The organism is Prosthecobacter sp. (assembly GCF_049294395.1).
Classification (GTDB): Bacteria; Verrucomicrobiota; Verrucomicrobiia; order Verrucomicrobiales; family Verrucomicrobiaceae; genus Prosthecobacter.
On the sequence record NZ_JBAQCR010000112.1, the window covers coordinates 1 to 56,835 of the forward strand.

General features: G+C 60.0%; 52 protein-coding genes (1 of these 52 only partly in view). 20 read left to right on the plus strand and 32 right to left on the minus strand.

The features are described 5' to 3' along the window. Positions 1 to 368: 368 nt before the first annotated feature. Complete coding sequence (locus WAW39_RS06880; protein WP_422317128.1) at positions 369 to 1,937, minus strand: vWA domain-containing protein; 1,569 nt, start codon at positions 1,935 to 1,937, stop codon at positions 369 to 371. 486 nt (positions 1,938 to 2,423) lie between these two features. On the opposite strand from WAW39_RS06880, the gene WAW39_RS06885 reads away from it, so the two are divergent. Both WAW39_RS06885 and rtcR read left to right on the plus strand, forming a co-directional pair. Continuing rightward, complete coding sequence (locus tag WAW39_RS06885) at positions 2,424 to 2,999, plus strand: hypothetical protein (protein WP_422317130.1); 576 nt, start codon at positions 2,424 to 2,426, stop codon at positions 2,997 to 2,999. A gap of 17 nt (positions 3,000 to 3,016) precedes the next feature. Then, a complete protein-coding gene (gene rtcR, locus WAW39_RS06890) occupies positions 3,017 to 4,612 on the plus strand; it encodes an RNA repair transcriptional activator RtcR (protein WP_422317132.1) in 1,596 nt (531 codons plus the stop codon). A gap of 9 nt (positions 4,613 to 4,621) precedes the next feature. Here the strand turns inward: rtcR and WAW39_RS06895 are convergent, their stop codons facing one another. Genes WAW39_RS06895 through WAW39_RS06905 form a run of 3 tightly spaced genes read right to left on the minus strand, consistent with a single transcriptional unit; the run spans position 4,622 to position 8,014 of the window. Next, entirely contained in the window at positions 4,622 to 5,374 is a 753-nt protein-coding gene (locus WAW39_RS06895) for a pseudouridine synthase (protein ID WP_422317135.1), read from the minus strand. 10 nt (positions 5,375 to 5,384) lie between these two features. Continuing rightward, positions 5,385 to 6,509 (minus strand): ribosome small subunit-dependent GTPase A, encoded by a 1,125-nt coding sequence (gene rsgA / locus WAW39_RS06900; RefSeq protein ID WP_422317137.1) that lies wholly within the window; start codon positions 6,507 to 6,509, stop codon positions 5,385 to 5,387. Then, the gene (locus WAW39_RS06905) at positions 6,497 to 8,014 is read right to left on the minus strand and encodes a glucan biosynthesis protein (protein ID WP_422317139.1); all 1,518 of its coding nucleotides are present in this window, start codon (positions 8,012 to 8,014) and stop codon (positions 6,497 to 6,499) included. Before WAW39_RS06905 ends, rsgA begins: the two co-directional genes overlap by 13 nt. Positions 8,015 to 8,114: 100 nt before the next feature. Here WAW39_RS06905 and WAW39_RS06910 point away from each other — a divergent pair, with 100 nt between their 5' ends. After that, positions 8,115 to 8,738, plus strand: a complete 624-nt coding sequence (locus WAW39_RS06910; RefSeq protein ID WP_422317141.1) for a hypothetical protein — start codon at positions 8,115 to 8,117, stop codon at positions 8,736 to 8,738. Here the strand turns inward: WAW39_RS06910 and WAW39_RS06915 are convergent. From WAW39_RS06915 to WAW39_RS06935, 5 genes are read right to left on the minus strand one after another with little or no spacing between them, the layout of a single operon-like run. Further along, entirely contained in the window at positions 8,728 to 9,342 is a 615-nt protein-coding gene (locus tag WAW39_RS06915) for a family 16 glycoside hydrolase (RefSeq protein WP_422317143.1), read from the minus strand. The genes WAW39_RS06910 and WAW39_RS06915 overlap by 11 nt on opposite strands. Then, positions 9,339 to 9,944, minus strand: coding sequence for a hypothetical protein (locus WAW39_RS06920; RefSeq protein ID WP_422317145.1), 606 nt, complete (start codon positions 9,942 to 9,944; stop codon positions 9,339 to 9,341). The genes WAW39_RS06915 and WAW39_RS06920 overlap by 4 nt, the downstream gene beginning before the upstream one ends. A gap of 32 nt (positions 9,945 to 9,976) precedes the next feature. Beyond that, a complete protein-coding gene (locus WAW39_RS06925; protein WP_422317147.1) occupies positions 9,977 to 10,960 on the minus strand; it encodes a C-terminal binding protein in 984 nt (327 codons plus the stop codon). Positions 10,961 to 10,979: 19 nt separating this feature from the next. Then, a complete protein-coding gene (locus WAW39_RS06930; RefSeq protein ID WP_422317149.1) occupies positions 10,980 to 12,419 on the minus strand; it encodes a DUF1501 domain-containing protein in 1,440 nt (479 codons plus the stop codon). A gap of 11 nt (positions 12,420 to 12,430) precedes the next feature. Then, entirely contained in the window at positions 12,431 to 13,801 is a 1,371-nt protein-coding gene (locus tag WAW39_RS06935; protein ID WP_422317151.1) for a hypothetical protein, read from the minus strand. An 85-nt stretch (positions 13,802 to 13,886) separates the two neighbouring features. On the opposite strand from WAW39_RS06935, the gene WAW39_RS06940 reads away from it, so the two are divergent. Together WAW39_RS06940 and WAW39_RS06945 are read left to right on the plus strand one after the other, a co-directional pair. Next, positions 13,887 to 14,192, plus strand: coding sequence for a type II toxin-antitoxin system Phd/YefM family antitoxin (locus tag WAW39_RS06940; RefSeq protein WP_422317153.1), 306 nt, complete (start codon positions 13,887 to 13,889; stop codon positions 14,190 to 14,192). Then, positions 14,189 to 14,551, plus strand: coding sequence for a type II toxin-antitoxin system RelE/ParE family toxin (locus tag WAW39_RS06945; RefSeq protein ID WP_422317155.1), 363 nt, complete (start codon positions 14,189 to 14,191; stop codon positions 14,549 to 14,551). Before WAW39_RS06940 ends, WAW39_RS06945 begins: the two co-directional genes overlap by 4 nt. Here WAW39_RS06945 and WAW39_RS06950 read toward each other — a convergent pair. Both WAW39_RS06950 and WAW39_RS06955 read right to left on the minus strand, forming a co-directional pair. Then, positions 14,539 to 17,472 (minus strand): DUF1553 domain-containing protein, encoded by a 2,934-nt coding sequence (locus WAW39_RS06950; RefSeq protein ID WP_422317157.1) that lies wholly within the window; start codon positions 17,470 to 17,472, stop codon positions 14,539 to 14,541. The genes WAW39_RS06945 and WAW39_RS06950 overlap by 13 nt on opposite strands. Continuing rightward, complete coding sequence (locus WAW39_RS06955; protein ID WP_422317159.1) at positions 17,469 to 18,170, minus strand: FadR/GntR family transcriptional regulator; 702 nt, start codon at positions 18,168 to 18,170, stop codon at positions 17,469 to 17,471. The genes WAW39_RS06950 and WAW39_RS06955 overlap by 4 nt, the downstream gene beginning before the upstream one ends. A 158-nt stretch (positions 18,171 to 18,328) precedes the next feature. On the opposite strand from WAW39_RS06955, the gene WAW39_RS06960 reads away from it, so the two are divergent. Together WAW39_RS06960 and WAW39_RS06965 are read left to right on the plus strand one after the other, a co-directional pair. Continuing rightward, on the plus strand, positions 18,329 to 19,027 hold the full coding sequence (locus WAW39_RS06960; protein ID WP_422317161.1) for a thermonuclease family protein: 699 nt from the start codon (positions 18,329 to 18,331) through the stop codon (positions 19,025 to 19,027). A 59-nt stretch (positions 19,028 to 19,086) separates the two neighbouring features. After that, positions 19,087 to 20,064 carry an ArsR/SmtB family transcription factor gene (locus tag WAW39_RS06965; RefSeq protein ID WP_422317163.1) on the plus strand — a complete coding sequence of 326 codons (978 nt, stop codon included), beginning with the start codon at positions 19,087 to 19,089 and terminating at the stop codon, positions 20,062 to 20,064. Here WAW39_RS06965 and WAW39_RS06970 read toward each other — a convergent pair. Further along, the gene (locus WAW39_RS06970) at positions 20,033 to 21,676 is read right to left on the minus strand and encodes a serine hydrolase (RefSeq protein WP_422317165.1); all 1,644 of its coding nucleotides are present in this window, start codon (positions 21,674 to 21,676) and stop codon (positions 20,033 to 20,035) included. The two genes, WAW39_RS06965 and WAW39_RS06970, sit on opposite strands and share 32 nt — an antisense overlap. Positions 21,677 to 21,758: 82 nt before the next feature. On the opposite strand from WAW39_RS06970, the gene lpxK reads away from it, so the two are divergent. The 4 genes from lpxK to WAW39_RS06990 are packed head-to-tail and all read left to right on the plus strand — an operon-like array spanning position 21,759 to position 25,343. After that, entirely contained in the window at positions 21,759 to 22,982 is a 1,224-nt protein-coding gene (gene lpxK, locus WAW39_RS06975; protein WP_422317167.1) for a tetraacyldisaccharide 4'-kinase, read from the plus strand. Further along, complete coding sequence (gene fdhD, locus WAW39_RS06980; protein WP_422317169.1) at positions 22,982 to 23,806, plus strand: formate dehydrogenase accessory sulfurtransferase FdhD; 825 nt, start codon at positions 22,982 to 22,984, stop codon at positions 23,804 to 23,806. Before lpxK ends, fdhD begins: the two co-directional genes overlap by 1 nt. Next, entirely contained in the window at positions 23,803 to 24,225 is a 423-nt protein-coding gene (locus WAW39_RS06985; RefSeq protein WP_422317171.1) for a hypothetical protein, read from the plus strand. The genes fdhD and WAW39_RS06985 overlap by 4 nt, the downstream gene beginning before the upstream one ends. Continuing rightward, positions 24,222 to 25,343: a cysteine desulfurase family protein gene (locus tag WAW39_RS06990; RefSeq protein WP_422317173.1), complete on the plus strand. Its 1,122-nt coding sequence runs from the start codon at positions 24,222 to 24,224 to the stop codon at positions 25,341 to 25,343. Before WAW39_RS06985 ends, WAW39_RS06990 begins: the two co-directional genes overlap by 4 nt. Positions 25,344 to 25,347: 4 nt before the next feature. Here WAW39_RS06990 and WAW39_RS06995 read toward each other — a convergent pair whose 3' ends face one another. The 15 genes from WAW39_RS06995 to WAW39_RS07065 all read right to left on the minus strand — a co-directional run bounded on the left by WAW39_RS06995 (position 25,348) and on the right by WAW39_RS07065 (position 41,964). Then, on the minus strand, positions 25,348 to 26,565 hold the full coding sequence (locus WAW39_RS06995; RefSeq protein WP_422317175.1) for an MFS transporter: 1,218 nt from the start codon (positions 26,563 to 26,565) through the stop codon (positions 25,348 to 25,350). A 133-nt stretch (positions 26,566 to 26,698) separates the two neighbouring features. Next, on the minus strand, positions 26,699 to 27,364 hold the full coding sequence (locus WAW39_RS07000) for a response regulator transcription factor (protein ID WP_422317177.1): 666 nt from the start codon (positions 27,362 to 27,364) through the stop codon (positions 26,699 to 26,701). After that, positions 27,361 to 28,470, minus strand: coding sequence for a sensor histidine kinase (locus WAW39_RS07005; RefSeq protein ID WP_422317179.1), 1,110 nt, complete (start codon positions 28,468 to 28,470; stop codon positions 27,361 to 27,363). The genes WAW39_RS07000 and WAW39_RS07005 overlap by 4 nt, the downstream gene beginning before the upstream one ends. 92 nt (positions 28,471 to 28,562) lie before the next feature. After that, the gene (locus WAW39_RS07010; RefSeq protein ID WP_422317180.1) at positions 28,563 to 29,225 is read right to left on the minus strand and encodes a response regulator; all 663 of its coding nucleotides are present in this window, start codon (positions 29,223 to 29,225) and stop codon (positions 28,563 to 28,565) included. Continuing rightward, positions 29,222 to 31,870: a DUF4118 domain-containing protein gene (locus WAW39_RS07015; RefSeq protein WP_422317181.1), complete on the minus strand. Its 2,649-nt coding sequence runs from the start codon at positions 31,868 to 31,870 to the stop codon at positions 29,222 to 29,224. Before WAW39_RS07015 ends, WAW39_RS07010 begins: the two co-directional genes overlap by 4 nt. A 12-nt stretch (positions 31,871 to 31,882) precedes the next feature. Beyond that, positions 31,883 to 32,458: a K(+)-transporting ATPase subunit C gene (kdpC, locus tag WAW39_RS07020; RefSeq protein ID WP_422317259.1), complete on the minus strand. Its 576-nt coding sequence runs from the start codon at positions 32,456 to 32,458 to the stop codon at positions 31,883 to 31,885. Position 32,459: 1 nt separating this feature from the next. Then, positions 32,460 to 34,481: a potassium-transporting ATPase subunit KdpB gene (gene kdpB / locus WAW39_RS07025; RefSeq protein WP_422317182.1), complete on the minus strand. Its 2,022-nt coding sequence runs from the start codon at positions 34,479 to 34,481 to the stop codon at positions 32,460 to 32,462. 63 nt (positions 34,482 to 34,544) lie between these two features. Continuing rightward, positions 34,545 to 35,603 (minus strand): porin, encoded by a 1,059-nt coding sequence (locus WAW39_RS07030; RefSeq protein ID WP_422317184.1) that lies wholly within the window; start codon positions 35,601 to 35,603, stop codon positions 34,545 to 34,547. A gap of 31 nt (positions 35,604 to 35,634) precedes the next feature. After that, positions 35,635 to 37,347, minus strand: coding sequence for a potassium-transporting ATPase subunit KdpA (kdpA, locus tag WAW39_RS07035; RefSeq protein ID WP_422317186.1), 1,713 nt, complete (start codon positions 37,345 to 37,347; stop codon positions 35,635 to 35,637). Positions 37,348 to 37,359: 12 nt separating this feature from the next. Continuing rightward, a complete protein-coding gene (gene kdpF, locus WAW39_RS07040; RefSeq protein WP_422317188.1) occupies positions 37,360 to 37,470 on the minus strand; it encodes a K(+)-transporting ATPase subunit F in 111 nt (36 codons plus the stop codon). Further along, positions 37,457 to 37,582, minus strand: coding sequence for a hypothetical protein (locus WAW39_RS07045; RefSeq protein WP_422317190.1), 126 nt, complete (start codon positions 37,580 to 37,582; stop codon positions 37,457 to 37,459). The genes kdpF and WAW39_RS07045 overlap by 14 nt, the downstream gene beginning before the upstream one ends. A 58-nt stretch (positions 37,583 to 37,640) precedes the next feature. Further along, positions 37,641 to 39,587: a potassium transporter Kup gene (locus WAW39_RS07050; protein ID WP_422317192.1), complete on the minus strand. Its 1,947-nt coding sequence runs from the start codon at positions 39,585 to 39,587 to the stop codon at positions 37,641 to 37,643. Positions 39,588 to 39,689: 102 nt separating this feature from the next. Next, positions 39,690 to 40,019, minus strand: coding sequence for a pyrimidine/purine nucleoside phosphorylase (locus tag WAW39_RS07055; RefSeq protein WP_397381525.1), 330 nt, complete (start codon positions 40,017 to 40,019; stop codon positions 39,690 to 39,692). Between the two features lie 68 nt (positions 40,020 to 40,087). Then, entirely contained in the window at positions 40,088 to 41,143 is a 1,056-nt protein-coding gene (locus WAW39_RS07060) for a hypothetical protein (RefSeq protein ID WP_422317195.1), read from the minus strand. A gap of 95 nt (positions 41,144 to 41,238) precedes the next feature. Further along, on the minus strand, positions 41,239 to 41,964 hold the full coding sequence (locus WAW39_RS07065) for a uracil-DNA glycosylase family protein (protein ID WP_422317197.1): 726 nt from the start codon (positions 41,962 to 41,964) through the stop codon (positions 41,239 to 41,241). 90 nt (positions 41,965 to 42,054) lie between these two features. Here WAW39_RS07065 and WAW39_RS07070 point away from each other — a divergent pair, with 90 nt between their 5' ends. The 3 genes from WAW39_RS07070 to WAW39_RS07080 are packed head-to-tail and all read left to right on the plus strand — an operon-like array spanning position 42,055 to position 47,182. Further along, on the plus strand, positions 42,055 to 43,026 hold the full coding sequence (locus WAW39_RS07070) for a trypsin-like peptidase domain-containing protein (RefSeq protein ID WP_422317199.1): 972 nt from the start codon (positions 42,055 to 42,057) through the stop codon (positions 43,024 to 43,026). 40 nt (positions 43,027 to 43,066) lie between these two features. Then, positions 43,067 to 44,902, plus strand: coding sequence for a hypothetical protein (locus tag WAW39_RS07075; protein ID WP_422317201.1), 1,836 nt, complete (start codon positions 43,067 to 43,069; stop codon positions 44,900 to 44,902). A 24-nt stretch (positions 44,903 to 44,926) separates the two neighbouring features. Further along, a complete protein-coding gene (locus WAW39_RS07080; RefSeq protein ID WP_422317203.1) occupies positions 44,927 to 47,182 on the plus strand; it encodes an FG-GAP repeat domain-containing protein in 2,256 nt (751 codons plus the stop codon). Here WAW39_RS07080 and WAW39_RS07085 read toward each other — a convergent pair. Beyond that, on the minus strand, positions 47,164 to 47,787 hold the full coding sequence (locus tag WAW39_RS07085) for a hypothetical protein (protein WP_422317205.1): 624 nt from the start codon (positions 47,785 to 47,787) through the stop codon (positions 47,164 to 47,166). The genes WAW39_RS07080 and WAW39_RS07085 overlap by 19 nt on opposite strands. 221 nt (positions 47,788 to 48,008) lie before the next feature. On the opposite strand from WAW39_RS07085, the gene WAW39_RS07090 reads away from it, so the two are divergent. Then, positions 48,009 to 49,289: a dihydroorotase gene (locus WAW39_RS07090; RefSeq protein ID WP_422317207.1), complete on the plus strand. Its 1,281-nt coding sequence runs from the start codon at positions 48,009 to 48,011 to the stop codon at positions 49,287 to 49,289. 2 nt (positions 49,290 to 49,291) lie between these two features. Here WAW39_RS07090 and WAW39_RS07095 read toward each other — a convergent pair whose 3' ends face one another. Further along, the gene (locus WAW39_RS07095; protein ID WP_422317209.1) at positions 49,292 to 49,954 is read right to left on the minus strand and encodes a response regulator; all 663 of its coding nucleotides are present in this window, start codon (positions 49,952 to 49,954) and stop codon (positions 49,292 to 49,294) included. A gap of 4 nt (positions 49,955 to 49,958) precedes the next feature. Then, the gene (locus WAW39_RS07100; RefSeq protein ID WP_422317211.1) at positions 49,959 to 50,744 is read right to left on the minus strand and encodes a sensor histidine kinase; all 786 of its coding nucleotides are present in this window, start codon (positions 50,742 to 50,744) and stop codon (positions 49,959 to 49,961) included. Between the two features lie 307 nt (positions 50,745 to 51,051). Here WAW39_RS07100 and WAW39_RS07105 point away from each other — a divergent pair, with 307 nt between their 5' ends. Further along, positions 51,052 to 51,315 carry a hypothetical protein gene (locus WAW39_RS07105; protein WP_422317213.1) on the plus strand — a complete coding sequence of 88 codons (264 nt, stop codon included), beginning with the start codon at positions 51,052 to 51,054 and terminating at the stop codon, positions 51,313 to 51,315. A gap of 120 nt (positions 51,316 to 51,435) precedes the next feature. Continuing rightward, complete coding sequence (locus tag WAW39_RS07110; protein ID WP_422317215.1) at positions 51,436 to 52,320, plus strand: polyprenyl synthetase family protein; 885 nt, start codon at positions 51,436 to 51,438, stop codon at positions 52,318 to 52,320. On the opposite strand, the gene WAW39_RS07115 is transcribed toward WAW39_RS07110, so the two are convergent. Then, positions 52,314 to 52,937 (minus strand): LolA family protein, encoded by a 624-nt coding sequence (locus WAW39_RS07115; protein WP_422317217.1) that lies wholly within the window; start codon positions 52,935 to 52,937, stop codon positions 52,314 to 52,316. The two genes, WAW39_RS07110 and WAW39_RS07115, sit on opposite strands and share 7 nt — an antisense overlap. A 126-nt stretch (positions 52,938 to 53,063) precedes the next feature. Between WAW39_RS07115 and fabF the strand changes: the two genes are divergently transcribed. Both fabF and WAW39_RS07125 read left to right on the plus strand, forming a co-directional pair. After that, on the plus strand, positions 53,064 to 54,308 hold the full coding sequence (gene fabF, locus WAW39_RS07120) for a beta-ketoacyl-ACP synthase II (RefSeq protein WP_422317219.1): 1,245 nt from the start codon (positions 53,064 to 53,066) through the stop codon (positions 54,306 to 54,308). Positions 54,309 to 54,373: 65 nt separating this feature from the next. Then, positions 54,374 to 54,676: a hypothetical protein gene (locus WAW39_RS07125; protein WP_422317221.1), complete on the plus strand. Its 303-nt coding sequence runs from the start codon at positions 54,374 to 54,376 to the stop codon at positions 54,674 to 54,676. 2 nt (positions 54,677 to 54,678) lie between these two features. Here the strand turns inward: WAW39_RS07125 and WAW39_RS07130 are convergent, their stop codons facing one another. Further along, positions 54,679 to 55,875 carry an alpha/beta hydrolase gene (locus WAW39_RS07130; RefSeq protein ID WP_422317223.1) on the minus strand — a complete coding sequence of 399 codons (1,197 nt, stop codon included), beginning with the start codon at positions 55,873 to 55,875 and terminating at the stop codon, positions 54,679 to 54,681. A 51-nt stretch (positions 55,876 to 55,926) separates the two neighbouring features. Between WAW39_RS07130 and WAW39_RS07135 the strand changes: the two genes are divergently transcribed. Next, positions 55,927 to 56,835 carry the 5' portion of a sugar phosphate isomerase/epimerase family protein gene (locus tag WAW39_RS07135; protein WP_422317225.1) on the plus strand. The gene runs 12 nt beyond the window's last position, so the window shows 909 of its 921 coding nt (coding positions 1-909); it begins with the start codon at positions 55,927 to 55,929; its stop codon lies beyond the right edge, outside the window.

Here is a 56,835-nt window from a genome sequence, read left to right on the forward strand (position 1 = left end):
GCACTTCATCTCCAGTCGCGTTGTCCAGGTTGAGTTCGATGCACGGGCGGGCCACCACCGCTTATTCATTACCATAATTCTAAAATGTACAGCCGGAATATGACATTCTTTTTGAGAACCGGTCTAAGTGTGAAAGGGTGACGGCGACAAGGAGGTGAGAAACGTGTCCAATTGCTCTACCACTGAGCTACTGCCATGCTGGTGCATGACAGGCAGGGCTCGAACCTGCGGCCGACTGGTTCAATGTAGTTCCTCGGGGCATTCGCCGTCATTTGAGAGTTGAGATGGAGCCTGGTGACAAGGATTGGAGAGACGCAACAGTTGGAAATGTAGTCCGCTCCAGCATTCACCAGGCTCCAAAGTTTGGGTTAAAGGGGTGTTTTTTCGATCTCACCCATCCAGTGGGCGCTGCTGAGTTCGCCACGGGCAAAGGCGGCGATCACGTTGAACACCGCATCGGAGAAGCCACCGATGTTGAGGATGTCCTCACGCTCCTGGGCCTGCGTTGTCGCATAGGGCTGGATGTCCAAGCACACGAGACGGGCTTTTGGATTGCGCTGCTTGAACTTCTGCCACTCACTCATCGTGCGAGTGGCCGAACCACCGAAGTGGCCGTGATAGGGGGTGTCCATCCACGACTCGTTGTCGGAGACGTAGATCACCAGATCCGCCTGCACCTTGCGGGCATTGAGATCGATGAGCACGGCGCTGCAGTTCGTTCCGCCGCAAGGCAGAGACGCGAGCTTCTGCGCGTTCGTCATCACGGAATCACGGGGATTCAGCGACACACGAACGACGTTGTTCTCGAATGGCAGCACTTCGGCATCACGATTCTGACGCAGGAAGGCAGCGGCCACCAGAGCGGCCACATCAATGCAGCGCACCTTGCTGGTGGCGCCCTTGCGGACACCGGTCACAGCGGAGTGCATGGACCCGGAAACGTCCGGAGCCACGACCACCTTTCCGGCCACCACGGGCACGTTGGAGACCGAGATCTCCATCGCATCCTGCAGGGCTTCCTTCACTTCGTGCGGGACTTCCGCGCCGACGTTGAGATAGGCGGCCAGGAGCTGGTACGGGAACACCTTGGAGCGGCGCACCTGGTCCTGATGGCGCAGGCGGCTGGCCACGAGACGGGTGATTTCCTTGATGGAGAACACGCCGTGGCGGGCAAAGGTGTTCAGGTTCATGCGCGTCATCTGCCATGGGGCACGACGGGCGATGGCCTGCCACTGCTCTGCCGTCAAAGGCAGGGCGGTGAGCATCTGAAACGGCACGTCCGGCGGATCTCCCGCAGGATCGGCTTTCCAGGCCTCGAACTCACGCACGATACGCGGCAGTGCCGAGGACTCATGATTGCGACCGATGAGGTAGCCATAGAGCGCCTCACGGCTTTTCGTGGCAGGGTGAGGGTGCACCATTTTCACGATGTCTGCTAGAGAAGGCGACTGACCCACGTCGGCACGGAAGATGGCCTCGTCTGAACGAGTCTCGAACCAGCGGCGCACGAGACGCTTTGGCAGAGAACCGAGGGATTTACGACCCGTCACTCCAGAGCGGAGGATCTGCACAAAGTTCCGCAGCATCTTGGCGTCGTCGATCACGCGATCAAAGATCAGTTCCAGACGTTCGGCATCACGGGCGGCAAGCACGGCGCAGAGCAGTGCTGGCACATCCTTCATGAAACCTTTCTGGCGGCAGTGAAGCGCCGTGCGGGCGATGAAGTCGGTCGGAACTTTCTCACACAGCTTCAGGACCTGCTGTAGCTGATCTTCCGCTGTGGCGTAAAAGGTGCTGTTGAGGCAGCCGGTGGCTGCATACTGAGCCAGCGCATGACGAGGCGTGAGCTGGTAGGCCAGGCCACCGGCTTCATTGAAGCTGTCAGCCTTGGGGGCCAGAGCGCCGCGGAGAGTCGAAAAGAGTGATTTGCTTGCCATGGTGTTGGTTTGGGTTGGTCGTTTGTGTGTGCCAATACCTAATGCTAGGGCCGTGCCAAGTTCTCTGGACCAGGTGTCCGGAGGACGCTGGAAGCCTTGTAAAACAAGGGGTCCAGGAATTTTCAGATCATTTTTTTGGGACAAAAAGCGATGTTTTGATTCCCGAATATTATCTCCAATGGGATATTGTTTTATCTTTTTGGATAGTGTATTCATTTGGTAATTCAGTGAGCTCTGCCGTCAGTTGCTTTACATGTGTTTTGGACCAACTTCATGAGTGATGCAGTCCCCAGTTCCAGCCCAAGAGAAACCCACGCAACGCAGCCAGAACAAGGCAGCGGTGGGTGGCTTGCGGATGCCGCAGCACTCCTCAGCGCAAGCACTGGAACTGATGCAACGGAATCTGGGACACTCGATGCCCTCGGTGATCGACAGGCTGCGGAGCAAAAACTAATCGAACCATGGGTTGAACTTCACGGTCTCTGGATGGAGATCGGGAATTTAAATGAGCTGTTGCTCGGCGGCACAGAGCACGATGTGGCACGTGTTGGCGACCCCATTCGTCACGTCCGCCGTGTCACGAAACCGACGGATGAGACCCGAGGTGTGGGCTACGGCTACACACCGGTGGTTGAGGGCGGATTGAGACTGGGGCCGGCGAGCTTGGGCGAATATCTGCACCGCTTGGTGCTGCTGAATGAAGTGTTTCCCGATGTGGCCATGACTTTGGAGGGATTCATCCGCACACCGCTCAGGCTGGAGGTGGTGACTTTGCAGGAGTATGTGCCTGGACGATTGCTGGGAGATATCGCGGCGGAGCTGGGTGGTCATGAGGTGCGGCGGCTGATTGATGGCTGGTTCACGCGGCGGGGCTTTGCCAAGCTGTATCTGAGCAACCAACCGGGGCCTTCGCATGCGTGGTATCGGGAGGAGGACAACACGGCGGTGTTTGATGCCAAGCCAGCGAACCTTCTGGAGTGGAATGGTTCTCTCCGTCCCATTGATGTGAATCCTGCACGTCCCACAGGCGCGTTGCTGCGAGCCATTCGAGCCGCGCTGTAACTTTCCCTGCTCTCTGCATGAAACCCATCATCACATTTGGATTCCTCGGATCGAACCTGGACCGAGCCTCAGGGCCGGAAAGATGGTCTAAATGGCGGCCCACGGTGGCGATGTGTCAGCAAGAGGATTTAGTGATTTCGCGGCTGGAATTACTGGCTGAACCGAAGTTTGCAGATCTAGCGCAGCAGGTGAAGGCGGACATCGAGAAGGTGTCGCCTGAGACGACGGTGGCAGTGCATGAGTTTCCACTGAAGGATCCGTGGGATCTGCAGGAGGTGTATGAGCGGCTCTATGACTTCGTGCGGGGTTACGCATTCGATCCAGAGAAGGCGGACTACCTGATCCACCTCACGACTGGAACTCATGTGGCGCAGATCTGCTGGTTCCTGCTCAACGAAGCGAACTTCATTCCTGCACGGCTGCTACAGACCTCGCCATCGCGTGAAGGCGGGCGTGATGCGAAGGCTTCGGGACGCTATGAGATCATTGATCTCGATCTCTCGAAGTATGACCGGCTTTCCACCCGCTTTGCGCAGGAGCAGGAGCGCACGCTGGATTTTTTGAAGAGCGGCATTGCCACGAAGAGCAAGGGCTTCAACAAGCTCATTGAGCAGATTGAACTGGTGGCAGTGAACTCCAAAGCGCCCATTCTCATCATGGGCCCAACGGGTGCAGGCAAATCCATGCTGGCCAGCCGCATTTATGATCTGCGGCGTTCGCGCGCGGGGCTTGGTGGCAGGTTTGTCGAAGTCAACTGCGCCACGCTGCGCGGTGATCACGCGATGTCGGCGCTCTTTGGGCATAAGCGTGGCTCCTTCACGGGTGCCCAGTCGGACAGGCCTGGGTTGCTGAAGGAGGCCGACAAAGGGCTGATCTTTCTGGATGAGATCGGCGAACTCGGTCTTGATGAGCAGGCGATGCTGCTACGGGCGCTGGAGGACAAGACGTTCCTGCCGCTGGGCAGCGACAAGGCGGTGCAGAGTGATTTTCAACTCATCGCGGGAACGAATCGTGATCTGCGCACACAGGTCGCGGCTGGCAAATTTCGTGATGATCTGCTGGCACGAATCAACCTGTGGACCTTCACGCTGCCGAGCCTCGCTGAGAGGCGAGAAGACATCGCCGCGAATCTCGATTTCGAACTGGAACACTTTGCGAAATCGCATCGACGGCAGGTACGGATGAACAAAGAAGCCCGCGAGGCCTTCCTCAAATTTGCCCGCAGTCCTGAAGCGAAGTGGAGCGCCAATTTCCGCGATCTGAATGCGGCGGTGACACGCATGGCCACGCTGGCCCCCAGAGGCAGGATCACCGTGGAGTGTGTGGAGACGGAGGCAGCGCGATTGCGCGAAGGCTGGCGGGATGCTGGGGATCAGGCATCAAGCCGGGAGAACGCCGCACTCCCCCAGGTGCAGAGGGAGGAGATTGATCCCTTTGATCTGGCGCAGCTGGATTTTGTTTTGCAGGTGTGCCGGGAAAGCAAAACGCTCTCCGATGCCGGGCGGAAGCTGTTCGCGGTTTCGCGTGCCAAGCGCTCGAAGATGAATGACGCGGACCGGCTGAAGAAATACCTGGCGCGCTTCAAGTTGAGCTGGGACCAGCTCATGAATTGACGCCGCGGCTTACCGCAGTTCCTGCGGCTCGCGTGATTTCAGGACTTCGTACTTTGTGAGCTCTCGCCACTGGCCTTTGGGCAGATTCCCCAGAACGAGCATGCCGATTTTGACGCGCACTAAACGGAGGACTTCGATGTTAAAGGCTTCGAGCAGGCGGCGGATGTGGCGGTTGCGGCCTTCATCGAGGACGACTTCCAGCCACATGTTCTTTTCGCCACTGCGGAGGATTTTGATGACCTTGGCGGAGAGGTGGTCGCCTTGCTCCTCGTCAACGACCCCTTCCTTGATCTGGGCGAGTCGCTTTGCATCGATGGTACCGCTGATTTGAACGTGGTAGGTTTTGTCGAGATGCGTATCGGGATTGGTGATGGTGTCTGCCCAGACATTGTCATTGGTGAAGAGCAGCATGCCTTCACTGGCCTTGTCCAGCCGACCCACTGGGGATAGATGCGGCAGCTTGGAATTTTCAAAGCAGGAAAAAACTGTCTCGCGGCCGAGTTCGTCCGAGGCGCTGGTGACGAGACCGCGCGGCTTGTTGAGCATGACGTAGAGACGCGGCGCCTGATTGATGCTGACGTCGTCCATGATGATGACGTCTTTTTTGAGGATCACGGGGAACTCGGGATTCTTCCGCACGACGAGGTTCACCTTCACCTTGCCCATGCGGATCAGTTCGGTGGCACGGCTGCGTGAGCAGAAGCCGAGCTTTGACATGGCGCGGGCGAGGCCGGTGCGAGTGGGAGGAGGCTGGGGAGGCATTGGTTGCAGACTACATGCGTGGCTTCAAATCGCGCTCGATATCCTCGCGATCGACGCGATTGCGCGCCTTGATTTTGTGATCGCGTTTGTTGCGGCGTTCGACGGTCATCTGGCGCTTTTTGCGCTGTTTGCGCAGCTTGGCGATTTCGTCTTCGAGCTTTAGATAACCTTCGTAACGCTCGGCATCCAGAGTTCCGGACTCCACGGCGGTGCGGATGGCGCAGCCGGCATCGGTTCCGTGCTTGCAGTCATGGTATTTGCAGCGCTGGGCGAGTTCTTCGATGTCGGCAAAGCGTTCACGCAGCGTGGTTTCATTCGTCCACATCTGCACCTCTTTGATGCCGGGGTTGTCGATCAGGATGCCGCCCCTGTCGAGCACGAGCAGTTCGCGTGCGGTGGTGGTGTGGCGGCCTTTGCCGGTGACTTCGTTCACTTCATCCACCCACTGCCAGTCTTCACCGAGCAGCAGATTGACGAGCGCGGACTTGCCGACACCGCTGGAGCCGATCACGGCCACGCTCTGGCCACGCTTGAGGTAGTCTTTCAGCACCTTGAGGCCCTTGCGCTTTTTCACGCTGGTCACATGCACATCAGCATCGGCATTGAGAGCTCGGATGGCCTCGGCGGCTTCCTGATTCTGCTTGTCGGGATAGAGGTCGGCCTTGTTGACCAGGACAACCGCTTTCGCACCACTGCGGGAGATGAGCGTGAAGTAGCGCTCCATGCGGCGCAGGCTGTAATCAGGCCCAGAATCGGTGACGACGATCACGGCATCCACGTTCGCGGCGATCACCTGCTCCTCGGCACTGAAACCGGAGGCTTTGCGTGAGAAGCAGGTCTGGCGGGGCAGACGGGCGCGGATGATGTTGTCGCCGTTTTCGCCGCCGACTTCGAGAGCTACCCAGTCGCCGACGGCAGGCAGCTCGGCATCTGTTTCAGCATCGTGATAAACTTTGCCTCCCAGGATGACCTCGAACTCATCGAAGCCGTTCGTCCCATCTTCAAGCAGAGCTCCGTAGCTGATCTTGTTGTCACGGATCAGGCGCGCAGGTTTCCAGCCCTGCTCGCGAAACGGTTCGAAGTGTTTCGCGAAGAACTCGTTCCAGCCCAGATCGATGAGACTTAGCGACGCCATTGATACATCCAGCGTTCAGAAATGACCTGCTTCTCGTCTTTCAATTCCATCATGATTTCCAGCAGGTTGGTGGTCTCAGGAATGTCGAGCTTGAAGAAGGCACGCCAGCCGCCGGTCTCGTTGTTGCGCATCACACGCTTGTCCAGAACCTTGCCCTCGCCGGCACTGAGAACGACATCGATGTCGGGCGTCCAGTCCTTGGGTTTGGCCGTGCCATTCTCGGCACCTTTGGCAAAATCCACGACATATAGATGGTCGTCTGAGTCCATCACAAAGCCACGACGTGAGCTGATGACTCTGCAAAGCGCGCCTGGCAGATGTTGATCGAGCCAGTGGAGCTTGTACTCGACTTTGAGCGGCTCTGCAGGTGTGGCGGGCAGGTGCGCCGGCTTCCACATGGCGACGATGTTGTCCCAGGTCTCTTCACCGCTGGAGAGTTCGACGAGGGTGACAGCGCCTTTGCCGAATCCGCTCACCGGTTCCACCCACACCGCCGGACGACGATGGTAGTTGGCTTCGAGATCCTGGAAGTTGTTGAAGTCACGATCCCGCTCCGCGAGACCAAAGCCCTTGAGATTGTCCGTTTCAAAAATGCTCAGGCGCATGTCCCGGCTGACATCCAGCGGACGCCAGATGGACGGGCCGTCCTTGATCTCGACCTGCAAACCGTCCGAATCATGCACTTCGGGACGGAAATCATAGGGCTTTGGATGCGAGTTCTCGCCGAACCAGAACATGCTCGAAAAGGGTGCGATGCCCAGCATCTTGACCGGCTTGCGCAGGTGCAAAGAGGCCTTGATCCTCATCTCGGTGCTGATCCCTGGTGTGGATTCAAACTCATAAGCGCCGGTGATGCTGGGGCCATTGAGAAGCGCGAGCAGTTTGAATGATTTTTCTCCTGCCTTGGGCTCCTTGAACCAAAAATGGGTGAAATCGGGGAATTCTTCGGGCTCGCCGCCGATCGTGTTCACCGCCACGCCGCGCGCGGAGATGCCGTAGCCGAGCTGCGTGGTGACAGCACGGTAGTAACTGGCACCCATGAACACCATGAACTCGAAGGGCCGCTTCACCAGGGAGTCCGGGGCCAGAACGCGAAACCCCGCGTAGCCGACGGGATTTTTGGCACCCGCAGGCACCTTGAGGTCACCATAGTCAAAGTGGCTGCCATCAAACGGCACACCGACGGTCTGGGGTTCCTTGATGTTGTAAAAGACGACCGGCTTCTTGAACATCCAGCCTGGGTGGAAGAACTCGACACGGAATGCATCTCCCTGCTCGGCAAACAAGGCTTTGTCGCGCAGGAACCGGATCTGCCGGTGGCCATCATATTTCAACCCCTCGAAAAACGGATCGAGCTGCTGCGTGGGTGCCTGGTAGGGCTGCAGTGCCAGTTGCGCTGCCACTTTTTCAAGCTCGGCAAAGCTTTTGACGGATTCCAGAGTGATTTGAGCCTGGCTCGGCGAAGCGGAAAGAACCAGGGCGGCAAACGGAAGGATGAATTTCATGCGGGAGGGGTGCGCTAGGATGCAGCACACAGAGTGCCAGTCAACCGGTGTAGCAGGAAGCTCTTGCCAAAGGCCCGGCCAGGCGTTGCATGCGTACCGCATGCCCCCTGCCCCTCCCGCGAAGCTGCTGCCAGTCATCCTGTTCAATGCCGCCTACATGATGGTGGCCATCATCGGGGCCATTGTTCAAGGCAACCGCGAGTTCATTTTCTACATCGTGGTCATGCTCGTCCTGATCGGGGTCATGAGCGCCGTCCATCGCCGTGTGCGGCTCACGACGCCGCTGCTGTGGGCCTTTTCGGTTTGGGGGCTTGCCCACATGGCAGGCGGCCTGTGCCCCCTGCCCTCCGGCTGGCCCTACAATGGGGATCAGGCGGTGCTCTACAGCTGGTGGATCATCCCGCAGTGGCTGAAATACGACCAGATCGTGCATGCTTACGGATTTGGCGTCACCACCTGGCTCTGCTGGCACCTTTTGAGCAAGGCCCTGCGTCAGCCGGATGGCAGCGCGGTGCGCCCCACGTTTGGCATGCTGATGCTGTGCGCGGCGGGTGGCATGGGTTTCGGCGCGCTGAATGAGGTGATCGAATTCATCGCTGTCTTGACGATCCCCAACACGAACGTGGGCGGCTACGAAAATACGGGCTGGGATCTCGTTTCAAACCTCATTGGGACGGTGATCGCGGCGGTGATCATCCGCTGCCGCTGCCAGGTCAGCCGCTGATTTTCAGGCCACGAAATTCCAGCGCGCCTGCTTTTTCGCCTTCAGGGCCACCGGAATCCCCGCCCAGACCGAAGGTTTGCTTTTCCTCGGCGATGCAGGGATGGCTCGCGGTGATGGTCTTGCCGTCGATGGTGGCGGTGATGGTTTCGCCTTTAAATTCAATCTTCACGTGATGCCAGCTGCCCACGGCAAGGATGTTGGGCTGTTTGAGCAGTTCCACGTTTTCGCCCTTTTTCGGATGAGCAAGGATGCGCAGCGTGTCCGTGCCCATGACAAGGTGGACGAGGTGCCCGCGCTCCTGCGAACCATTGAAGATGATGCCGGCAAACGTCGCTTTGCCCTCCAACCGGAAGTCACATTCGATGATGGCATCTTTGAGCGGAAGTTTGCGCATTTTGACCGGTCCGTGACGCCGAGGGCCTGATTCAAAACCACGCAGAACACCGTTCTTTGCCGTCCAGGTACCGAGCCCCCAGAACCAGTCTTTGGAGAGTTCGGTGGTGAAGGATTCTTCTAGCAGGGTCTGCGACTCGGCGCTCTGGATGTCACCACAGAGGACGCCCAGCAGAGCGAATAGGGCGCCGATAAAGTGCCTGCCGCTCATGGTTTCGCCTCGCCACTGATCTTGAGATTGCGCACCTTCACGGATTTACCGGCAGCCAGCCAGCTTCGAGCCTTGGGTGTCGCAAAATAAGGATGCTGTGCCTTCAGTTCCTGGCCGTCGAGATTGGCGGCCATTTGATCTCCCTGCCACTCGACACGGAGCTTGTGCCATTCGCCTGCTTTCACCGTCATTGGGAGCTTGGCTATGGTGTGGGAAGGCACCACGGAATCTTCCGCGATGCTCAAACCTGCCGCACCGACAACCACACGGCCCACATGTTTGCTGGAATCACAGCCCACGAGGAAGCTGCCCGGGCCTTCGATCAAGAACTCCACCTCGATGGTGGCGCTGGAGAGGCCCACTTTGTGATGCAGCACCGGGATGTGCTTCTGCTCCGGCAGATCCAGCACGCTGAGGACGCCGCCTTCGGGTGTCCATTTTCCTTTGGCAATGCTGAAACTGGAGTCGAGCGGTGTCTTGAAATCTGGCGTGGCCAGGACCGGCAGGACGTGATCGTGCAGCAGCGGTTTGGCTTCTTGAGCCAGAGCGACTGAAGCAAGGGTGATGGCGAGGGACGCGGCGAGAAAAGGACAGAGGTTCATGGTGTGGTCGGCACTGCTCACGACGGAGCTATTCAGGAGCAAACGCCATTCACCACATTTTCTAGCGGCTCATTGCGCACTGCGGCGAGAGCAATGCGGGCGGAGGTGCTGCGCATTTCGATCTTGCTCTCCACGCTGCAAAACGCGGCGTGACAGGTGGCGATGAGATTTGGCGTGGCGGCTTCTTCAGCAGTGCGAAGAGGCTCATCTTCGATGACGTCAAGCCCGGCGCCTGCGATGCGATTCTCGCGCAGCGCAGCAAGGATGGTGGTTTTTTTAATGACACCACCACGTGCGGTATTAACGACAAATGCCGAAGGCTTGAGCAGGGCGATTTCTCGCTCGGCAATGAGGTGGCGCGTTTCTTCGTTCAAAGGACAATGCAGTGAGAGGACGTCGGTTTGCGCGAGGAGTTCATCAAGCGTGCGCACGCGGGTGATGCCGACGGCTTTGTCGGCCCCATTGGGAAGGTAGGGATCGTAGAAGATGACACGGAAGCCGAGGGCTTTGGCGCGGAGTGCTGTCGCAGTGCCGATGCGTCCCAAGCCGACAATGCCGAAGGTGAGAGTGCTGAGGCGGCGGAGTTTTGGTGTGACGCGGATGTTCCAGCCAAGCTGCTTCGCCTCGGCATCCAGCGGCAGGATTTGCCGGCACAGTGCCATGGCGAGCGCGATGGAATGGTCGGCGACTTCTTCGGTGCCGTAATCCGGCACATTGCATACAGCGATGCCACGCTCGCGTGCGGCAGCGACGTCCACGCTGTCGAAGCCAACGCCATTGCGGATGATGGCGCGGCAGTTCTGGAGCTTTACGATACCCTTGGCCGTGAGCGGCATGTTGTGCCAGATGATGATGGCGTTTGCGCTGCAGATCTCGTCGGTCAAGTCGGCATCGGTTTCGCAGAGGGTGCGGGTGACATGTGCGGCACCGCCGATGATCTGGCGCTCGATGGTGGATTCGGGATCACCTTGTGGGGAGGTGGTCCAGTCGATGATGGCGATGTGGGGTTGGGACATGTGAAAATGAAGTGAGAGGCTATGCGAGGATATCTTTGATGACGTGCCCATGCACATCGGTGAGCCGACGGTTGATGCCGTTGTTGTAGAAGCTGAGTTTTTCGTGGTCAATGCCGAGCTGGTGCAGCGCGGTGGCGTGGAGATCGTAGCAGTAGGCGGGGTTCTCGGCCGCCTTGGAGCCGAGATCGTCGGTGCTGCCATACGCTGTGCCGCCTTGTACGCCGCCACCGGACATCCAGGCAGTGAAGGCACCGGGATTGTGGTCGCGCCCCTTGCCTTGTGCCGCAGGCTGGCGGCCAAACTCACTGGTGCAGATGACGAGTGTGCTGTCGAGCATGCCGCGTGATTTCAGATCGCGCAGCAGAGCTGCGGCACCGGTGTCGAGCACCTGACCCCAGTAGCCGTGATCGCGCACGAGGTCTTCGTGGCTGTCCCAGTTGGGGCGGATTTTTTTCGCGGTGGTGTTTTCTGCGCCGCAGTAAATCTGCACGAAACGCACGCCGCGTTCGACGAGCCGACGCGCGAGAAGACACTGCCGGCCAAAGGGACCGATGTCTTCGTGATCGAGCTGGTAGAGCTGCTTGGTGACATCCGTTTCGCCGCGAAGATCGGTGACTTCCGGTGCGCTGAGTTGCAGGCGTGCCGCGAGTTCATAAGCGGCGATGCGAGCTTCGAGCTCGGTGTTACCCGCACGTTCGGCGGCATGTGCGCGGTTGAGGGTTTGCAGAAAATCACGGCTAGTCTGCTCGGTGTCGCCACGCAGTTGCGCGAAGCTTTTGGGTGGGAACAGATCCGCGATGGGCGGCTTTTCGGCATCGGTCTGCAACGTCGTCCCCTGATGCACGGCAGGTAGAAAGCCCGCGCCCCAATTGATCACGCCGCCGGGCGGCAGGCCGCGCTGATCAGGCAGCACGACGAACGCTGGGAGGTTCTCGCTCTCGCTACCGAGGCCATATGTGACCCAGGCACCCATGCTCGGAAAGCCGGGCAGGATGAAGCCGGTGTTTGCCATGAACATGGCCGGGCCATGCAGCGCGCTCTTGCTCTGCATCGAGTGAATGAAGGCCATGTCATCGACGCAAGTCGCGAGCTGCGGGAAGAGATCGCTGATCCAGCGTCCGCACTGACCGTGCTGACGAAACGGCCAGTAGCTGCCCTGGCAGTTGCCTGGCTTGGAGGCGAAGAACTGCATTTTGCCATCGGGATCGAAGGGCTTGCCGCTGCGCTTGGCCAGCTCCGGCTTGTAGTCCCACGAATCCACATGGCTGAGGCCGCCGGGGCAGAAAATCTGAATCACTGCACGCGCCTTGGCCGGCAAGGGAGGTCGCTTGGCGGAAAGCGGATTCGACGCGGACTGGGCATCTTGTTCCAGCATGGAGGCGAGTGCGATGCTGCCGAAACCGCCGCCGATTTTCTGGAGGAAATCGCGGCGTGAGGGGCTGGAGAAGTGAGTACTCATAGAGATGTGAGTTAGCGAATCCAAATGCCTTTGCCTGTGCCGCCTTTGGGAATGGTCTTTGGGTAGTCAGGGTTGGGTTGCAATTCGATGACATGGACGACCTGCTCCATGGACAAATCGTTCGCTGCCCCTTCTGGGCGAACGCCAGAAACGCTCAGACTGCGTACGGTGCAGTCGAGGTCAGGGGAGAAGATTTCGGTCCAGGTGGCCGGGTCGTCTGCCTTGTGTTTGTAGGTCTGCGATTTCGGACCGAGTTCGATAAGGTGATAGTCTGCCGCGAGGGGAAAGTTGAGCTTCACGTCGCGGACGGTCAGGCCATCGGTGTTGGCGTGGATTTGAATGCTGCCGGGACGGTTGAAGGTGAGGTTTTCGAAGACGATGTCGCGCAACGAGCCGATGCCGGCGCTGGCGTCGTTGTCGCGTCCGACTTCTAGGTTGGGCTGGTCGTAGAGTTTGAAGTCGCTGATGTCGGTAATGCCACGCACGGTGATGTCGTGGATGGGACAGTCGAGTGTGGCGCCGTCGCTGAAGCGTTTCACGCCGGGGAGCATGCGGATGGAATTTGCGGCCGGGACGCCATCAGGCGAGCCTCGAACATCTTCGATGACGATGTGATGAATGGGCCCAAAGCTGGGCGCGTAGTTTTTCCATTCCCACGCGTTCAGAGCGACGGTGTCATCGTGTGAAACACCACTCACGCAACGAATGAGACCATGGCTCGCGGGCGCATTTACATGCACGCCATCGCGTCCGTGACGATCCAGCGTGACTCCATCGACGGTAAAGTCACTGACGTTGGCAAGGTGCACCGCGAAGGCGCGGCTCTGTCGCACGGTGATGTTGCGCACGGTCACATGGCGCACGTTGTGAAGAAGGATGACGCCATGCGTTCCGGGCACGGGATTTTTTTTCGACGATAAGCCACGCTGGTTGCCATTGCTGTCCTTCACGCCGTTCGCCAACGTCGTCCAGATGCCGCCTTCGATGGTGATGTGCGTGTCTGGCTTGGTGTCTTCAGGCACAGGTTCGTCAGCGAAGCCGACAATGTGCTCGTTGCGCACCATGCAGGTGTTGGAGCCGGGTTTCAGACGGATTTCGGCGTCCGGATCTGCTGTGAGCTTTTGACCGGACCTCAGGACGATCGGGCCATCGAGGTAGTAAGGCTGATCGCGCTTCGGCAGATGGACAGCGTTGTCTTTGTCGAGAGCGGTCTGGATGGCGTCGTTCCAGATTTTTCCCTGCACTTTGCGAGTCTGGGTCCTTCCCTCTGCATCAGGCCAGATTTCGGTCCAGACCGAAGCATGCGCCAGTGATGGATCGACATCCGCGGCAGGCAACGACGCAAGCAGTCCGAATAGGAATGGAATGAGCGGTTTGATCATGGGAGCACGGGGCAGAGAAAAGGGATGTTCATGGCAAAAGCATTGTTGTTTGCGACCGCACATTATTCTGTGCTATAATACATCTATGAATCTGGTTCTTGATCAAGACATCGTCAGCCTTACCGACTTCGCGCGCCGGACGCGTGAGCACACTGCGGAGCTGAAAAAACACGGCAGGCCTCGTGTGCTCACCCACAATGGCAAGGCGGCGGCGGTGGTGCTTTCCGTGGCTGCCTATGAGCAACTGGCCCACGATGCGGAGGAACGACGGGCGGACATGGAGCTGAAGGCTGCTATTGAAGCCTATGCCAAAGGAGAACGAGGAACCCCGGGACCTCTGGCCTTTAAGCAAATTCGAGCACGTGCAGCAAAGCGCAGAGCAGCCAAATGAGCTATCGGTGGGAACTTTCAAACACGGCCAAGGCTGCTGTCGAAGCTCAACTGGTCTGGTATGAATCCGATACCAGGCACGGAGGCGCAGAACTAGGCGACAGCTGGATTGAAAGCTTGGAGCGTGCTTTGTCAAAACTGGCAGAAGCACCGCTCCGACATGGCATGGCTCCGGAAAACGGTCGCTGGAATGCGCACCTGCAGCTCCGTCAGATGCTGTTTCGCCCGTGGAAAACCGGCATCGGCTGGCGCGTGCTCTATACCATCGACGAAGACGCCAAGCTGGTGAGCGTGCTCCAGATCCGGCACGAGCGCCGACGCTGGCTGTTCGAGGTGGAAGATGATGATCAGTCCACATAGACAAACTCGTTCGTGTTGATGAGCATGCGGCAGAGGGCAAAGAGGCCCTGCTCGGCGACGAGATGGGTGGCGGCGCTTTGTTCGTCAGTCTTGGGTTCCCTTTGCAGGCACAACAGGAAGGCCCGGCGGATGGCGGCTGCACGGGAGTCGGTTTCGTTTTCGATGCGGGTGACGAGGTTCGCGGCCTGCTGCAGCATGAACTCATTGTTGCTCAGCGTGAGCGCCTGCAGCGCGGTGGTGGTTTGTGCGCGGGCCGGGGTGAGATTGGCGGGATCAGGGCAGTCGAGCGTGGACATGAACTGATGCGGCGTGGTGCGCACCACGAAGCGGTAGATGCTGCGGCGCAGCAGTTCGGGTTTGTCGGGCGTGATGTAGTCGTAGATGGGCGCGTAGGCTTCGATAAAATTGAAATCGCGGTAGCCGGGGCCGCCCATGGCCGGATTCAAGGTGCCTGCAACGCTCAGCACCGCATCGTGCACGGACTCAGCATCCAAGCGGCGCGGGTTTTGCCGCCAGAGCAGACGATTTTGCGCATCCAGACGACTTGCGGTGTCATTGTGAGAAGCAGACTGCTGCTGATAGGCGGTACTCATGACGATGAGCTTGTGCAGGTGCTTCAGTGACCAGCCACTGCGTAAAAATTCATCGGCCAGCCAGTCGAGCAGTTCAGGGTGAGAAGGTTTGTCGCCGCCGAGACCGAAGTCGCTGGGTGTGGTAACGATGCCATGGCCGAAATGATGATGCCAGAGGCGGTTTACGAGCACACGGCGTGTGAGCGGATTTTTGGGATGGGTGATCCACTCCGCAAGCATGCGACGGCGCTGACCTTCGGGCATGGCGTTCGTGCCAAAATCCATGCTGGCGTGGTTAGCCCAGGCAAATGCACCGGGCTGCACTTCCTGCTGCGGGTCTTCGGGATTGCCACGCCGCTGCACCTGAATGGCAGGCGGTTGGGCTTCACTGATGATGGCATAGACTTTGGTGGGTTCCGGCAATGCTTTGAGCGAGGCGTCCAGTTTGATGGCTTGAGTCCTCAGGTGTTTCAACTGCTCCTGCTCAGCGTCAATGAGCCGGCTGTGCTCCACATCGGGCACGAGCCGTGCATCACCGAGGAACAAGAGGTCACTGCCAATGCCATCGCCGCCATCGGTGGCGATGAGTGTGAAGGTTTTCGCTGTCGCTGGAATGGCGATGTCCAGATGCGTGAACTCGTCCTTGCGCATTTTGAGCTTCTGAAACTTGCGCTCGGCATCCACATAGACGGTGAAGTCTGCGCGTGAGGCAGCGGCACTCGCGTCGGCACCGAAGCCGAGTGCGGCGGTGAAATGCATCATGCCGAGGCCGCTGCTCTGGCGAATCTTGGCGAGATCAAAGGTGATGCCGCTGTTGGCGTGCAAGCCGAGGATGGAGTGCTCTTTCTCCGCGTAATCCATGCCACCAATTTTGGTGCTGCGCTGGGCGTTCAGCGGGCCGTTGCGAATGGCATCCCAAGTGTGACCGCTGGTGGCGGGCAGTCCTTTGACCTCTTGTTTGGGGGCCACGGGCACCAGGTTCCGACCATCCGGCACAAAGACCCACGACACGGAGCGTTCCGGGTCCTTCACTTCGGCAGGCCACTCGATGCGTTGCAGCCGATTCGTCTTGATGTCGCGATGGTAGCCGAGTTTGTCGGTCGTCAGATTGCCGGTGCGTAGGTCGATACCACGACCTTTGACACCGCCACCCACCATGTCGGAAATATTGAGACCCTCGCCAGCCAGTTTCGCGATCTGAGCACGCGCTGCTGCCAGTTCCTGGGTAAGGCGTGCTTTTTCGCCGGCGATGCGTTTTGCTTCTGCGCTGTCAACCTCACGATCTCCGCGCTTCGCTCCGGCAAAAACGGCCCACAGTCTATAATACTCCTCCTGTTTGATGGGGTCGAGTTTGTGATCGTGGCAGCGGGCACAGTTCACTGTGATGCCCATGGTTGAGGTGATGACTTGAGTGACCATGTCATCGAGATCGCCTGCACGGGCGGCGCGTCTGAGCATGTCGCTTTTGGTTTCTACCTGACCTACATAGTCCCATGGGCCGGCAGCGAGGAATCCGGTGGCTATGACGGCTTGCGGATCATTGGGCGCGATCACATCTCCAGCGATCTGTTCGCGAATGAACTGGTCGTAGGGCTTGTCGGCGTTGAGCGATGCGATGACGTAGTCGCGATAACGCCAGGCATTCGGACGAAGTTGATCACGCTCAAAACCATGCGTGTCGGCGTAATGGGCGATGTCGAGCCAGTGCCGCGCCCAGCGCTCGCCGTAATGGCTGGAATTCAGCAGTTCATCCACCAGCTTTTCATAGGCCTTGGGATCGGCATTCTTCACAAACTGATCCACCCGCTCCGGTGTCGGTGGCAAACCGACCAGATCAAAGCTCAAGCGGCGAATCAAAGTACGACGGTCCGCTACGGGTGACATCACGAGATTTTTCTCGGTAAGCTTCGCATTGACCAGCGAGTCGATGGAGGCGCCTTTGACCGTTCTCACGGGCTGCACGGACCAATACTGGAGGCGTTTGTCCACGGCGGCGGCTTTGTCGGCGGCGTTTTCGGGCCACACGGCTCCGGCTTGAATCCACGCCTGCACCAAGGCGATCTGCGTGGGTGAAAGCGGCTCGCCTTTTGGTGGCATGCGCTCGTCGTCATCGGTGGATTTGATTCTTTGCAGCAGCAGGCTTTTGGTCGTGTCACCCGCCACGATGGCCAGACCATCGTGGCCGCCTTTGAACGCAAAGATTTTGGCATCGAGGCGCAGCTCGCCTTTCTGCTTTTTTTCGCCGTGGCATTCGACGCAGTGCTGCTGCAGCAGCGGGCGGATGTCCTGGTCGAAATCCACAGCCAAAGCCGGAGCGGCTGCCAGGAGGATGAAGAGCGTGGTTTTCATCGTTTGGTTTTCGCTTTGGCAGCCAGATCGTGTGCGGCTTCGTCCATGTGATGTTTCATCGCCTTGGCGGCGGCGTTGGCATCATGCGCGGCCACTGCATTCAAGATGGTGGCGTGGTGGTCGATGGCGCGCTGCCTGCCGACATTGCCAATCGTCACACGGCGGCTTTCACGCCCGAGGTCAGCCAGAGATTCGAGCATGAGCTTCAAGATCTCATTACCGGCGATGCGTGCCAAGGTGCGGTGGAAGTCGATGTCCGCCTCCACGGCTTCGTCGTGCGTTTCAGCTGCCAGCAGGCGCTCATGAATGGTCCGCAGCAGTTTCACATCAGGGGCTTTGGCCTTCAGGGCGGCCTGCCGCGCGATCTCCGGTTCGATGGCAGCACGGGCTTCGCTCAACTGGCGAAGGCGCTCCTGCAGTTCTGGAAGCAATATCGACAAGGAACCACTCAGCGGTTTGTGCAGCCGGTTCACTGCGCGGATGCCGCTGCCGTGGCGGATTTCGAGCAGGCCCTGGAGTTCGAGCCGCTTCGTTGCCTCGCGCAGCACGGTGCGGCTCACGCCGAGGCGCTCTGCCATCAGGCGCTCCGGCGGCAGTTTGCCATCACCGGAGTCGACCTCGTCGCGCAGCTGGCGCGCCAGGCGCGAGCAGACCTGCTCGACAAGCGAAGGGGTGGGTTTGAGCGGGGTAATCGTCATGCAATTGGTAGGAGGTCATACCAATTACGAGTTGGAGGCCCAATTCTTTCGTGTCTGATTTCATGGGTGGCGGCAGGCAGCATTCTCACCGCCGCAGCACTTGCGGCTTGAGCACCCGCCTGAACGCTGGACAGTAGGCAGGCTCCATCCCCGACCGCATGAGCATGCCTTTCCGTGACACATTGCTAAATCTCGCCATCACCTGCGTGCTGGTGCTGATCATCGTGCTCGTGGCGGTTTTGCTGAAAGAGAGCCGGCCCGCGCCGCTGCAGGCGCTGCCGGTAGCGGTGGCCCAGGTGCCGGCGGGGCAGACCGCGTCTGACGCCAGCCGCGCGCCGCTGCAGCAGTTCAAGATCTTCCCCAAGGCCAAATTGATCGAAAGCCGCGCCAACGAAGCGGACACGCTACGCATCAAGGTGAGTGACACGGAGGACGAGCACATCTTCGTGCTCTACTTTGTGGATGCACCGGACATTTCGCTGACTCATCCGCAGCGCGTGCAGGAGCAGGCGCGTTACTTTGGTGTGAACAGCCAGCGCGTGATCGAAGAGGGGCAGAGGGCGGCGCATTATGTGACGCAGCTGCTCAAGCAGCAGCCCTTCACGGTGATGACACGCTGGGAGGAGGTGACGGGACTCAGCCGCTACTACGCGCTGATTCTGGTGGAAATCAGTCCCGGGAAGCAGGTGTATCTGGCGGACCTGCTGGTGCAGCAGGGCTACGCCCGCGTGGCGGGTGTAACTTCGAGCCTGCCGGCGGATTCACGCTCGATCAATGACTACGCGCTTGAGCTGCAGGAACTGAAGCGCCGGGCCCAGCAGAGCAAGGCGGGCATCTGGGCGGCCTCAAAGCTCTGAAACCCCGCCCGAAATTCTGGCATTGATGTATCATGATGCGTTGATACGATGGACTCACCTTGGCCTCTGTACTCAAATCGCTCAGTCTCATTGCCGACCCGACGCGGGTGCGGCTGCTTTTGCTGCTCAAGCAGGAAGAGCTGAGCGTGGCTGAGCTGCAGGAGGTCCTGTCTCTGCCACAGTCCAATATCTCCGCCCAACTTGCTAAATTAAAAGCGGCAGGTCTGGTGACTGACCGCCGCAGTGGCAAGAACCGCCTGTATCAGCTCGACGAGCCTGCGGCGAAGGATCTGCCGACCCATGAGCATTTTCTCGCGCTGCTGGAGGCGGCGGGTACTGAGCTGCGGGAGGTGACCAAGGATGCTGAGGCGCTGCAAATCGTGCTGCGCAAGCGGGTGCAAACGGCGAAGGCCTACTTTGATGCGCTGGCGGGCAAGTTTGGCCGTCACTACATTCCCGGCCGTTCGTGGAAGGGTCTGGGCGAGACCTTGCTCAAACTCATGCCACCACTGGTCATTGCCGATCTGGGTGCAGGAGAGGGTACGCTTTCCCAACTGCTCGCCGAGCGGGCTAAAAAAGTGATCGCCGTCGATAACAGCGAGAAGATGGTGGCTTATGGTGCGGAGCTGGCCCAGAAGCACGGTTTTACGAACCTCGAATTCCGCCTCGGGGACATCGAATCACCGCCGATCCCGCCGCTGAGTGTGGATCTGGTCTTCCTCAGTCAGGCGCTGCATCACGCACAGAATCCGGAGAAGGCGCTCAAGGCCGCGCTGACCATCCTGAGGCCGGGCGGGCGCATCGTGGTGCTGGATCTCCTCAAGCATCAGTTTGAGCAGGCACGTGATCTCTATGCCGACGTGTGGCTAGGCTTTTCAGAGAGCGATCTGCACGACATGCTCAGCAGTGCGGGATTCAAAAAGATCGAGACGAGCGTGGTGCACCGCGAAAGCAAGAGCCCGCACTTCCAGACGATCCTGGCGCTGGCCGAAAAAGAAAACCGCCTCACTTCGACGGGGCACTGGTCGGGCTCTTGACGCGGGGTGCAGGCACAGTCATGCCGTTTTGCAGGAATGTGAGGCCGTTGATCTGCTTTTTATCATCCCGTGTGAATATGAGCACGGCTTTCACCACATCGAATTCAAAGCGGTCAGGTGCCGTCTCAAAGACAGGCAGCGCCTGCTGTCCTTCGATCTGCGCAAAGAGAGTGTCGGCCTGCACAGTAACGGTGATCGCCTTCGAACCCATCAGATCATACTTGCCCGCATAGGGCTGCAGCTCTTTGTCGGAACGAAGCTGATACTCCGGCGGTGGAGCGCTGCTGCGCCTGGCGGTGATTTCATTGCCGTTTTGAAACAGCGTCAGTGAATGGATCACACCTTCACGACGGTTGAATGCTATCTCCGCAGGGACCACTTTGTAAAAGAAACGGTCCTGCGCTTTGGCAAAGGTTTGGACAAATGGCTGACCAGTCAGGTTCACGTAGAGCTGGTCGTCACGCAGAAGCACAGTGAAGCGGAAGTCGCGGTCGAGATCATAGACGCCGGGATACTGTTTCAGCACATCGGCAGGAAGGGTGATTTCTTTCTGCGTGGCGGGATCAACCGGCTTGACCTCGGACGTACCGGCGATCACCTGGCTTCCTGCAATGCTGTTGTTGTTAATCAGAACCACGCGCACGATTCCCTTCGCGGGGATCACCTGCAGTCCGGAGCAAAAACCACCGGTGCCGCCGTCATGATGGAGGGTTGCCTCTCCCTCAAACTTCCCCATCAGCACCCCCAGGCCTATCTGCCCGCCCTGGGACGGTGCGTCAGCCTGAGGCTGCAGGACGAGCGCCAAGGCCTCCTTCAATGAAGTCTTGTCCGGATGGAGCAGTGCCTCACCGAATATCATCATGTCCGCTGCGGTGCTGCGCAGCGCACCAGCGCCTGCCAGCGAGATAAAATGCCAGGGTTTTGTCTCCTTGTCGCCATCATGCGGCATGGCAAGCCGCCGTTTCGTTTGAGGCCAAACTGCGGTGTCCTGCATACCTAGCGGCTGGCAGATTTTTTCCACCACCGCCTGATCCCATGACATGTGATACACCTCTCCCAGCAGATGCCCGAGCAGCCCTGCGCCGAGGTTTGAGTAGCTGAAAGTGATATGCTCTTTGCCATCAAGCTTGGCTGAAGACAGATAGTTCAGCATCAGTTTTCCATCATAGCTGGCATAGGGGTCCTCCTCCAAGGCTCCCGCCACGGCATTGTCCGGCAGGCGCGGCAGGCCACTGGTGTGGGTGGCCAACTGCTTCAATGTGATCCCTGCGACGCGGGGATCTGCAAACGTCACCTGCTTGGCCAAAAGAGTGCCGATCGTCGTATCCAGCGTGACTTTCTTTTCCACCACCGCCTGCGCCAGCAGCAGGCCGGTAAACACCTTGGAGATGGAGCCAATTTCAAAAACCAGCTTTTCCGGCTTTTCATCCCCGGCCTCGGGAGCCTTTCCGGAGATGGCGTATTTCACCTCGTCCCCCCTGCGCTCGGCCGTGACGATGCACCCGGCTTGGAGCTCCTTGGAGTACCGTGCAGCAGCCTCGGACAATGTGCGAGCTTGAACGGTATCCACGGCCATGATCAGACCCAGCAGTGCCCAGGAAATGAATTTCATATTTGGGAGGCTACAAAACTCCTGTGCAAACAGCAAGGCGTCTCGTTGACTAGGTGCGCTTTCCCGCCTCCAATGCCCTTCTGTGAGAGACACCCTGGAAGACATCGAAAACTTCATCATCGACGTGGTGATCAACAACCGCCGTGGCATACGCGCCTCGCTGCTGCGGGTGGTGTTCCGTGGTCTTTCCGGCATCTATTCTGCAGTGGTGCGGTCACGGCTCTATTTATACCGCCACCGCTACATTCATGACCATCACCTGGGTGTGCCGGTCATCAGTGTGGGCAATCTCACCGTTGGCGGCACGGGCAAAACACCGGTGGTGGAGATGCTGGCGAAGGCGCTGCATGAGCATGGCCGCCGCGTGTGCATCCTCAGTCGTGGCTACAAGAGCAAGCGTCAGAAGAAACTGCCATTCTCGAAAAAAATGGCCGCACGCCTGGGCTTCATTCCCAAGCCGCCTGAGCCGCTGCCACGAATCGTCTCTGATGGTGAGAACGTACTGCTCGATTCGCACAATGCAGGGGACGAACCCTTCATGCTGGCGAAGAACTGCCCGGGCATTCCGGTCGTGGTGGATAAAAACCGTGTGAAGGCCGGAGCGCATGCGATTCAGCGCTTCGGCGCCGATGTGCTCGTGCTGGATGACGGCCTGCAATACCTCAAGCTCAAGCACCGCCACGACATCGTGCTGATCGACAAAACAGCGGTATTCGGCAACAACGGCTACATGCTGCCACGCGGCACCCTGCGCGAGCCACCGCGCAGCCTGCGCCGGGCCAGCTACATCTTCATCACCAAATCCGACGGCGACAGCGAGGATGTGGTCAAACAGATCCGCCGTTACAACCGCGCGGCCGAAATCATCGAGTGCCGCCACCGCGCGATGCATTACGAGAACATCCATACCGGCGAGCGCCTGCCGATCGACGGCCTGCGCGATAAATTTGTGGGCGCTCTTTCCGGCATCGCTGTGCCAGAGAGTTTTGAAAACGGTTTGCGCAAACTCGGCGCGAAGGTCGAGGTGATCGCCCGATTCGCGGATCATCACCGCTTCCGTGGGCCGGAGCTGAAAAACTTCGTGGAACGCTGCGTGCGGCGTGACGTGCATTGCATGGTCACCACGGAGAAGGATTTCGTGCGTTTCCCCAAACTGCCCGTGGCGGACATCCCGTTTTACTTCATGCGCGTGGAGATTGAGATCATTCGCGGGCGCGACATCTTTGACAAGATGGTGCGCCTCATCGCCGAGCCGCGCCGGGTGCCTGCGGGAGTGCTTCCCGCTGATTTCATGGAGGCCTCGTAATGAGCGCGGAAAATTCAGCCATGGCCGCAGTGCAGGTGCACAAGGTGAACACTGCTGGCGGCAGCAGCGAGGTCGGCGATGTCACCGCCCGCGAGGAACCGCTCGAAATCCGTGTGGAAGGCCGCTCCGTGGCGGTGGTGATGCGCACGCCAGGGCATGATGAAGAACTCGCTGCGGGATTTCTCGTCAGTGAGGGCGTGGTGCAGCGGCCGCGTGACATTCTGGAAGTCTCGCAGTGTCCCAGCACCAACAACAAGCATGGCAACATCGTCGATGTGCTGCTCGGTGGTGCAGTGGTGAATTGGGACTCGCTCACGCGTCATGTCTTCAGCGCCTCCAGCTGCGGGCTCTGTGGCAAAACGAGCATCGAGAGCGTGTTTCAGCAGTTTCCCGCCGTGAAGGGAAACTGGAAAGTATCACCGAAACTGATCGCCAATCTGCCCGACAAGCTGCGTGCCGCGCAGGAAACGTTTGCCAAAACCGGCGGGCTGCATGCGAGCGGATTGTTTGACCTTGATGGCAACCTGGTCGTACTGCGTGAGGATGTGGGCCGGCACAACGCGCTCGATAAAATTCTCGGCTACGCTTTGCAGCGCGATCTGCTGCCGCTGGACCGGCACATCCTGCTGGTGAGCGGGCGGGTGTCGTTTGAGATCATTCAGAAGGCGCTGGCGGGTGGCATCCCGCTCGTCGCGGCCATTTCCGCGCCCAGCAGTCTCGCGGTCGATTTCGCGCAGGAAGCGGGTCAGACGCTCATCGGGTTTTTGCGTGGCGAAACGATGAATGTTTACACCCATCCGCAACGTGTGGAGATGTTGTCATGAAACAGGTTCAACTTCTCGTCTTCATCATCTGGGGGGCGCTTTGCGGCTCGCTCTGCCTTTATGCTGTCATGCTGAGTTCCATGACTTTTGCTCCAGCCAAAGGTGATGGCAATTCTCTGGGACAGATCATTGCGCTGGCGGCGGGCAGTGCGGCAGCCCTGAGTTTCTTCCTGCGCAAACTGCTGCTTGGAGGTTTCACCACGGGTGCGCTCCATCTGGATGATCCGGCGCAGCGCGGACGCTTTATTGCAGGCAATGTGGTGGTCTTTGCGCTGAGCGAGGGCGTCGGCGTGCTGGGCTTCGTCAATGGCATCCTCTCGAACGGCAAAGGAGACGCCTGGCTGCCCTACATGGGTCTCGCGCTTGCCCTGATGCTGCTGCACATCCCGCTGCCCTCCCGTTTCAAGACTGCTGCATGAACGGCTACTTTGATCACAACGCCACCACGCCGCTGCATCCCGCCGCACGTGAGGCATGGCTGAGAGCGAGTGATAAGCACTGGCATAATCCTTCGAGCTTGTATCGCGACGCGGGGCTGGCGAGCCAGCAGCTTGAATCTGCACGTGAACGGCTGGGGACGCTGATTGGTGCGGAGGCCGAACGTATTGTGTTCACGTCGGGTGCCACGGAGTCGAACAACGCTTTGTTTGCATCGCTGCCAGCAGATGCCCTTGTTGTGATCTCCGCCATTGAGCACCCGAGTGTGCGTGAAGCTGCGCGGCGTCGAAACGTGATCGAACTTCCGGTGAATGCGGATGGTGTTGTGCGAGCCGATGACCTGAAGCAGCTCATCACTTCCAAGCATCCCGCGCTCGTCTCCGTGATGGCGGCGAACAATGAAAGCGGGGCGTTGCAGCCCTGGCGCGAACTCGCCTCGCTTTGCCGTGAAAATGGCGTGCTATTTCACACGGATGCCGCGCAATGGCTTGGCAAGCTGGACGCCTCGGAGCTTGGGGAATGCGATTTTATCACCGGCAGCGCGCATAAATTTGGAGGTAGCAAGGGCTGTGGTTTCTTGGTGCTGCCCGAAGAGGATTCACGGCTCGGCTTCATCCGTGGCGGTCCGCAGGAACACGGACGGCGTGCAGGCACGGAAAACTATCCGGCCATTGAAGCCATGGTGACGGCTTTGGAGAAAATCAGCCCGCGTTCAAGCGAGGTTGCACAAACGCAATCCAAGCTGCGCGATACATTCATCGGGGAGATGCGCATGCGTTTCGACTCCCTGCGGGTGATCAGCGAATCCGCACCACGCCTTTGGAACACGGTGCTGATGGTAATGCCGGAGCATGACAATCTGAAATGGCTCACGCGCTTGTCGCGTCGCGGCTTCAGCATCTCCACGGGCTCGGCCTGCAGTTCGGGCAAGGAAGGTTCGTCAGTCGTGGTGACAGCACTGGGTGCCAGCGCGGAAGAGCTGAAGCGCGTCGTGCGCATTAGCAGCGGCTGGGACACGACGGCGGCGGACTGGCAGGCGCTTGCTGCCGCGTTCATCGAAGTGTTTGAGGAGCTGAATCGCGGCGGCAGACCTCAGTAGGCACTCATGCTCCCGGTCTGGGGCGGATCAGCAGCACGAGCAGGAGCGAGAACACGCAGACCATGGCGAAGACGCCGAAGATGACGTTGAGCGGTATCTCCATGTCGCGCATCCTGCCGAACCCCCAGTCGGCCAGTCCGCCGCACATCATGCTGACGAAATTCATGAGACCATAACCTGTGGCTCGCATGTGAGGCCGCACAATCTGGCTGAGGATGGGCATGTTGTTGCAGTCAAAGAAGCCCCAGCCGACGCCAAACAGAACCAGTGATGCGATGGCGAGCGCGAAGGAGTTCAGGGCGGGTGCATTGCCCACACCAAACATGGCGGGAACGATGAGCATCATGCCGATGGCGCTGACGTAAATGCGGCCTCGGTCGCTGTGCCGCATCCAGCGGTCAGCAAGCCAGCCGCCTAGAATCGCTGAGAGCAGCGCCGCGCCCTGCCAGTAGAGCGCAGCAGAAACACCCGCCTTGCCCTGACTGATGTCGAAGGCCTTTTGCAGGATGGCGGGCATCCAGTCGCGCACCACCCATGCAGCCAGAGCGGGCAGGGTGAAGTAGAACACGAGCAGGATGAAGTTCCGATTGCAGAGCAGTTCTCCAAGAGCGCCGCCGCGCGCGGTGGGGCTCAGCGCCTCCTGCGTGTCCACCTGACGTGGCACATCGCGCAGAAGCAGCAGCAGCGGGATGGCATAGAGGATGCCTGCCAGTCCTGTGAAATCGAACATGAAGCGCCAGCCAAGCTGCGGCGCATCCGCCACGAATCCGGCAAACCCGCCAACCATCACGCCGCAGTAGATGCCCATCTGGTGCACTCCAATGGCACGCGAACGCGTCCCGGCGGTGTGATAATCGGCGATCAAGGCCAGCGCTGCGGGAATGTAAAAGGCCTCGCTGATGCCCATCAGCGTGCGCGCCCAATAGAGCTCATTGAAGCTGCCCACATGTCCCGTAAGCCAGGTGATGAGCGACCACACAAACAAGCTGCCGCAGATCGTCAGCTTGCGGCTGAAGCGATCCGCAATGTACCCGCCGATGGGGCTGCAAATGGCATAGACCCATTTGAACGAAGCCAGCATGTGACCCCAGTTTTCCTCAGTGCCGATGTCCTTGATGTCGCCCATCACGGAGACCTTCATGGAGGCGATCATCTGGCGGTCCAGGTAGTTCAACAGCGCCACTGGAAACAACAACCCCACGACCAGCCAGGCACGGCGCATGAGTGGGGATGGGGCGTCAACTGAGGGCAAGGACGAAGACATCCCGCCATTAATCACAACAGTTCCCGGACGGAAAGCGTGAATTCATGCCCAGGCTTGATCAGCGCATGATTGAACCCACATCACAAGGGCCTCAAGGCTCTTCTAAACGATAGCCGATGCCCGGCTCGTTGACGATGCGCGGGCCGGCTTCGCCAAGTTTCTTGCGCAGGTGATTGATGTGCACGCGCAGGCCTTCGCTCGGATCGCTGGACTGACCGGCCCACACCTGTTTCATGATCTGGTTCTGCGTGACGATGCGCCCCGCGTGCTCGGCCAGCACCTTGAGCAGCGCGAATTCGGTGGGGGTGAGTTTGATCGGTGCCTCATCCAGCGATGCCTCATGATGCAGCAGGTCCAGCTTCAAGGCACCGACGACAATCTCGGCGCTCTGGCGCGTGAAACGACGGCGCTGAATGACCGTGAGACGAGCCAGCAGTTCAGCGGTGCCGAAGGGTTTTGTCACATAATCATCCGCGCCGATTTCCAGAGCTTCGACCTTGATGGTCTCCTGATCGCGCACGCTGAGGATGAGCACGGGGACATCGCTCCACTCTCGCAGCCGCTTCAGCACCTCAATGCCGTTCATGCCGGGCAGACCGAGATCGAGCAGCACCACATCGGGTCGGTGAAACGCCGCCTCCTGCAGACCGAGCTGGCCTTCGGCTGCCTCACAGACCTCATAACCGCGCGACTCCAGCACCATGCGCAGCAGGCGGCGCATCTGCTGTTCGTCGTCGATGATGAGGGCTTTGCTCATGCGGTGCTGCGGGTTTTCACGGGAAGGTGCAGCACGAATTCAGCTCCACCGGTGGGATGAGTGTGCGCTTCAATGTCACCTTTCATGGCGCGCATCAAGCCGCGTGCTATGGCGAGCCCCAGACCGGTGCCGCCAGCGGGTGAGTCAGGAGCACGGTAAAATTTTTCGAACAACTGGTCTTCAGCCCCCAGCGGCAGACCGGGACCGTGATCGCGCACGCGGAGTTCCAAAGTACTGCCGGCAAGCGAGGCTGCGATTTCGATATGAGTGCCTGCAGGCGCATAGCGCGTGGCATTGTGCAGCAGGTTGCCCAGCACCTGGGCGAGCAGGCGGCTGTCGAGCCTAAGCAAGGGAAGATCCGTGGTGCCTGTGATGAGCAAAGGGTGCGCGGCCAGTTCTTCCTGGATGGGCTTGGTGGCAGCGTGCAGCACATCGCCGATCTCGCACCAGTCGGGCTGCGGCTCCAGCGCCTCGGATTCCACGCGTGTCATTTCCAGAAAGCTTTCGACGATGCGCTGCAGACGGCGATTCGCGGTCTCAATCTCCCGGGCATACGGATTCCCCTGCCCCAGGCCGTCCAAAGCCGTGCGAATGATGGCGATGGGTGTTTTCAGCTCATGAGCCACGCTGTCCAGCAGCGTGCGGTGCAGGCGCTCAGACTCCGCCAGCAGCTCGGCGCGATGTTTCAGCTCCAGCAAATGCTCACGCTCCTGATGATGCTGCGCCAGTGCGGCCTCGCGCGCACGCAGCCGTGTGATGAGATGCCCCATGCTCAGCGCCACCACGAAAAACAGGCTGAACATCACCATGTCCTGCGGCTTGTCGATGTGCAGCGTAAACTGCGGCGGGATGAAAAAGTAATTCCACACCAGGGCGCTGACCACCGCCATCATCAGCACCGGCCCACGGTTCCACCATGTGCCCGCGAGCACGATGGCCATGAGAAAGACCAGTGCGACAAAGAGATCCCCCGTGTAGGGCAGCAGCACCCAGCAGGTGGAGGCCAGCACAAACACCAGCGTGAGTCCGCAGCTGTACTGGCCCACTTCCGCCAGAGAAACCGGCGGGCGGGGTGATGGTGCACTGGAGCTCTCGGTGGCAGACATGGCGGGGCTTGGTTTGGTCACCTTCACCGCAAAAGAACGGCCCGCCAGTAAACAGCCGCAGCGATGGCGTTAAGAAAGTGTAAAAGCAGCGCTCAAGTCTCCTCCAAACGGTAGCCGATCCCCGGCTCGTTTTTGATCTCCAGGGTGGAGCCTTCGAGCTTTTTGCGCAGGTGATTGGCATACACGCGCAAATATTGGCTCTGCTGCTCCGCCTGCGGGCCCCAGACGGCACGGAGCAACTGCTTCAAAGTAACAAGTTTACCGGCATGGCGCACGAGCTGTGCGAGCAGCGCATATTCGGTGGGCGTGAGTTTGAGAGAATGGCCATTCAGTGACGCCTCGTGATGCACGGGATCAAGCACGAGTGGGCCAAGTTGCAGATTGGCCGCGTCATGGGCTCCCTGTCGGCGCTGGATTGCGGTAAGGCGTGCGAGAAGCTCCGCCGTGCTGAAGGGCTTTGAAACGTAATCGTCCGCTCCGGCATCGAAGGCGGCGAGTTTGACGGATTCCTGATCGCGCACGCTGAGGATGAGCACGGGGACGCTGCTCCATTCGCGCAGCCGTTTTAGCACATCGACTCCATCCATGTCGGGCAGACCTAGATCGAGCAGGATGACATCGGGTTTGAGAAAGACCGCCTCCTGCAGCCCCATCTGTCCTGACTCGGCCTCCCTCACGGTGTAGCCCTTCGACTCCAACGCCATGCGCAGCAGGCGGCGGATCTGGATTTCGTCGTCGATGATGAGGGCCGTCATTGGGAAGATGGAACGAAAGCGGACACTCGATTGATCTCAATCACAAACTCCGCGCCGCCGTCAGGATGATTCCGCGCGGTGATGTCCCCGCCCTGCGCCTGAACGAAGCCACGTGCGATGGCCAGCCCGAGACCGGTGCCGCCTGCGGGTGATCCCTGCACACGGTAGAACTTTTCGAACACGCGCCGTTCCGCGCCAGCAGGCAGGCCGGGACCATGATCGCGGATGACCAGGCGCAACCGCTGATCTCGAATCGTGGCGCTGATGTCAATGGCGGTGCCTGCGGGAGTGTAGATGGCGGCATTGTGCAGGATGTTGGCGACGGCCTGGGTGAGCAGGGCGTGATCAATTTTCAGCAATGGAAATTCATCGGCCAGTTGAAGCCTTACTGCATGCGTGGTCAATGGATCGCCGATGGCGTGCTGCGCTGCGGTGATGACATCGCGCAGATCGCACCAGTCGAGATTGGGTTTGAGCACCTCGGATTCGAGCTGTGTCATCTGCAGCAGGCTGTCCACCACACGCTGCAGCCTCTGCGTGGCGGTGGTGATCTCGCCGAGGTAGGGGCTTCGCGAACCATGCATCCCTTCGAGTGCGGCGGTGATGATGGCGATGGGGGTTTTCAGCTCATGCGAAACGCTGTCCAGCAAAGTGCGGTGCAGTTTCTCCGACTGCGAGAGCATCTCTGCGTGGCTGACGGCCTGGATGAAGTGCTCCTTTTCCAATACGAGAGCGATCTGAAGCGCAAAAGCTTCGATCATCTGCCGTGTGACAAAGTCGAGGCGAGATGTGTCCTCAAACTGCACGCCCAGCACGCCCATGGTGGCGGTGGCAGTTTGCAGCGGGAACCAAGTGGCGGCGGACTCGGGCAGGGTGTCGGTGTAACGGCCCGCGCACTGCTTGTTCTCATAGCTCCAGGCCACGACACCCCACTCTTTGGGCGAGGGCTGGAAACTGCTGGCCTTGTGCGCGGCCTTCGGCAGCGAACGATCCTGCTCGCGCACAATAAGAGCGGTGTTTGCATTGAGCAGTTCGTTGATCGTGCGCAGCGCCTCGGCCAGGCCCTTTTCCGGCTCGGCGGCCAGTGCGGCGCTCTGCGTGACGCGCAGGAGTGCATCTGTCTGGCGAAGACGGCGGCGCTCCGCCACCTCGCGCATGCGCAGCCGAGAAGTGAGGCTGCCCATGCTGAGCGCCACGATGAAGAACATGCCGAACATGATCCAGTCCTCCGGCTTGCTGATGTGGAAGGTGAAAATCGGCGGGATAAAAAAGTAATTCCAGCACACAGCGCTCAGCGTGGCCATCATCAGCACTGGTCCGCGGCTGAAACGAAGCGCCGCGATCACCACCGCGAGCAAAAAAACCAACGCGACAAACATGTAGCCGGTGAATGCCACCAGCCCCCAGCACACGCTGGCGATGGCAAAAATGGCGACAATGGCCCAGCTGTATTCGCCAATGATCGAGTCCTGCAGCGGCTCCTGCAGAGGGGCGATGTTGCGCACCTTGTCTGCGGCGGCCAAAGGCCGCACGACACACACATCGATGTCGCCACTGCCGACAATGAGCGTGTCAGCGAGCGACTTGCTCCACATCCCTGCCTTCTCCGGCTTGCCGACGACAATCTGCGACACGTTGCGTTCGCGGGCGACCTGAAGCAGGGCCTCGGAGATGTTCTCCCCAGTCACGGAAACGACTTCCCCGCCGAGCTTGCGTGCGAGGCCGAGTGAACGGGTGAGGCGATCCTGCTCGATGGGAGTGAGAACACGCGAGCCTTCCACCCAGACAACGAGCCAGGGGCAGTTCAGCCGCGTGGCGGCGCGGCGCGTCCAGCGGATGAGGCTTTCGGCATAGGGACTCGGGCCGACACCCACCATGAGGCGTGCATTGGTTTTCCATGGGCTGCTGACACGTTTGACGCGGCGGATGTCCTCCAGATCCCGGTCCACATGCTCGGCGGTGAAGCGCAGAGCCAGCTCGCGCAGCGCAGTGAGGTTGCCTTCCTTGAAGAAGTTGCTCACCGCATGCTCCGCACGTTCGCCCAGATAGACTTTGCCGTCGGCCATGCGCTCCAGCAGCTTTTCGACGCTGAGGTCGATGAGCTGGATCTCGTGTGCGACATCGAGGATCGAATCGGGAACAGTCTCGGAGATGACCACGCCGCTGATCTGCCGCACGATGTCCACCTGGCTCTCGATATGCTGGACGTTGAGCGTGGTGTACACATCGATGCCCGAATCGATCAGCTCCAGCACATCCTGGTAGCGCTTTGCATGGCGTGAACCGGGAGCATTGGTGTGGGCAAGTTCATCCACGAGCACGAGCTGTGGCCGTTGTGCCAGCACGGCATCGATGTCGAACTCCTCCAGCGTGAATCCCCGATGTTCGAGCTTCTTGCGTGGCAGAAGACGCATGCCTTCGAGCAACACAGCCGTCTCGGAACGACCATGCGTCTCCACGATGCCCACAAGAACATCCACGCCTTCTTTCACCCGCTGCCTCGCAGTCTGCAGCATCGCATAAGTCTTGCCAACGCCAGGGCACATACCGAGGAAGATGTGGAGTCTTCCGGATTTGGACACGGCATCCGCCAGCCGCATCTGCGCTAGCAGTGCATCAGGGTCGGGACGGTGGTCGTCATTCATGGCCTGCGGCGGTTACTTCAAGGCATCGAGACTCAGATTCAACTTCAATACATTCACGCCAGCATCGCCAAAGATGCCAAGATCAGGCTTCTCAGTGCTGGCAGCGATGAGTTCTTTCACCTTCTCAACACTGAGGTTGCGGGCCTTTGCGACGCGGGCGGCCTGGAGCTCGGCGTTCTTCACGCTGATGTGCGGATCAAGGCCGCTGCCCGAGGCCGTGACGGCATCCGCGGGAACGGCGTCTTTGTCACTGAGGCCGTTGGTGCTGCGGTAGGCTGCGATGCGCTCTTTGAGAGCGTCGTTCAGCTTTTGCGAGGTGGGGCCAAGATTGCTGCCGCTGGAATTGGCGGCGTCATACCCGGCACCTGCGGCGCTGGGGCGCGGGTGGAAGTACTGAGCGGCGGCGAAGTTCTGGCCGAGGAGATCAGACCCGCGCACGGCGCCATCTTTGTCCGTGATGAGACTGCCATGGGCTTTGCTATTGAAGCCGGCCTGGGCGGCGCCGGTGACGATGAGCGGATACAAACCGCAGGTGACAATGGCCAGAACAAGGGTGGCGCGAAGGGAGACAAAGAGGGAGTTCATGATATTAAGCGAGGTGGAGGGTGGCGACGATGACATCAATGGCCTTGATGCCGATGAAGGGAACGATGACACCGCCAAGGCCATAGATGAGCAGATTGCGCTGCAGCACGGCGGCGGCTCCAGCAGCACGATAGGGAACCCCTTTCAGCGCGAGCGGAATGAGGGCGATGATGACGAGCGCATTGAAGATAACGGCGCTCAAAATGGCGCTCTGCGGACTGGCGAGGCCCATGACGTTCAGCGGACTGATCGCGGGAAACGTGACCATGAGCATCGCCGGAATGATGGCGAAGTATTTGGCAATGTCATTGGCGATGCTGAAGGTGGTGAGCGAGCCACGCGTCATGAGGAGCTGTTTGCCGATCTCGACGATCTCAATGAGCTTCGTCGGATTGCTGTCCAGATCGACCATGTTGCCGGCCTCACGGGCGGCCTGCGTGCCGGTGTTCATGGCCACGCCGACATCGGCCTGGGCCAAAGCCGGGGCGTCGTTGGTGCCGTCACCTGTCATGGCGACGAGATGGCCTTCGGCCTGCTCGGCACGGATGCGGCGCAGTTTGTCCTCGGGCGTGGCTTGGGCCATGAAGTCATCCACACCCGCCTCGGCGGCAATGGCGGCGGCGGTCATGGGATTGTCACCCGTGATCATCACGGTGCGGATGCCCATTTTGCGCAGCTGGGCAAAGCGCTCCTTGATGCCGCCTTTGACGACGTCCTTGAGTTCCACAACACCGAGCACGCTGCCGCCCTCGCACACGACGAGCGGTGTTCGTCCGGCGCGTGAGGCAGCTTCGACGACCTTTACAACTTCCTGAGGATAAACACCGCCCAGGTTTTCAATGTGGGCTTTGATCGAATCCGCCGCTCCCTTGCGAATGCTGCGGCCATCGAGATCGACACCGCTCATGCGGGTCTGCGCTGTGAAGGGAACAAAGGTGGCATGCGGTGCGGCAAGTTCGCGGCCGCGGATGTTGAACTTCTCTTTGGCCAGCACCACGATGCTGCGGCCTTCGGGCGTTTCATCGGCCAGGGAGGCAAGCTGCGCGGCGTCGGCGAGCTGTTGCTCAGTGACGCCAGGAGCGGGACGGAAATCGGACGCCATGCGGTTGCCGATGGTGATGGTGCCGGTTTTGTCGAGCAGGAGCACATCGATGTCTCCTGCGGCCTCAACGGCACGCCCGCTGGTGGCCATGACATTGCGGCGGATGAGACGATCAATGCCACTGATGCCGATGGCGCTGAGCAATCCGCCGATGGTGGTGGGAATCAAGCAAACGAGCAGGGCGATGAGCACGGGCGTGGAGAATTCAACGCCGGAATAGATGCCAAAGGGACGAAGAGTGATGCACACGAGCAGGAAGATGAGCGTCATCGCGGACAGCAGAATGGTCAGCGCGATTTCGTTCGGTGTTTTCTGGCGTTTTGCACCTTCCACCATGGAGATCATGCGGTCGATGAAGGTGTTGCCCTTCTCCGAAGTGATGCGGATGACGATGCGGTCGCTGATCACACGAGTGCCGCCGGTGACGGCGCTGCGGTCGCCGCCGCTCTCGCGAATGACGGGGGCAGATTCACCGGTGATGGCGGCTTCATCCACGCTGGCAATGCCTTCGATCACCTCGCCGTCAGCGGGAATCACATCGCCCGTTTCACAGACGACAATGTCGCCTTTTTCCAGTGCAGGAGCAGGCACGCTGGTCTCGACACCATTTTTCAAACGGCGTGCGAGGGTGTCCTTGCGCGCGGCACGCAAGCTGGCAGCCTGGGCTTTGCCACGGCCTTCGGCGACGGCTTCGGCGAAATTGGCGAAGAGCACGGTGAACCAGAGCCAGATGCTGAGCTGGGTGATGAAGCCGTGGTCCGCCCTGGCGGTGAAGATGCTCACCGTGGTGAGCACCGCGCCGACCAGCGTGACGAACATGACGGGGTTCTTCACCATCAGACGCGGATCGAGCTTCTTGAACGACTCGCCGATGGCCGGGACGAGAATGGAAGCATCAAAGAGAGATGTGGGTTTGTGTGACATGGTGGTGGGGCCGATGGCCTGCTGAATTGGATGAATGAGTGAATGGAAAGAGATGAGAGAGGCTCAGGAAAAACGGATGCTGAAGGATGCGAGGAGGGAGGTGCTGCTGCGTGCCAGCGAGTCGCCGCGCTGAAAGGCGGGCGAGCTGTTGCGCAGGTACCGCATCTCCACCCGGAAGAGCAGATTTTTGCTGATCTGGCGGTCCACGTTGAAGGACAGGCCGGTGAGAGATGTCCTGCCCGGCAGGCTGATGATGACACCCGAGGCGTCATTGTAGTGCTCCACCCGGAAGGCGGTGGCCCAGTGGTCATCCAGCTTCCATCTCACGATGGCATTCGGAGAGCACCAGATGTTGTTGCCGCTGGTCGCACGCTGCTGCCAGCCGATGTCAAAGCCCAGATACATGCTCACGGTGCTGCTTAGCACCATGTGCGCATACAAATTGTTGAAGTAGCGCATGCGGCGCTGGTCGTCTGGAAACTCGCTGCCGATGTAGGTGCTCCAATTCAGCAGCAGGCGGTCATGGGGCGTCCAGGCCACCTTGGTGCCAAAACCCGGCAGGCTGTTACCCGCCAGAGGGCGGACACGCTGCCAGCCATCCACCACGAGAAACGCGAGCTCCCACTTCTTGCTCGGCTTCCAGGTCAGGCGGCCACCTGTCAGGAAGTAGGGCGAGTTTTCCGCCATGAGGCTGCGGCTCAGCGTGTAGTTGTCCGCTGAGATGGCGCTTTCAAAACCGATGTGTGAGCTGAATTCCCCCACATCCAGCCAGAGGGTGCGGCTGCGGTTCAGCGCCACTCCGACGTAGGTGTCGTAGAAATGCTGCAGCAGATTCGGCTCCGCCGCCAGGTTCTCCCGTGAATAGGTTCCCGCCATGAGTCCCAGGCTGCCATGGTACCAGCCTCCATTGAGCTCGGCCTGGATGAGCGCCAGATTAATCGCCGGGGCGTCGGTGCTGGTGTGGTTGTAAAGGAAGGCTGGCCTGCGGTGGTTGGCAGGCTCGTTGAAGTCGTAGCCGTAGTAGCTGTCCAAAAAACCTTTGTAAGCCACAGTCGGCGTGTCGTTTTCCGCCAGCACCATGGCGGGTGCCAGCAAAAGCAGACTGAAAAGGGATGCTTTCATGATGCAGAATCTCCGTGGTGATTTGCCTGGTTTAGAACAAGCGGCCCTGCGCCGTGAGAAAATGCTCAACGATGGGACCGAGGGCGAGAGCAGGCAGGAAATTGAGCGCGCCAATGAGCAGCACGGTACCGATGAGCAGCGCGGTAAACGTGGCGCCGTTCACTGGAAAGGTGCCCGCGCTCGGGGGCACAGCTTGCTTGCCCGCGAGTGAGCCAGCCAGCGCCATGATGGGCACGATCATGAGGAAGCGGCCGACGAACATGGCAACGCCAAGCGTGGTGTTGTACCAAGGGGTGTTGGCCGTGAGACCTGCAAAGGCGCTGCCGTTGTTGCCAGTGGCGGAGCTGTAGGCGTAGAGCATCTCACTGAGGCCGTGCGGGCCGCTGTTGTTCAGACCGGCGACGCCCCAGTCACTCACACAGGCCCAGGCGGTGAAGCCGAGGATGCTGAGCGTGAGCACCAACAGCGTGAGCATGCAGAGCTTGACCTCCTTGGCCTGGATCTTCTTGCCCAGATACTCCGGCGTGCGGCCCACCATGAGTCCGGCGATGAAGACAGCGAGGATGACAAACACGAGCATGCCGTACAAACCAGCGCCCACACCGCCGATGACGACTTCACCCAATTCTATCATAAACAGCGGCACGAGTCCGCCGATGGCGGTGAAGGAGTCGTGCATCGCATTCACCGCGCCGCAGGAAGCAGCGGTGGTGATGGTGGCAAAGAGCGCTGAATTGAAGATGCCAAAGCGCACCTCCTTGCCCTCCATGTTGCCATCCGCAGCGGCGATGCCGAGCTGCTGATGGATCGGATTGCCAGCGGCTTCAGAGTGCGCGCAGACGAGCACACCGCCGACAAAGAGCACCATCATGGCGGCCCATACGGCCCAGCCGTGCGCTTGATTTTTCACCATGCGCCCGAGGTAGTAGGTCAGACCACTGCCGATGGCGAAGATCGAAAGCATCTGGATGAAGTTCGAGAGCGGCGTCGGGTTTTCGAAAGGATGTGCGGCGTTCGCATTCATGAATCCGCCACCATTGGTGCCGAGCATCTTGATCGCCACCTGCGAGGCCATCGGCCCCTGGGCGATCACCTGCTCCGCACCTTCCAGCGTCTTCACCTTGGTGTAGCCGTCAAAGTTTTGGATCATGCCCTGCGAGACGAGGAAGATCGCGAACACAACGCAGATCGGCAGCAGGAGGTAATAGGTGACGCGGACGAGATCGGCCCAGAAGTTGCCGACGGTCTTCACGGAACTGCGTGCAATGCCCCGCACCAGTGCTGCGGCGATGCCAATGCCGACGGCAGCAGAGGTGAAGTTATGAAACGTCAACCCGACCATCTGCGAGAAATAGGACATCGTGGCCTCACCGCCATAGCTCTGCCAGTTGGTGTTCGTCGTGAAGCTGACGGCGGTGTTGAAAGCCAGGTGATGGCTCAAAGCCGGCAAGCCCTGCGGATTGAGCGGCAGGACATCCTGCAAGCGCAGGATTGCATAAGTGAAGACCACGCCTACGAGGCTGAAGGCCAGCATGGCAAAGGTGTACTGCCGCCACGTTTGCTCGCGCTGTGGATCGATGCCGATCAGCTTGTAGGTGAGCTTTTCCACGGGTTTGAGCACCGGATCCAGCCAAGTGCGCCCGGAGGTGTCGAGCACCTGCATGAGGTACAGGCCCATCGGCTTGGTGATGAGTGTGAGGATGCCCAGAAAGAGGGCGAATTGCAGCCAGTCTGTGGAGTGCATGAGGGTATCAAGTTAGAATTTTTCAGGACGCAGCATCGCCACCGTGAGGTAGGCGAGCAGGGCGAGGGCGATGAGCCCGACGAGGATGGTTTCCATGGCGCGGGTGGGATTAGAGGGTTTCACAGCCACGGGCATAGAGCCCGGCGAGGATGAAGCAGGCCACTGTGAGGCCGAGGTAGATGAGGTCGTTCATGGCGTGGTGGAATGTTGTTCCACCGCCAAGATGCCTGCTCACCGGATCCTGCCGAGTTAAAGGCAGGACGTGCGGCGTCAAAAATGCGTTAAAGCGAGGCTTAAATCTCCACCTGCTGCCCCAGCTCGATCACCCGGCCCACCGGAATCTGGAAGTAAGTGGCGGGCTGCTGCGCCAGCTTGCTGGCGAAAGCGAAGAGGTGCTCGCGCCATCTCACCATGCCTGGTTTCGGGCTTGGAACGATGATTTCGCGGCCCAGGAAGAAGGTCGCTTTCTCCGCCGAGACCTCCAGATCTTGATTGGAACATTGGCGCAGCAGGCGCGGCACATCGGGCTTCTGCATGAAGCCGAAGCGGCCGGTCACACGCCAGAAACCTTCAGCGAGACGTTCGACTTCCACACGGCGGCTCGGCGGCACCCAGGGTTCGTCCTCGGTGATCAGTGTCATGAAGATGACGCGCTCATGGATGGCCCGGTAATGCTTCAAGCTGTGCAGCAGCGCAATGGGGGCACGACCGCTGGTGCTCGACATGAAAATGGCGGTGCCGGGCACGCTGATGGGAGGGCTGCGCTTGAGGCTGTCACAGAGCATTTCCTGACTGAGCGAGCTTTTCTCCATCGAGGCGCGCACCAGACGGCGGCCCGTGGCCCAGGTTGTCATGAGCGTGAAGATGATCACACCGACCACGAGCGGGAACCAGCCGCCGTCGAAGAATTTCACCAGGTTGGCGCTGAGGAAGGCGATCTCAATCGCGGCGAACAGCAGGCATAGCGGCAATGTTTTGAGCAGCGACCACCGCCACAGATGACGTGCGGCAAAGTAAAACAGGAAGGTGGTGATGAGCATGGTCATCGTCACGGCCACGCCGTAGGCAGCGGCCAGATTCGTCGAATTGCGGAAGGCCAGCACCAGAGCCAGGCAGGCCAGCATGAGCAGCCAGTTCACCAGCGGAATGTAGATCTGACCGCGGGCGTGTTCCGACGTGTGGCGGATGCTGAGACGTGGCAGGTAACCTAGCTGCACGGCGCTGAGCGTCAGCGAGTAGGTGCCAGTGATGAGCGCCTGCGAAGCGATCACCGTCGCTGCGGTGGCGAGCAGCACGAGCGGCAGTGTGGCCCAGGAGGGAGCCATTTGGAAGAAGGGTGCATGTGCCAGATCCGGCTGCTGCATGAGCATGGCCCCCTGGCCGAGATAGTTCAATGCAAGCGCAGGCAGCACGAGCGAAAACCAGCCACGGCGAATCGGCCCGGCGCCAAAATGCCCCATGTCCGCATACAGCGCCTCGCCGCCGGTGACGGCCAGAAACACACTGCCAAGGATCACGAATGACTTGTGGCCGCCGGTCGTCAAAAAATGCCAGCCGTGCAGAGGATTGAACGCCGCGAGGATTTCCGGGCCCTTGATCAGGTGCGACACACCGAGTGCTGCGAGTGACACGAACCACAGTCCGGTGATCGGACCAAAAAAGCGCCCCATGCGTGCCGTTCCAAGGAACTGCACCGAAAACAACGCGATGAGAATCACCATGGTGATGCCCATGATGAGCCACTCCCGCTGATCGTCCCATAACAATGCGGCAGCCGCATCCACAGGCGGGCTGCCGAGCAAGCCACCATCCTTGAGCCCCTCGATGGCGCTGAGCACGGAAATGGCGGGCGTGATGATGCCATCACCAAACAGCAGTGCAGCGCCAAACAGGCCGAGCAGCACGATGACAGCACGGCGTTTCAATGCCTCAGACATGCCATGCGACGCCAGTGCCATAAGCGAGAGCACGCCCCCCTCGCCCTTGTTGTCCGCACGCAGAATGAAGACGAGGTATTTGATACAAACGAGCACGATCAGCGCCCAGAGCACCAGCGAAACGACCCCCAGCAGATTTGCGTGCGTCGCGGCCACATGATGCGGGCTGTGCGGACTGAAGCACTCTTTGAGGGTGTAGATCGGGCTGGTGCCGATGTCGCCGAAGACCACACCCAGCGCCGCGATGACGAGGGTGGTGGTGGAATGCTTGTGGAGGCCGGGCTTGTCTGTCGTGTCGTTCATGACGGCGGGAGGATCATCAGAAACGTTCCGGCCTCCAGTGAACGCCCTTGATGGGTGAGTTAAGAATGTGTGAAGATGCTGACGCCTCCCGCAAAAGCCGGATTAATCCAGGAAGGAGCAGATGTATTCGCAGATGCCGGAGCTGACGCTGATGTCGAAGCCGCTGTTGGCTGGAACATCGAAATACTGTCCGCCCGTGTAAGTGGTCTTGGCATCGCCGCCATCGAGCTTCACGACGCAGTCACCGGCCACGATCTCCATGCGCTCCGCCTTGGCGGTGCCAAAATGGAAATCACCGGGATAGATGAGGCCCAGGGTTTTCTTGCTGCCATCAGGAAACAAAACGCTGTGGCTGACGACTTTGCCGTCAAAATAGACGTTCGCTTTGGTGACGGCGGTGACTCCGGAAAATTCGGCGGGGATGGCTGACATAGGGTGCGAGAAATAGGCGATCTTTTCGCACGCGGCAAGCACCGACCTGCTTATTGACTCACAACGGATTACTTCACCGGCACCCCTTGCAACAGGCCGATCGCGGCCCACGAACATCCCCAGTAGGTGTAAATGCCGGTGGCATCCTTGAAGGATTTCGCTTTGGCTGGGCCGCTGCGGTCGACCTGGCTGATGTGCGTTATGTCGATGGGCCAGCTGCCATCTGCGCGCTGGGTCTGGAGCAGCCAGAGCTGGGCACGCGCGATGGCGTTCGCCGTGGGTGGATCCGTGGCGTTTTCCTGCAGCACATAGAGCACCTGGCCGGTGGCGAGAACGTCGCTCATGTTTTCGCCAAGAATGTAGCTCCAGCCTCCATCGCCACGCTGTCGTTTGACGATGTCTTTGACCAAAGCGCTGGCTTCATCCGTTTTGCCAAAGCGGCGTGCATAGAGCGTGCGGAAAACGAGCGACTCCATGGTGGTGGGAGTGTCCTTCTTTTGCAGCGCTGGGGCGGCCTTGGTCTGCACCCCGGCGGCCTCAGGTGCCGCCGGCTGCGGCGTGGCGAGGGCGATCAGATGGAGGCGCAAGGCATTGGCCTGAGCATCACCCGCGCCTCTTTTCTGCATGCCGGAAAACTGCCCCGCAGGAGTCCATGAACCATCCGGCTTTTGATCCGCAGCAATCAGTTTGGTCAATTCAGACGCGGACCGCTCCGGGAGGGCCAGGATCATCAGCGCGGCTCCCTCAAGCCCCGACCGCTTGTCCGTCGCACGCTCGACCGCCCATGCCTGCCATTCCTCGAACTTTTTAGCATCCACGGCAAATCCACGCCGCTGGGCTTCGCGGTGGCTCCACAGCATCTCTGGCATGTGATGGCAGCCGTTGCAGTTTTTGGCAGTCATCCATTCCTCCCCTTCCCTCTCAATAAAGCCGAGACTCTTGGTGATGCCGGCGCGGAGTTCCGTCTCGCTCGGCGGCTTTACCGGCTCCGCAGTTTTCGCCGGAGCTTGCTTGGCTGCCTCAGCGGGATTCGCCGCTGCCGGGGCCTTGTCATCCGCGTGGACAATCGACACAGCGCCCACCATCAGCACGAGCAGATACGTCAGGTTGCGAGTCTCGTTCATACAGCCTTGAACGCTCTTGCGGCGGAGTTTTTGCAACTGCGGCCTGCCGCTTTTGTTGGACAATCGCAGGCTGACCGAAATTTCCCACGCGACAATCACTCCCACACGCCCAGCTTCACCAGTTGCTTCGTGGCGGCTCCGGCCCAGTCACGATTGGCAGCTGGGCTGGCAGGGCTGGGATGGAGGACACGGCCGGTTTGGAAGCTGCCGTGCATGGCTTCTTTGGCACGCAGGGCACGCTCTTCAGCGAAGGCACCGACACCGATCACCCACTCGGGCTGCAGGGCGGCAATGACGGCGCGCAGATGTGCATCACAGGCCACTTCCATGGCGGTGGTTTCGGCGGCGGGCAGTTTGTCCGGCGTGTGGTTGCGCCCGCTGGCCTCGATGAAAACGAGCGGGCAGTAGTTGGCGACGAAGTGGTCTTTGAAGAAGGCTTCCGCTTTGCCGAACCTCTGGGCAAACAGGCCCCACAGGCGTCTGCCGCTGACTTCGGAATTCGGGCAGTCAAAGCCGACGACGGGGCGCTTCGGATGCTCGCGCTCCGGTTTGCCCACAGGCTCATGGATGCCCATCCAGTCACGCACGGCGGCGATTTCCCCGAAGGGAACGCCTGTCTGCGTCATGCCAAAGGGGCCGGGGTTCATGCCCACGAAGACGACACGTTTTTTGCTGCCGCCAAAACGGCGCAGATAGGCCTCATGCGGCACCCAGGCGTAGTCGAGCGGCTGATAGACATGCTCGACCGGCGCGGCAAAGCGCAGCGGGCGCAGGGTTTCGCGCAGGGTCTGGGCGGCGGAGATGAGGGCGTTGGCGGGCATCAGTGCATGAGATGCGCGGAGATTCGTCGAGTCAAGATGTGCAAAAAGAACTCGTATCCTCAAACTCGTCCGCTAGAGTTTGAATCCGTAATGCGAAACAACCTGAGCTTCGGAATCCTGGTGGCGGCCTGCCTTGCGGCCTCATCGTTGTCGGCGGAAAACGTCAAGATCGTGCTCAAAAACGGCGCTGAACTGCGCGGTGAAGTGCTCAAGGACCGCGAAGATGCCGTGGTGCTGGATCTCGGTCACACCGTCCTGACTGTGCCGCGCTCGGAGATCTCCATTTTGGAAAAAGCTGGCTCGTCTGCCGCCAAAACTGCCGCCGTGCAGGGCGAGGACATCTACTTCGTGGAGCCTGCCCGCGAAGCCATGACGGTGGAAAAGAACGTCCAGCGCGTGGCGGAGTCCGTGGTGCAGATTCAAACGGCCTCCGGTCTCGGCTCCGGGTTCATCATCAACAAGCTCGGCTACGTCATCACCAACCAGCACGTCATCGCCGGAGAGCGCGAGATCACCGTGGTGGTGTATCGCAAAAAGCCCGACGGCCTGGAGAAGCAGCAGTTTACGAAGGTGAAGATCATCGCCATGAACGGCTTCCTTGATCTCGCCATCCTGCAGATCGACGACGCTGCCGTGGCCAGCCTGCCGTTCGTCCCCATGGGCGACTCCGATGCCCTCACGCAGGGTCAGGACGTGTTTGCCATTGGCAGTCCGCTGGGGCTGGAGCGCTCGGTCTCCAAGGGCATTGTCAGCATCCGTGCACGCGAGAGCGGCGGCCGCTGGTACATTCAAAGCACGACGCAGATCAACCCCGGCAACTCCGGCGGGCCGCTCTTCAACGCACGCGGCGAGGTCGTGGGCGTGAACAACATGAAGACCGCCGGTGTCGGCGTCGAAGGCCTGGGTTTTTCGATTCCTTCGAACGTGCTGAAGCTCTTTCTGAAAAATCGCGAGGCCTTTGCCTTTGACCCGCGTAATCCCAACAGCGGCTTCCGCTATCTTCCTCCGCCTGCACCACCCCAGGAAAAAATTAAGCCGGAATCTGTAACCACAGGCGGCTGATTTTTCTGTACTTCGTATCATCCTCTTCCTTCCATCTTCTATGAAACGCGCCTCCATCCTCTTTTCACTGCTGCTTGCCAGCATCCTCCCCGCCTCCGCCGCCGACCGGCTGGAGCAATGGTACAATCTCATGCCCAAGGACACGGTCGGGGTCATCGCCATCAAGAACACTCCGGAACTGCTCACCGACTGGGACAAGAGCAGCTACGCGAAGTTCATGCAGGACGACGAGGCCAAACGCTGGATGGCCCCCATGCGCAAGGACGGCGACACTCCCTGGGACAAGTTTTTCAAGGACACCTACGGCAACGGGATGTACGACACACTCAAGGATTATCCAGGTGCGCTGGCGAGCTTTCTGGTGATCGGAGACATCACCCAGTTCGACAAAAATCCGCCGAATGTCTCGCTGTGTGAAGTCGCCGGCAAGCAGAAGGAGATCGAGGCCCACAAGCTCGCCGAAGTGGAGGCCAAGAAAAAGGAGAACGCAGACGTCAAGCTCCGCACCGAGGACATCGGCGGCGTGAGCGTGCAGATCGCCGCGCTGTCTGACGCTGCGGATGCGCCCTGGATTCTGGCCTGGGCGGTGGTCGGAGACGTGATGATCGAGGCAAACACCCACGCGCTCATGGAATACATGATCGGCGCCCTGAAGAACAACGCCGGTGATCCACCCGGAGCCGCACGCGAGCACCTTTCCCGCATCGGCCAGGTGACCAACGGCGGCGGTGACATGCTGCTTTATTTCAACGGCGTGAGGCTGCTCGACCTCGGCGAACAGGCGTTCGCGGCTGCGGAAGCCAAAAAGAAAGCGAACGGGGAGAAGGCTGCCGCCGGCGGACTCGACATCTTCAAGCCGAAGATGATCATGGACATGCTCGGCGCGCAGGAACTGCAGGCCTTTGCCATCACGGCAGAATTGACGGACACCCAGTCACGCATGGACGTGACGATCCTGCATCCGCAGAAGCCCACGGGACTTCTCTCCTTGATGCGCGGTTCCAGCAACGAAGTGACGCTGCCCGCCTTCATCCCCGCCGGCATCCTGACCGCCAGTGTTTCACGCATGGATTTCGGCACGGTGTATGACGGCCTCCTTGGCATGATTGCAAAACTTGGCCCCATGGCGATGATGGTGACGATGCAGATTCCTCAGCTCGAAGGCCAGCTGGGTTTCAAGATCCGTGAGGATCTCTTCGGCAGCCTGGCCGATGAAGTCATTCAGGTGCAGGATGGCAGCGGCACCAAGGAAAGCCAGGTCATGGGCTTCAAGATCAAGGATGCCGACAAGCTCGGCGGCGCGCTCGAAGGTCTGAAGCGCTACGTCGGCGCCGGTTTCGGCGCGTTTGAGGAAAGCGATTACCTCGGCTTCAAAATCAACACGCTCAAATTGACCCAGACGGCCAATGCCGCCAACGAAGTCGCCTTCTGCAACACCGGCAAGTATCTGTTCATCTCTGTGGGCGGCCAGGACACACTGAACAAAGTCCTGGGTCGCATCAAGGATCCCTCCGGCCCCAGCGTCTGGGACGATCCGCATGTTCAGAATCTCCTCTCGCTCGTTCCCAAAAACTACAGCGGCGTCGGAGTCACGGATGCCGGTCGCTTGATGAACACGATCGCCACCGCCGCCGCCACGCTCGAAAGCAAAACTGGAGCCAAGGGCAAGGCGGCCGCGAAAAAGAAAGGCCCCGGCAGGAAAACCCTGGCTCCCGAGGAAGCAGCCTCCGCTGCTGCCAGCAGCTGGTTTGACGCCAGCGCACGTCCTTCCAATGAGACCTTCGAGCGCTACTTTGGCAGCCTTCTCAGCACCACTTATTCCCATCCGGACTCCATTCAGGTTCACTACCTGACCACGCCCGTCGAGGCCAAGTAAGTTCCCCACTCACTATCGCACGCCATGCGTCTCGCTTTCCTGCCGTTGCTCTTTGCGACCAGCGTTCTTGCTGACAAACCCGCACTGTATTTCGACGGCCCGGAGATCGTGAAACTCGACTGGAACACCGCCAGCCCGCATGCCGCTGACTTCAATGGCGATGGCCTGACCGATCTTGCCATCGTCAATGCTTCACGGGCGCGCATCGAGTTTCTCCTGCAGCGCAAGGACGGCGTGCAGCCCGGTGCTCCGGAAAAGTCCGCCCGCGCCGACCGCTGGAACCCGATCCTTGAAATCTCCCGCTTCGACAAGCAGCCGCTCGTCATCGGCCGTGCCGCGCTCGCCCTCGTCGTGGGCGACTGGAATGGCGACAAGAAGGCGGACATCGCCTTCCTCACCGATGAGGACAAACTCGTGCTGCGCATGCAGGACGACAAAGGTGCCTGGGCAGCCAAGCGCGAGTTCACCCTCGACTCCACCGCAGATGACACCGAAGTTCTTGTCGCGCGTGATTTGAACGGTGACGGACGCGATGACATCGCCCTGCTCACCAGCACGCGTTTGATGGTGCTGCTGCAAACCAAGCCCGGCGAGTGGGCGGAGCCGCAGAACTACGCATTGGGCGAAAGCGGCAGCGCTGGATTGGCCAGCACCGATCTCAACGACGATGGACGTGCCGACCTATTCTACACCGCCCCGGACGGTGACGCGCTGCTCGTCCGCCTGCAGCATGAAGGCACCACCTTTGGCGAGGAGTGGCGGCTGGAAATCCCCGCCGCGCGCCACTGGCTGCATGCCATCCGCCTGGGTGGCAAGAAATCCGGCGTCGCCTGGATCCAGGATGAAACGAACATGGTGGAAGTCGCGAAGCTCACCCAAGGCACCGCCGAACCCGACTCCGACCACGCCGCCACCATCCGCTATGCCATGCCGCCCACGGAATCCAAAAACGGTGCCGTGGCCTATGGTGACCTGACCGGAGACGGGCATGCTGACGTCATCATGTCCGAGCCCAAGGCAGCACGTGCCTGGTTGTTTCAGGGCAGCGCCAGCGGCGCCTTCAGTGAGGGGCGCGAGTTTCCCATCCTTAGTGGTGTGGAGTCCCTGGCCATCGCCGATGTGGATGGTGACAAGAAAGCCGAGCTCGTGCTGCTCAGCCCCGGTGAGCAGTCCATCGGCGTGGCCCACTGGCAGGACAACCGCCTGCTCTACCCCGAGATCATCTACCAGGCCAAAGAGGGCGAAACCCTGCTCACCCTGACCACCGACTCAGCCGTTCTTTGCGTCACCGAGATCAAGTCCAAGCCCCAGCTCGTCACGCTGCGCAAGACCGCCGGAGCCAAAGGTTTCACCGCCACCACACAGGAGCTCACCGTCAAGACCGGCCGCATCAACGGCATCCGCGTCGTCGATGCCAATCAGGATGGCCGTGGCGATCTCGCCTTGTTTTCCAATCTCGGTCCCATGCAGCTGTTGCTGAGCCCCACGGACGCCAAAGCGCCCTACAAGCGCGTCGAGGGCATCCCGGATTCCTTTGTCAGCAAACTCACCCCCGCCGCACTGACCACGGGCGATCTAGATGGCGACGGCAAGGCGGAGATCATCATCGCCCATCAGCAGCTGGCGCGTGCGTTCAAGGTCGATGCCGATGGCAAGGCGACCATCGTGGAGCAGTTCAACGCCCCCGATGCCGCCGCCGAGCTGCACAGCGCGCTGGTATCCCGCAAGGGCGGCAAGGTCTCCGTGCTGCTGATCGACGCCACGCACAGCATGCTGCACGAGCTCACCGCTGGCACCGACCGCGTCTTCCGCGCGGACCACACCCATGCGCTGCCCGCCATGACGCCTGAGCAGTGCATTCTGGTGACTGCGGAGCAAAGCACCAAGCTGCTGCTGCTTGGCAAAACCAGCTTCCAGATCGCTCCTTTGGATGGCTCCACGCTCAAACTCGAAACCGTGGCCACCTTTGACAGCGAATTGAAGGACACTACGCCCTCAGACCTCATGGCCGCTTCGTTCTCCGGCGAAGATGTGGATGACATCGCCCTGATCGACACCGCCAAAAGCCGCGTGGTCGAAATCTTCCAGCCCGCCGCCGGGCAGAAATGGGAGAGCGCCATGTACTTCCGTGTCTTCGAGACGGATCCTCATTTCCGTGGCAAAATGGGCCTCGAAAACGAGCCGCACGATTACGCCGCCATGGATCTCAATGGCGATGGCCGCCTGGACCTCTGCCTCCTGACGCATGATCGTGCGCTGCTCTACGTGCGGAAGAAGTAGGCCCAAAATTTGGCGATAAACTCCTGCGACCAGGGAGACCAGACCAGCCAGGACACCGTCGTGGCACAGGTGCCGCACCAGAGGAAGAGCCGGTAGGCCGTCAGCTTTGCCATGGAAAACTTGAAGGTGATCAGCATCATGGCCCACACGGACTCCAGCGTGTAGGCCAGCCACATCGCAACGGGAAAGCCTGAGTAGAGCAGGGCTGCCGTCCATACCGCCAGCAAGATCTCCACGAAGAACAGCAATCCGCTGCTGAAACCCATGAGATCGTCCCACCAGTCGGTGGTAAACACCACATTGCCGCTGCTCCGCTGGATTTCGAGTCGCCGATTCTCCACCAGCAGTGGCGGCCGGTTCCTGGAATAGGCCGCCTGGAAGGTCTTTTCATCCACCAGCAACCCGGAGAAAGAGCTTTCGTCAAAAGGCACCACGATCTCCTGCGCATCATGCCAGTTGGGGTCGAAATCGGCCTGTCGAGATTTGCACATCACTTTGGCGGGTGCCTCCCCCATGTTTTCCTCCTCGGCACGGTTCAGGATTTCGAGGGAAATGTCATCAGGGCTCAGAGGAGAGGCAGCATCTTGAAAGTCGATGTGTTGCATGACATTACGGCTTTTCATTTTGCGGAAATTTCACTAAGACCTGGCGTGAATACCCGATGTAAAATGAGACAGGCAATGCCTGCAAGCAGATAAAAGTCATGGTCTGCAGCCATGGCGCGGCATGATCCAATGGCTGAAGCCATGCTGCAACTCATGCCCAGCTATGCGCTGAGAAGCCAGCTTGCCTACACGGAGCTTCGCGGCATCATGGCCTGCAACGCATGAAACGCCTTTACCGCAACGCCCAGATCGCCAGCGAAGACAGTCCCCAGCTCCAGACAGCCGATGTGCTCGTCGAGGGTGGCCAGATCATCGGCGTGGCACCAAGCATCACCGGCGTCGAAAACGCAGAAATCATTGACTGCACCAGCCGCATTCTGCTGCCCGGGCTCTTTGACATCCACGTCCATGCCCGTGAACCCGGCCAGGAGGACAAGGAAAACATCGCCTCCTGTGCCGAGGCCGCGATCAACGGCGGCGTCACCGGCTTTGTCATGATGCCGAACACCACGCCCGCCATCGACAATGCGGGTGTCGTCCGCAGCGTGCTCGAGAGCGCCCGCCGCACGCGCATCGGCCCCGGCATCTACACCAGTGGAGCCATCACCAAGGGCCGCAAGGGCGAGGAACTCGCCGGCATCGCCGGCATGAAGTCCGCCGGCTGCGTCATGCTCACCGACGACGGTTACGCCGTGGACAACCCCCAGGTGCTGCGGCGAGCGATGGAATACGCACGTGACTACGACCTGCCGCTGTCCAGCCATTGCGAGCTCAAGGCGCTCAGCGGCAAGGGCTGCATGCATGAGGGCAAGATCAGCTACGCCCTCGGCCTGCCGGGCATCCCGAACATCAGCGAGGAGATCTGCATCTCACGCGACATCCGCCTCGCCGAATACACCGGCGTGCATCTCAACATCCAGCACGTCACCACCATCGAAGGCATGCGCACGATCAAACGTGCCAAGGATCGCGGCATCCGCGTCACCTGCGAGATCACGCCGCATCACTTGATGTTCAATCATGAGCACATCGGCGATTACGACACGCACTACAAGATGAACCCGCCGCTGCGCACGCCGGAGGACAATGCCGCGCTGCTTCAGGGCCTCAAGGACGGCTGGTTCGACGTCATCGCCACGGACCATGCCCCGCACACTCCGTTTGAGAAGAATCAGGACTTCGCCAGCGCCCCCTTTGGCATCATCGGCCTCGAAACCGCCTTGGTCTCGCTCTACGACCGCTTCATCGCCAAGGACATCCTCAGCTGGCAGCTCATCGTCAAGCACTACAGCGCCGAGCCCCGCCGCCTCATGAAGCTGGCCCCCGTTCCCATCAAGGAAGGCGGTGCCGCCGAGTTCATCGTCTTCAATCCCGCCCGCACCACCACCTTCAGCCGCGGCTTCATGAAGTCGAAAAGCATCAACACCCCCTTCCTCGACAAAACCCTGCAAGGCATGGTCGAGCGTGTGATGTATCGCGGTGAGGAACTGCTGGCGCGGTAATTTCAGCCCAGCCCGAGATCACGCGCCTTGAGCGCGGCTCCTGTGCGGTCGGCCACCTGCAACTTGTCCAGAATGCGGGTCATGTGATTCTTCACCGTCCCTTCAGTAAGGCTCAGGGCAGAGGCGATTTCCTTGTTGCTCATGCCCCGCACCAGATGCTGGAGAATCTCCACTTCACGCTCAGAGAGCATGCTGGCAAGGCGGCGCTCCTCACCACTCAGCGTGATGGGGCGGGAGAGGCGGTTGAACTCCGCCACCACGTGGGTGGCAATGGTGGGCTGCAGGTAGGTCTGGCCGGCAGCGACGACCCGGATGGCATCCAGCATCTGCGGCATCGGAGTGTTTTTGAGAATGTAACCGGAGGCACCTGCACGCAGAGCCTCAAAGACATCCTTTTCCTGATCAAAGACGCTGAGCACCAGCACCCGTATGCCGGGATGCCTGTCACGAATGCGCCGGGTGGCCTCTGCTCCGCACATCACCGGCATTTGCAGATCCATCAGCACGACCTGCGGCATGTGTTCCGTGGTCAGTTTCAGGGCCTCCTCGCCGTTGGCAGCTTCGGCAACCACCTCAACGCTGCTGTCGAGCTCAAGCAGGATGTGCATCGCTTCACGAAACGATGCCTGGTCATCGACGAGAAGGGTCTTGATGGGTGATTTCATGCGTTCAAGCAGGGATGATCATGCGACAGCAGCCTCCTCCCTGCTGCTCCGTTCCTGCGAAAAACTCACCATTGAGCAATGCCGCACGTTCGCGCAGACCTTTCAAGCCATGGCTGTTTTCCGGAATTCGGCTGAAGCCACGGCCATTGTCCGTCACACTTAGCATGATGCGTGCATCCGAAGTAAAATCCAGATGCACCGCGATTTCCGACGCACCCGAATGCCGGCACGCGTTGGTGATGCCTTCCTGCGCACAGCGATAGAGCGAAATTTCCACCAGAGATGGCAACGCACGTGACTTGCCAGACTGCTGCAGCACCAGCTTCAGCCCGGGCCGTTCAGCACCTGTGATCAGCGAAGTCAGCGACTCGGCGAGCGTGCGCTGCTCCTGCGGCGTCGCACGCAGGGAGGCCACCGAACGTCGGATTTCCGCCAGCCCTTCACGGCTGGAGCGCTGCGCCTTCTGGACCGCATCCAGAGCACGGGCGGGCTCCTGCTTCATCAAAGACTCCGCAACATCGAGCTGTGCCCCCACCACCGTCAGACTGTGCCCCACCGCGTCATGGATCTCCCGTGCCAGGCGGTTGCGCTCCTGCTCCACGGCGAGCAGCGCCGCCTGCTCCGCCTGCAGCTCGAGCTGGGCGTTGGCGGTGCGCAGTTCCGCCGCCAGACGCGCCGTGTTCATGCGCTGCCTCGACGCTTGCGTCATCGCAAAGGAACAGCCCATGATGAACACACTGGTGGAGATCTGGCCGCACATCCAAAACACCGCCGGATGCAGGCCACGCATGGTATGCTCATGCGCCGTGGAAATGGCCAGAGTAATGCAAATCACCAAAAACATGTGCCGGCGCCTTCTCAAAAGCACTCCAGAAAAACCAGCCACGGGCATCCAAAACCATTGCTGCATGCCGATGGGATTGAATGACCCGGCCAGATGGTTGCAGATGAGAGCAAGCAGGGCTTGCACGCCAAGAATCCCGACGACCTGCGCTCTGTTGTGGCCTATTTCCTTTCTAGGGCGCTCCTCCTGATAGAGGTCGAATAACAGTCGTTTGAGGAAAAAGCGATTCCAAAAAAACGTCAGCAATCCACAGATGATCAGCTTCGTCGCCTTGGCAGCCATGTTGCTTTGGAACATCAGACAGCCAATCCAGGCGATGGGCATCAGGCTGATCCATGCCAAGATTGCAGCCGCGACCAAAACCATCCAACTGGCGGAGAGATATTTACCTTCAGGACGTGCCCCTCCCACTTTTAAACCTCCCTGGCTGAATGATTTAGACACTTTTATTGATAGCATGAATCAGCTTATCTTTCACATATTTGTCTTATTCGCGACAACTCCCGGCATTACATGACTTTAGTCATATTCAGCGGAAGCCTCCGCATGGTGGCGATGGATGGAACCCGATCCTGGATCCCCCTCTCCTGTTAATCTCGCTTGAATTGAGGCGGACTCACGGCTTCACAATCACCCCATGTCCGATCTCAAAGAATACCTCGCCCAGCGCTGCCAGTTTGTTGATACAGCGCTGAACCGTCTCATCCCGGGCTCGGACACGCGGCCAACCATCCTTCACCAAGCGATGAGGCACAGCATGTTCGCGGGCGGCAAACGGCTGCGGCCGATCCTCTGCCTCGCGGCGGCGGAAGCCTGCGGCGGCACGGCGGAAGATGCGGTTTACAATGCCTGTGCGGTGGAATGCCTGCACACCTACTCGCTCATTCACGACGACTTGCCCTGCATGGACGACGACGACATGCGCCGCGGGGTGCCGACCTGCCACAAGGTCTATGGCGAGGCCATCGCTCTACTCGCGGGTGATGCGCTGCAGGCCCTGGCGTTTGAACTGGTGACGAAGACACCCATGTCATCGACTCATCCCACGGCGGTGATGGTGCTGGAACTCGCACGCACGGCAGGCAGCCTGCATCTTGTGGGTGGTCAGGTGGCGGATCTGGAAGGCGAGGGCAAAAAGCTTCCTTTGGAAGACCTGCGCTTCATCCATGAAGGCAAAACCGCCGCGCTGCTCACCACCAGCGTGAAACTGGGCGGCATGAGCGCCAGCGCGAGCCCTGAGCAGATGCAGGCGCTGCATGACTTCGGCATGGCCACCGGTCTGGCTTTCCAGATCATCGACGACATTCTCGACGTGACCCAGACGAGCGAAAAACTTGGCAAAAGCGCCGGCAAGGACGTCGCGGCAGAAAAGAGCACCTACCCGGCGCTGATGGGCCTGGAAGCTTCCCGTGCGGAAGCGCACCGCCTCACCGAGGTGTCACACCGCGCGCTGGATGTGTTTGGTGACGCCGCCTTGCGGCTGCGCCAGCTTTCCGACCACCTGCTGAACCGGGATTATTGAGGCCGAAACAGCTGAGCTAAATCGCCCACGAGTTTCTCCGGCGGACCAAAATTGAGCAGCAGCGTGGACCCATCTCCCTGCACCACGCGGAAGCCGAGGAGCCGCCTGCCGCCGGGCTCAATCTGCATGTCGAGCTGCCTGAGATACTTCTTAATGAGCAGCGGCCGCGGAATCATGGCCACGGTGATGTAGCTCTTCTCCTGCTGGGTGACTTTGAGTGTGAAATTGTTCGTCAGGGATTCAGTGTCCATTTCCCGGCCGCTGAGGAATTTCATCCAGATGCGCACCCGGCTGTCGTCGGGCTTCAGGGTCTGCCAGGAGGCGTCTGCGCTTTCTTTGAGGCGCACGGTTTCCTTGTCGAAGACCAGGATCGTCGTTGCGGGCGATCCCAGTTCCAGGCGAAAACGACCGTCGGTCATGCGCCAAAAACGACCGCTGGTGCTCACAGGCTCCTTGAGCGCAGGGGTGGTGCGGGTCTGCTGAAAGGCGACTTTGATGCTGCCAATGCCTTTCTCAGCCGCCATCCACTCACGCATCACGGGCGGAATGAGGGCAGGATCCGGCGCCGCCTGGGCGGGCAGCGTCAGCCAGAAGGCAGCGGCAAGAATGGATGACAAACGAATCACACAGCAAGCCAGACACCCAAAACAACCAAGTCTCAAGCTTTTCGCTGCCATGTTTTCCCTTGCCCCCCCGTGCAATCCGTGTTCTCTGAACTTTCGAACCAACCCCTATTTATACACATGAGCGAGCGTCGCGTAGTCATCACCGGCATGGGAGTTATCTCCCCGGTCGGCAACACCAAAGATGACTTTTGGAAGAACATCCAGGCAGGCAAGAGCGGCATCCGCCGCATCCAGTCCATGGACACCGAAAAGTACGACTGCAAGATCGCGGGCGAGGTGGTGGACTTTGATCCGACCGTCCATTTCAACAACCACAAGGACGCCCGCCGCGCCGACCGCTACTTCCAGTTTGCCATGGCAGCCTCGAAAATGGCCGCCAAGGACGCGGGTTTGAACCCAGACAGCCTCGACCCCCACCGCGTGGGTGTGATGGTCGGCAGTGGCATCGGCGGTCTCGGCACCCTGGAAACCCAGTATGAAGTGCTGCTGACGAAGTCCCCTTCCCGCGTCTCCCCCTTCATCATCCCGATGATGATCTCGAACATCGCCAGCGGCATGATCGCGGCGGAATATGGCTTCATGGGACCGAACATGGCCATCGTCACGGCCTGCGCGACTTCCAACAACAACATCGGTGAAGCCTGGCGGAACATCAAATTCGGCGATGCCGACGTGATGATCTGCGGTGGTGCCGAAGCCTCCATCCGCCCCTGCGGTCTGGCCGGATTCGCCAACATGAAAGCCCTGAGCATGCGCAACGACGAGCCTGAGCGTGCCTCCCGCCCCTGGGACAAGGACCGCGACGGCTTCGTCATGGGCGAAGGCGCCGGTGTCGTCGTCATTGAAGAACTCGAGCACGCCAAGAAGCGCGGTGCCACCATTTACGCCGAACTGGTCGGTTATGGTGCCACGGCAGATGCCTACCACCTCACCTCCCCGCATCCCGAAGGTTTGGGCGCGGCCAAGTGCATGGAGATGGCTCTGCGTCATGCCAAGCTGAACGTGACGGATGTGCAGTACATCAACGCCCACGCCACCTCGACCCCCGTCGGCGATTTGTGCGAACTGCGCGCCATCAAGCGCGTGTTCGGTGAATACGCCACGAAGGGACTGCTGGTCTCCGGCACCAAGTCGATGACAGGCCACCTGCTCGGCGCTGCCGGCGGCGTGGAACTCATCGCTTCCATTTACGCGATCAAGGACCAGGTGGTGCCACCCACGATCAACGTCGAGAACCTCGATCCCGAGGTGGATGTGGACGTGGTGCCAAACACCGCCCGCCCGGCCAAAGTGGACGCCGTCCTGAGCAACTCCTTCGGCTTCGGCGGTCACAACGCCGCGCTGCTGATCAAGAAGTTCTAAGACTGATCGCCGCAGCGGTGTCTTTTTGAATGTCTCGGGAGCTGTCATGCAGCTCCCGCAATTTCATGCTTCTCACACTCGCCCGGTTTTACAGCACGCTCTCCCTGGCGCTACCCCCCGTGGCTCTGGTGGTGATCGGAGTCATGATCGCCGGTTTCAAAGAGACCGGTCCTCAGTCCAACGGACTCGGGACCTTCATCCTGATTGCCGGCACCATCCTGGCGGGGCTGTCAGTCAACGCGGCCATTGCCGGCATCGTCGCATGGCGCTGGCCCAGCGCACGCACGACGTTTTTGTGCGTTGCCTGCATGGCAGGAGTATTGCTCGTCCTGGCCGTGATTCTCAATGAGGTGCTTCGCCTGCTTTAGATTCAACGCGTCACCTGCAAGTCCACATCCTTCGCACCCTCGGCAATGTCGAGGCTCCAGTCGCCTGCGCCGGGTTTTTGCTCCTTCGTGGTTGCAGTGCCATCTGCTGTCTCCAAGCCCGGAACATCGGCGGCGCTGTAGCTGACCGTCAGCTTCACTTTGCCGACGATGGGGCCGGTCTTTTCATCGAGCTTGAACTTGCCGCCCATGACTCGGGCGCAGGCCACGGGTGCGGAGGGATCGTCTGACGCGAAGATGACACTGCCCCAGCTCACGGGCTTGCCATTCACGGTGACCTTGCCGTTGATGGCGGTGCGCTTCATCGGCTTGAGGAAGCCCTGATTGCGCAGCCAGTCACGCAGGTGCCCGCTCCAGGTGCCCAACACGGGATCGCCGAGGAACAGGCCCACACCATGCGGACCGGGGCGGTAGATGTGGAGTTCGGCGGGGACTTTGTTTTTCCGGCAGGCGAGGTAAAAGGCCACAGCGTTTTCGGCAGGCACCACGGTGTCTTCGTCGGTCTGGAAGATGAAGATGGGCGGCGTGTTGGCTGTCACGCGAGTTTCGGTGCTTACATGCTTCGCCAGTTCGTCGTTGTCACCGGGGCCGAGCAGGTTTTTGCGCGAGCCTTTGTGGCCGTAGTCCTCGATCATCGAAATCACCGGATAGGTTGGCGCGGCCACATCAGGACGGGCGCTGACTTGATCAATGGCATCGTTCGTCGCACCGGCGGGTTTTTCATCAAACATCGTGGCAGCCATGGAGGTGAGGTGGCCGCCTGCGGAGAAGCCGATGATGCCGATGCGGTTCGGATCAATGCCATACTGCTGCGCATTGGCCCGCACATGCCGGATGGCACGCTGCACATCAATGAGCTGCGTGGGAAAATGATAGCCCTGGCTGCCGAGGCGGTAATGCAGCACGAAGGCGGAAACGCCGATGCCATTGAACCACTTGGCGACTTGGATGCCTTCATGGTCGGCTGCCAGCCCGCCGTAACCACCGCCGGGACAGACGACAAAGGCTGCACCATTGGCTTTGTCCTTGGCAGCCGCCCACACATTGATGAAGGGCTGATCCTTGTCCTCCGTGCCCTTTGCCCCCGGTGCGCCATCAGGCCAAAGCTTGACCTTGGTAGGCTCGGCGTGGGCCAGGGAGGTGAAAAAGAGGGCGGCGGCGAAAAGAGAAATCTTGTTCATGCAGGTGGAAGTCTGTTAATCCTGTCTTTTCAATCCGTTCTTTCATCCGCCATGATCTCACGCCGTCATTTTCTCTCCACCAGCCTTGGCGCGCTCAGCGTCTCCACCCTGCCTGCCATTGAGCCCATCAAGCGCCCAGGCAAGAGCCGCATGCAGCTTGGCGTCGCAGCCTACAGCTTCCGCGAGTACTTCCAGTGGATGCGCGACAAGGAGCAGAAGCCGAAAGGTGGCCGCCCGCTTTGGAGCATCCTCGATTTCATCGACTGGTGCGGTGACAACAACGTCCCCGGCGCTGAAGTCACGAGCTACTTTTTCCCGAAGGACGTGGACGAGGCTTTCCTGCTGGAAGTGAAACGCCGTGCCTACCTGCGTGGCGTGCAGCTTGCAGGCACTGCCGTGGGCAACAATTTCGCCCTGCCCAAGGGCGAGAAGCTGAGCGAGCAGATCGCTTACACCAAGAAGTGGATCGATTACTCCGCGATCATGGGTGCCCCGCACATCCGCGTCTTTGCCGGCCCCCAGTCCAAAGAGCTCAGTGAGGAGCAGGCCGTGGCCAACTGCCTCGAATCCTACCAGGAGTGCCTCGATTACGCCGCCAAGAAGGGCGTCTTCCTCGGCATGGAAAACCACGGTGGCATCGTCGCCGAGCCGGAAAACCTCATCAAGATGATCAAGGCCGCCAAAAGCCCCTGGGCCGGTATCAATTTGGACAGCGGCAACTTCCACACCGAAGACCCGTATGCCGATCTCGCGAAGATCGCGCCGTACGCCGTCAATGTGCAGCTCAAGATGGAGATCAGCCGCAAAGGTGCCGCCAAAGGCGTCAGTGAGCCCAGCGATGTGAAACGTGTGATCCAGATCATGCGCGACGCCAACTACCAGGGCTGGTTCACGCTGGAGTTTGAGACCAAGGAAGATCCGTTTGTGCGCGTGCCGGAGATTTGCGACATGCTGCGCCCC

Bases quoted from the DNA above. Each gene is read 5' to 3' on its own strand.
- WAW39_RS06880 (WP_422317128.1), bottom strand. From the start codon at position 1,937: ATGGCAAGCAAATCACTCTTTTCGACTCTCCGCGGCGCTCTGGCCCCC.
- WAW39_RS06885 (WP_422317130.1), top strand. From the start codon at position 2,424: ATGGAGATCGGGAATTTAAATGAGCTGTTGCTCGGCGGCACAGAGCAC.
- rtcR (WP_422317132.1), top strand. From the start codon at position 3,017: ATGAAACCCATCATCACATTTGGATTCCTCGGATCGAACCTGGACCGA.
- WAW39_RS06895 (WP_422317135.1), bottom strand. From the start codon at position 5,374: ATGCCTCCCCAGCCTCCTCCCACTCGCACCGGCCTCGCCCGCGCCATG.
- rsgA (WP_422317137.1), bottom strand. From the start codon at position 6,509: ATGGCGTCGCTAAGTCTCATCGATCTGGGCTGGAACGAGTTCTTCGCG.
- WAW39_RS06905 (WP_422317139.1), bottom strand. From the start codon at position 8,014: ATGAAATTCATCCTTCCGTTTGCCGCCCTGGTTCTTTCCGCTTCGCCG.
- WAW39_RS06910 (WP_422317141.1), top strand. From the start codon at position 8,115: ATGCCCCCTGCCCCTCCCGCGAAGCTGCTGCCAGTCATCCTGTTCAAT.
- WAW39_RS06915 (WP_422317143.1), bottom strand. From the start codon at position 9,342: ATGAGCGGCAGGCACTTTATCGGCGCCCTATTCGCTCTGCTGGGCGTC.
- WAW39_RS06920 (WP_422317145.1), bottom strand. From the start codon at position 9,944: ATGAACCTCTGTCCTTTTCTCGCCGCGTCCCTCGCCATCACCCTTGCT.
- WAW39_RS06925 (WP_422317147.1), bottom strand. From the start codon at position 10,960: ATGTCCCAACCCCACATCGCCATCATCGACTGGACCACCTCCCCACAA.
- WAW39_RS06930 (WP_422317149.1), bottom strand. From the start codon at position 12,419: ATGAGTACTCACTTCTCCAGCCCCTCACGCCGCGATTTCCTCCAGAAA.
- WAW39_RS06935 (WP_422317151.1), bottom strand. From the start codon at position 13,801: ATGATCAAACCGCTCATTCCATTCCTATTCGGACTGCTTGCGTCGTTG.
- WAW39_RS06940 (WP_422317153.1), top strand. From the start codon at position 13,887: ATGAATCTGGTTCTTGATCAAGACATCGTCAGCCTTACCGACTTCGCG.
- WAW39_RS06945 (WP_422317155.1), top strand. From the start codon at position 14,189: ATGAGCTATCGGTGGGAACTTTCAAACACGGCCAAGGCTGCTGTCGAA.
- WAW39_RS06950 (WP_422317157.1), bottom strand. From the start codon at position 17,472: ATGAAAACCACGCTCTTCATCCTCCTGGCAGCCGCTCCGGCTTTGGCT.
- WAW39_RS06955 (WP_422317159.1), bottom strand. From the start codon at position 18,170: ATGACGATTACCCCGCTCAAACCCACCCCTTCGCTTGTCGAGCAGGTC.
- WAW39_RS06960 (WP_422317161.1), top strand. From the start codon at position 18,329: ATGAGCATGCCTTTCCGTGACACATTGCTAAATCTCGCCATCACCTGC.
- WAW39_RS06970 (WP_422317165.1), bottom strand. From the start codon at position 21,676: ATGAAATTCATTTCCTGGGCACTGCTGGGTCTGATCATGGCCGTGGAT.
- fdhD (WP_422317169.1), top strand. From the start codon at position 22,982: ATGAGCGCGGAAAATTCAGCCATGGCCGCAGTGCAGGTGCACAAGGTG.
- WAW39_RS06985 (WP_422317171.1), top strand. From the start codon at position 23,803: ATGAAACAGGTTCAACTTCTCGTCTTCATCATCTGGGGGGCGCTTTGC.
- WAW39_RS06990 (WP_422317173.1), top strand. From the start codon at position 24,222: ATGAACGGCTACTTTGATCACAACGCCACCACGCCGCTGCATCCCGCC.
- WAW39_RS06995 (WP_422317175.1), bottom strand. From the start codon at position 26,565: ATGCGCCGTGCCTGGCTGGTCGTGGGGTTGTTGTTTCCAGTGGCGCTG.
- WAW39_RS07000 (WP_422317177.1), bottom strand. From the start codon at position 27,364: ATGAGCAAAGCCCTCATCATCGACGACGAACAGCAGATGCGCCGCCTG.
- WAW39_RS07005 (WP_422317179.1), bottom strand. From the start codon at position 28,470: ATGTCTGCCACCGAGAGCTCCAGTGCACCATCACCCCGCCCGCCGGTT.
- WAW39_RS07010 (WP_422317180.1), bottom strand. From the start codon at position 29,225: ATGACGGCCCTCATCATCGACGACGAAATCCAGATCCGCCGCCTGCTG.
- WAW39_RS07015 (WP_422317181.1), bottom strand. From the start codon at position 31,870: ATGAATGACGACCACCGTCCCGACCCTGATGCACTGCTAGCGCAGATG.
- kdpB (WP_422317182.1), bottom strand. From the start codon at position 34,481: ATGTCACACAAACCCACATCTCTCTTTGATGCTTCCATTCTCGTCCCG.
- WAW39_RS07030 (WP_422317184.1), bottom strand. From the start codon at position 35,603: ATGAAAGCATCCCTTTTCAGTCTGCTTTTGCTGGCACCCGCCATGGTG.
- kdpA (WP_422317186.1), bottom strand. From the start codon at position 37,347: ATGCACTCCACAGACTGGCTGCAATTCGCCCTCTTTCTGGGCATCCTC.
- WAW39_RS07050 (WP_422317192.1), bottom strand. From the start codon at position 39,587: ATGAACGACACGACAGACAAGCCCGGCCTCCACAAGCATTCCACCACC.
- WAW39_RS07055 (WP_397381525.1), bottom strand. From the start codon at position 40,019: ATGTCAGCCATCCCCGCCGAATTTTCCGGAGTCACCGCCGTCACCAAA.
- WAW39_RS07060 (WP_422317195.1), bottom strand. From the start codon at position 41,143: ATGAACGAGACTCGCAACCTGACGTATCTGCTCGTGCTGATGGTGGGC.
- WAW39_RS07065 (WP_422317197.1), bottom strand. From the start codon at position 41,964: ATGCCCGCCAACGCCCTCATCTCCGCCGCCCAGACCCTGCGCGAAACC.
- WAW39_RS07070 (WP_422317199.1), top strand. From the start codon at position 42,055: ATGCGAAACAACCTGAGCTTCGGAATCCTGGTGGCGGCCTGCCTTGCG.
- WAW39_RS07075 (WP_422317201.1), top strand. From the start codon at position 43,067: ATGAAACGCGCCTCCATCCTCTTTTCACTGCTGCTTGCCAGCATCCTC.
- WAW39_RS07080 (WP_422317203.1), top strand. From the start codon at position 44,927: ATGCGTCTCGCTTTCCTGCCGTTGCTCTTTGCGACCAGCGTTCTTGCT.
- WAW39_RS07085 (WP_422317205.1), bottom strand. From the start codon at position 47,787: ATGCAACACATCGACTTTCAAGATGCTGCCTCTCCTCTGAGCCCTGAT.
- WAW39_RS07090 (WP_422317207.1), top strand. From the start codon at position 48,009: ATGAAACGCCTTTACCGCAACGCCCAGATCGCCAGCGAAGACAGTCCC.
- WAW39_RS07095 (WP_422317209.1), bottom strand. From the start codon at position 49,954: ATGAAATCACCCATCAAGACCCTTCTCGTCGATGACCAGGCATCGTTT.
- WAW39_RS07100 (WP_422317211.1), bottom strand. From the start codon at position 50,744: ATGCGTGGCCTGCATCCGGCGGTGTTTTGGATGTGCGGCCAGATCTCC.
- WAW39_RS07105 (WP_422317213.1), top strand. From the start codon at position 51,052: ATGATCAGCTTCGTCGCCTTGGCAGCCATGTTGCTTTGGAACATCAGA.
- WAW39_RS07110 (WP_422317215.1), top strand. From the start codon at position 51,436: ATGTCCGATCTCAAAGAATACCTCGCCCAGCGCTGCCAGTTTGTTGAT.
- fabF (WP_422317219.1), top strand. From the start codon at position 53,064: ATGAGCGAGCGTCGCGTAGTCATCACCGGCATGGGAGTTATCTCCCCG.
- WAW39_RS07125 (WP_422317221.1), top strand. From the start codon at position 54,374: ATGCTTCTCACACTCGCCCGGTTTTACAGCACGCTCTCCCTGGCGCTA.
- WAW39_RS07130 (WP_422317223.1), bottom strand. From the start codon at position 55,875: ATGAACAAGATTTCTCTTTTCGCCGCCGCCCTCTTTTTCACCTCCCTG.